At 66.5% G+C, this 57,671-nt stretch carries 47 protein-coding genes and 2 pseudogenes (2 of these 49 running past the window's edge); 23 read left to right on the top strand and 26 right to left on the bottom strand.

Features of this window, described 5'->3' with window-relative positions; translation table 11 throughout:
* Positions 1-571, bottom strand: the 5' portion of a protein-coding gene (locus ALI144C_RS05255) for an SDR family NAD(P)-dependent oxidoreductase (RefSeq protein ID WP_076985856.1). It extends 164 nt beyond the left edge of the window; the window shows 571 of its 735 coding nt (coding positions 1-571); its start codon is at positions 569-571; its stop codon lies beyond the left edge, outside the window.
* A gap of 130 nt (positions 572-701) precedes the next feature.
* Here ALI144C_RS05255 and ALI144C_RS05250 point away from each other — a divergent pair, with 130 nt between their 5' ends.
* Complete coding sequence (locus ALI144C_RS05250) at positions 702-1,304, top strand: TetR/AcrR family transcriptional regulator (RefSeq protein ID WP_076985855.1); 603 nt, start codon at positions 702-704, stop codon at positions 1,302-1,304.
* 78 nt (positions 1,305-1,382) lie between these two features.
* Here ALI144C_RS05250 and ALI144C_RS05245 read toward each other — a convergent pair whose 3' ends face one another.
* Together ALI144C_RS05245 and ALI144C_RS05240 are read right to left on the bottom strand one after the other, a co-directional pair.
* Positions 1,383-3,116: a hypothetical protein gene (locus tag ALI144C_RS05245; protein ID WP_076985854.1), complete on the bottom strand. Its 1,734-nt coding sequence runs from the start codon at positions 3,114-3,116 to the stop codon at positions 1,383-1,385.
* A complete protein-coding gene (locus ALI144C_RS05240) occupies positions 3,106-3,420 on the bottom strand; it encodes a hypothetical protein (protein ID WP_143230417.1) in 315 nt (104 codons plus the stop codon). Before ALI144C_RS05240 ends, ALI144C_RS05245 begins: the two co-directional genes overlap by 11 nt.
* 175 nt (positions 3,421-3,595) lie before the next feature.
* Here ALI144C_RS05240 and ALI144C_RS05235 point away from each other — a divergent pair, with 175 nt between their 5' ends.
* The gene (locus ALI144C_RS05235) at positions 3,596-4,189 is read left to right on the top strand and encodes a TetR/AcrR family transcriptional regulator (RefSeq protein ID WP_076985852.1); all 594 of its coding nucleotides are present in this window, start codon (positions 3,596-3,598) and stop codon (positions 4,187-4,189) included.
* Positions 4,186-5,721: an MFS transporter gene (locus ALI144C_RS05230; protein ID WP_076985851.1), complete on the top strand. Its 1,536-nt coding sequence runs from the start codon at positions 4,186-4,188 to the stop codon at positions 5,719-5,721. Before ALI144C_RS05235 ends, ALI144C_RS05230 begins: the two co-directional genes overlap by 4 nt.
* On the opposite strand, the gene ALI144C_RS05225 is transcribed toward ALI144C_RS05230, so the two are convergent.
* Positions 5,718-6,716 carry a TerC/Alx family metal homeostasis membrane protein gene (locus ALI144C_RS05225; RefSeq protein WP_076985850.1) on the bottom strand — a complete coding sequence of 333 codons (999 nt, stop codon included), beginning with the start codon at positions 6,714-6,716 and terminating at the stop codon, positions 5,718-5,720. The genes ALI144C_RS05230 and ALI144C_RS05225 overlap by 4 nt on opposite strands.
* A gap of 145 nt (positions 6,717-6,861) precedes the next feature.
* Between ALI144C_RS05225 and ALI144C_RS05220 the strand changes: the two genes are divergently transcribed.
* From ALI144C_RS05220 to ALI144C_RS05210, 3 genes are all read left to right on the top strand, one after another.
* Positions 6,862-7,596, top strand: coding sequence for an alpha/beta fold hydrolase (locus ALI144C_RS05220; protein WP_076985849.1), 735 nt, complete (start codon positions 6,862-6,864; stop codon positions 7,594-7,596).
* 2 nt (positions 7,597-7,598) lie between these two features.
* The gene (locus ALI144C_RS56590; protein WP_083752732.1) at positions 7,599-8,213 is read left to right on the top strand and encodes a CGNR zinc finger domain-containing protein; all 615 of its coding nucleotides are present in this window, start codon (positions 7,599-7,601) and stop codon (positions 8,211-8,213) included.
* Positions 8,214-8,346: 133 nt separating this feature from the next.
* Entirely contained in the window at positions 8,347-8,796 is a 450-nt protein-coding gene (locus tag ALI144C_RS05210; RefSeq protein ID WP_076985848.1) for a nuclear transport factor 2 family protein, read from the top strand.
* Between the two features lie 142 nt (positions 8,797-8,938).
* Here the strand turns inward: ALI144C_RS05210 and ALI144C_RS05205 are convergent, their stop codons facing one another.
* Together ALI144C_RS05205 and ALI144C_RS05200 are read right to left on the bottom strand one after the other, a co-directional pair.
* Entirely contained in the window at positions 8,939-9,211 is a 273-nt protein-coding gene (locus ALI144C_RS05205; protein WP_237773992.1) for a hypothetical protein, read from the bottom strand.
* A 277-nt stretch (positions 9,212-9,488) separates the two neighbouring features.
* On the bottom strand, positions 9,489-9,851 hold the full coding sequence (locus tag ALI144C_RS05200) for a hypothetical protein (RefSeq protein ID WP_193441153.1): 363 nt from the start codon (positions 9,849-9,851) through the stop codon (positions 9,489-9,491).
* Positions 9,852-9,949: 98 nt separating this feature from the next.
* Here ALI144C_RS05200 and ALI144C_RS55280 point away from each other — a divergent pair, with 98 nt between their 5' ends.
* On the top strand, positions 9,950-10,093 hold the full coding sequence (locus tag ALI144C_RS55280; RefSeq protein ID WP_168211170.1) for a hypothetical protein: 144 nt from the start codon (positions 9,950-9,952) through the stop codon (positions 10,091-10,093).
* Positions 10,094-10,160: 67 nt separating this feature from the next.
* Positions 10,161-10,346: a hypothetical protein gene (locus ALI144C_RS54100; RefSeq protein WP_143230416.1), complete on the top strand. Its 186-nt coding sequence runs from the start codon at positions 10,161-10,163 to the stop codon at positions 10,344-10,346.
* Between the two features lie 140 nt (positions 10,347-10,486).
* Here ALI144C_RS54100 and ALI144C_RS05195 read toward each other — a convergent pair whose 3' ends face one another.
* From ALI144C_RS05195 to ALI144C_RS05170, 6 genes are all read right to left on the bottom strand, one after another.
* Positions 10,487-11,191: a hypothetical protein gene (locus ALI144C_RS05195; RefSeq protein ID WP_076985846.1), complete on the bottom strand. Its 705-nt coding sequence runs from the start codon at positions 11,189-11,191 to the stop codon at positions 10,487-10,489.
* Positions 11,181-12,677, bottom strand: coding sequence for a substrate-binding and VWA domain-containing protein (locus tag ALI144C_RS05190; protein ID WP_237773991.1), 1,497 nt, complete (start codon positions 12,675-12,677; stop codon positions 11,181-11,183). Before ALI144C_RS05190 ends, ALI144C_RS05195 begins: the two co-directional genes overlap by 11 nt.
* Positions 12,650-13,837 carry a hypothetical protein gene (locus ALI144C_RS05185; RefSeq protein ID WP_143230415.1) on the bottom strand — a complete coding sequence of 396 codons (1,188 nt, stop codon included), beginning with the start codon at positions 13,835-13,837 and terminating at the stop codon, positions 12,650-12,652. The genes ALI144C_RS05190 and ALI144C_RS05185 overlap by 28 nt, the downstream gene beginning before the upstream one ends.
* Before the next feature lie 123 nt (positions 13,838-13,960).
* Positions 13,961-15,742 (bottom strand): hypothetical protein, encoded by a 1,782-nt coding sequence (locus ALI144C_RS52970; RefSeq protein ID WP_083752731.1) that lies wholly within the window; start codon positions 15,740-15,742, stop codon positions 13,961-13,963.
* A 156-nt stretch (positions 15,743-15,898) separates the two neighbouring features.
* Positions 15,899-16,633 carry an SDR family NAD(P)-dependent oxidoreductase gene (locus ALI144C_RS05175; RefSeq protein ID WP_076985843.1) on the bottom strand — a complete coding sequence of 245 codons (735 nt, stop codon included), beginning with the start codon at positions 16,631-16,633 and terminating at the stop codon, positions 15,899-15,901.
* A gap of 124 nt (positions 16,634-16,757) precedes the next feature.
* Positions 16,758-17,354, bottom strand: coding sequence for a TetR/AcrR family transcriptional regulator (locus tag ALI144C_RS05170; protein WP_076985842.1), 597 nt, complete (start codon positions 17,352-17,354; stop codon positions 16,758-16,760).
* 60 nt (positions 17,355-17,414) lie between these two features.
* Between ALI144C_RS05170 and ALI144C_RS05165 the strand changes: the two genes are divergently transcribed.
* Entirely contained in the window at positions 17,415-17,966 is a 552-nt protein-coding gene (locus ALI144C_RS05165; protein WP_076985841.1) for a serine hydrolase, read from the top strand.
* 95 nt (positions 17,967-18,061) lie between these two features.
* On the opposite strand, the gene ALI144C_RS58635 is transcribed toward ALI144C_RS05165, so the two are convergent.
* The gene (locus tag ALI144C_RS58635; RefSeq protein ID WP_330359567.1) at positions 18,062-18,325 is read right to left on the bottom strand and encodes a hypothetical protein; all 264 of its coding nucleotides are present in this window, start codon (positions 18,323-18,325) and stop codon (positions 18,062-18,064) included.
* A 116-nt stretch (positions 18,326-18,441) separates the two neighbouring features.
* Between ALI144C_RS58635 and ALI144C_RS05155 the strand changes: the two genes are divergently transcribed.
* A complete protein-coding gene (locus ALI144C_RS05155; RefSeq protein ID WP_076985840.1) occupies positions 18,442-18,912 on the top strand; it encodes a carboxymuconolactone decarboxylase family protein in 471 nt (156 codons plus the stop codon).
* Between the two features lie 89 nt (positions 18,913-19,001).
* Positions 19,002-19,436, top strand: a complete 435-nt coding sequence (locus ALI144C_RS05150; protein ID WP_076985839.1) for an ester cyclase — start codon at positions 19,002-19,004, stop codon at positions 19,434-19,436.
* Positions 19,437-19,482: 46 nt separating this feature from the next.
* Here ALI144C_RS05150 and ALI144C_RS05145 read toward each other — a convergent pair whose 3' ends face one another.
* Positions 19,483-20,883, bottom strand: coding sequence for a HAMP domain-containing sensor histidine kinase (locus tag ALI144C_RS05145; RefSeq protein WP_076985838.1), 1,401 nt, complete (start codon positions 20,881-20,883; stop codon positions 19,483-19,485).
* Positions 20,880-21,563 carry a response regulator transcription factor gene (locus ALI144C_RS05140; RefSeq protein WP_076985837.1) on the bottom strand — a complete coding sequence of 228 codons (684 nt, stop codon included), beginning with the start codon at positions 21,561-21,563 and terminating at the stop codon, positions 20,880-20,882. Before ALI144C_RS05140 ends, ALI144C_RS05145 begins: the two co-directional genes overlap by 4 nt.
* Before the next feature lie 165 nt (positions 21,564-21,728).
* Between ALI144C_RS05140 and ALI144C_RS05135 the strand changes: the two genes are divergently transcribed.
* From ALI144C_RS05135 to katG, 4 genes are all read left to right on the top strand, one after another.
* Positions 21,729-23,057 carry an aspartyl protease family protein gene (locus tag ALI144C_RS05135; RefSeq protein WP_076985836.1) on the top strand — a complete coding sequence of 443 codons (1,329 nt, stop codon included), beginning with the start codon at positions 21,729-21,731 and terminating at the stop codon, positions 23,055-23,057.
* A 91-nt stretch (positions 23,058-23,148) separates the two neighbouring features.
* Positions 23,149-24,078, top strand: a complete 930-nt coding sequence (locus ALI144C_RS05130) for a hypothetical protein (RefSeq protein ID WP_143230413.1) — start codon at positions 23,149-23,151, stop codon at positions 24,076-24,078.
* Positions 24,079-24,525: 447 nt separating this feature from the next.
* Positions 24,526-24,954, top strand: coding sequence for a Fur family transcriptional regulator (locus tag ALI144C_RS05125; RefSeq protein WP_076985834.1), 429 nt, complete (start codon positions 24,526-24,528; stop codon positions 24,952-24,954).
* A 22-nt stretch (positions 24,955-24,976) separates the two neighbouring features.
* Entirely contained in the window at positions 24,977-27,253 is a 2,277-nt protein-coding gene (gene katG / locus ALI144C_RS05120; RefSeq protein ID WP_076985833.1) for a catalase/peroxidase HPI, read from the top strand.
* A 160-nt stretch (positions 27,254-27,413) separates the two neighbouring features.
* Here katG and ALI144C_RS05115 read toward each other — a convergent pair whose 3' ends face one another.
* Together ALI144C_RS05115 and ALI144C_RS05110 are read right to left on the bottom strand one after the other, a co-directional pair.
* The gene (locus ALI144C_RS05115) at positions 27,414-28,055 is read right to left on the bottom strand and encodes a VC0807 family protein (protein ID WP_083752729.1); all 642 of its coding nucleotides are present in this window, start codon (positions 28,053-28,055) and stop codon (positions 27,414-27,416) included.
* Positions 28,052-28,522, bottom strand: coding sequence for a MarR family winged helix-turn-helix transcriptional regulator (locus tag ALI144C_RS05110; protein ID WP_083752728.1), 471 nt, complete (start codon positions 28,520-28,522; stop codon positions 28,052-28,054). Before ALI144C_RS05110 ends, ALI144C_RS05115 begins: the two co-directional genes overlap by 4 nt.
* Before the next feature lie 129 nt (positions 28,523-28,651).
* On the opposite strand from ALI144C_RS05110, the gene ALI144C_RS05105 reads away from it, so the two are divergent.
* Entirely contained in the window at positions 28,652-28,840 is a 189-nt protein-coding gene (locus tag ALI144C_RS05105; protein ID WP_076985830.1) for a hypothetical protein, read from the top strand.
* 1,797 nt (positions 28,841-30,637) lie between these two features.
* Positions 30,638-31,066, top strand: coding sequence for a hypothetical protein (locus ALI144C_RS54095; RefSeq protein WP_143230412.1), 429 nt, complete (start codon positions 30,638-30,640; stop codon positions 31,064-31,066).
* A 251-nt stretch (positions 31,067-31,317) separates the two neighbouring features.
* Here ALI144C_RS54095 and ALI144C_RS05100 read toward each other — a convergent pair whose 3' ends face one another.
* From ALI144C_RS05100 to ALI144C_RS05085, 4 genes are read right to left on the bottom strand one after another with little or no spacing between them, the layout of a single operon-like run.
* Positions 31,318-33,954, bottom strand: coding sequence for a pPIWI_RE module domain-containing protein (locus tag ALI144C_RS05100; RefSeq protein ID WP_076985829.1), 2,637 nt, complete (start codon positions 33,952-33,954; stop codon positions 31,318-31,320).
* 8 nt (positions 33,955-33,962) lie between these two features.
* Complete coding sequence (locus tag ALI144C_RS05095; protein ID WP_076985828.1) at positions 33,963-37,385, bottom strand: hypothetical protein; 3,423 nt, start codon at positions 37,383-37,385, stop codon at positions 33,963-33,965.
* Positions 37,372-38,412 (bottom strand): hypothetical protein, encoded by a 1,041-nt coding sequence (locus ALI144C_RS05090; RefSeq protein WP_143230411.1) that lies wholly within the window; start codon positions 38,410-38,412, stop codon positions 37,372-37,374. Before ALI144C_RS05090 ends, ALI144C_RS05095 begins: the two co-directional genes overlap by 14 nt.
* Positions 38,405-39,994, bottom strand: coding sequence for a PD-(D/E)XK nuclease family protein (locus tag ALI144C_RS05085; protein WP_076985826.1), 1,590 nt, complete (start codon positions 39,992-39,994; stop codon positions 38,405-38,407). The genes ALI144C_RS05090 and ALI144C_RS05085 overlap by 8 nt, the downstream gene beginning before the upstream one ends.
* A gap of 61 nt (positions 39,995-40,055) precedes the next feature.
* Between ALI144C_RS05085 and ALI144C_RS05080 the strand changes: the two genes are divergently transcribed.
* Positions 40,056-40,955 carry a serine/threonine-protein kinase gene (locus tag ALI144C_RS05080; protein ID WP_076985825.1) on the top strand — a complete coding sequence of 300 codons (900 nt, stop codon included), beginning with the start codon at positions 40,056-40,058 and terminating at the stop codon, positions 40,953-40,955.
* Here ALI144C_RS05080 and ALI144C_RS54090 read toward each other — a convergent pair.
* Entirely contained in the window at positions 40,840-43,566 is a 2,727-nt protein-coding gene (locus ALI144C_RS54090; RefSeq protein ID WP_168211169.1) for a tetratricopeptide repeat protein, read from the bottom strand. The two genes, ALI144C_RS05080 and ALI144C_RS54090, sit on opposite strands and share 116 nt — an antisense overlap.
* Before the next feature lie 1,621 nt (positions 43,567-45,187).
* Entirely contained in the window at positions 45,188-45,517 is a 330-nt protein-coding gene (locus ALI144C_RS57235) for a hypothetical protein (protein WP_237773990.1), read from the bottom strand.
* Here ALI144C_RS57235 and ALI144C_RS58895 point away from each other — a divergent pair.
* The 3 genes from ALI144C_RS58895 (at position 45,413) to ALI144C_RS05060 (ending at position 48,032) form a co-directional block, all read left to right on the top strand.
* A complete protein-coding gene (locus ALI144C_RS58895) occupies positions 45,413-45,907 on the top strand; it encodes an acyl carrier protein (RefSeq protein ID WP_441297532.1) in 495 nt (164 codons plus the stop codon). The two genes, ALI144C_RS57235 and ALI144C_RS58895, sit on opposite strands and share 105 nt — an antisense overlap.
* Before the next feature lie 92 nt (positions 45,908-45,999).
* Complete coding sequence (locus ALI144C_RS05065) at positions 46,000-46,833, top strand: hypothetical protein (RefSeq protein ID WP_076985822.1); 834 nt, start codon at positions 46,000-46,002, stop codon at positions 46,831-46,833.
* A gap of 83 nt (positions 46,834-46,916) precedes the next feature.
* Complete coding sequence (locus ALI144C_RS05060; RefSeq protein ID WP_083752726.1) at positions 46,917-48,032, top strand: AI-2E family transporter; 1,116 nt, start codon at positions 46,917-46,919, stop codon at positions 48,030-48,032.
* A gap of 1,413 nt (positions 48,033-49,445) precedes the next feature.
* Here the strand turns inward: ALI144C_RS05060 and ALI144C_RS05055 are convergent.
* Positions 49,446-50,336 carry an arginase family protein gene (locus tag ALI144C_RS05055; RefSeq protein ID WP_076985821.1) on the bottom strand — a complete coding sequence of 297 codons (891 nt, stop codon included), beginning with the start codon at positions 50,334-50,336 and terminating at the stop codon, positions 49,446-49,448.
* 391 nt (positions 50,337-50,727) lie between these two features.
* On the opposite strand from ALI144C_RS05055, the pseudogene ALI144C_RS05050 reads away from it, so the two are divergent.
* Positions 50,728-51,530 (top strand): annotated as a pseudogene (locus ALI144C_RS05050) (IS5 family transposase).
* 565 nt (positions 51,531-52,095) lie between these two features.
* Here the strand turns inward: ALI144C_RS05050 and ALI144C_RS05045 are convergent.
* Entirely contained in the window at positions 52,096-52,491 is a 396-nt protein-coding gene (locus ALI144C_RS05045; RefSeq protein ID WP_076985820.1) for a hypothetical protein, read from the bottom strand.
* Positions 52,492-52,819: 328 nt separating this feature from the next.
* On the opposite strand from ALI144C_RS05045, the gene ALI144C_RS05040 reads away from it, so the two are divergent.
* Entirely contained in the window at positions 52,820-56,608 is a 3,789-nt protein-coding gene (locus tag ALI144C_RS05040; RefSeq protein WP_076985819.1) for an nSTAND1 domain-containing NTPase, read from the top strand.
* 528 nt (positions 56,609-57,136) lie between these two features.
* Here ALI144C_RS05040 and ALI144C_RS05035 read toward each other — a convergent pair.
* A pseudogene (locus tag ALI144C_RS05035) lies at positions 57,137-57,671 on the bottom strand (hypothetical protein) (it continues 178 nt past the right edge of the window).

The following is a 57,671-nucleotide window of genomic DNA, read 5'->3' as shown; positions in this document are numbered from 1 at the left end:
ACCGCTCCTGGATCGGCGTGGCGACCTGCCCAGGACTCAGCACGTTGACCCGGATGTGGCGGTCCTTCAGTTCGGCCAGCCACACCCGGGCGAAGGCGTGCTGCACGGCTTTGCTCGCCGAATAGACACTCCAGTCGGGCCAGCCCTTGACCGAGGCGATCGACCCGGTCATGAAGATCGACCCGCCGTCGTTGAACAGCGGCAGCGCCTTCTGCACCGCGAAGAGCGTGCCACGCGCGTTCAGCCCGAAGATCTTGTCGAAGTGGTCCTCGGTGATCTCGCCGAGCTTGGCCGCTTCTCCCGTTCCCGCGCTCGCGAACAGCACGTCGATGCTGCCTTTCTCCCGCTTCACCGTCTCAAACAGACGGTCCAGGTCGGCGAGGTTCGCGGCATCACCCCGCACACCGGTCACATTGCGCCCGATCAGCGCGACGGCTTCGTCCAGGACGTCCTCTCGCCGCCCGGTGATGAAGACGTAAGCGCCTTCCTCGACGAACAGCTTGGCGCTCGCCAGAGCCAGTCCGGTCGTTCCTCCCGTGACCACCGCGACCTTGCCGTCAAGCTTTCCCATGACTCATTCCTTTCGCGCTGCGACACGCCAACGCCTTAAGTAGAACGATTTGTGTACATAGGCTAGCAAGGCCGCCCCGACGGACGCAAGTTAAGTACACTCGCCGTTACCCGCGTTGTATGCTGACGAGGTGACCAAGCTGGAGAAAGGCCCAACTGGCCAACGACGCGGCAGAGGCGCGCGCGAGCGCATCCTCAGCGCGTCGCAGCAGCTGTTCCGCGAACAAGGCATCAACAACACCGGGATGGACCAGCTCTGCGCGGTGGCCCAGGTGTCCAAACGCACCGCCTACCAGCACTTCACGAGCAAGGACGAGCTCGTCACCGAGTACCTGCGCCGGCACGATCCCGACACGATGCCCGAAATCTTCGACAGCGCCGAGCTCACACCCCGCGAACGGCTGCTCGCCGCCTTCGAAAAGCCACCATCGGTGCCACCGGCCGAGACGACACCGCTGTGCCCCTTCATCGCGGCCGCTGTTGAGATCAACGACACCGACCACCCGGCACGTCGACGCGCACACGACTACAAGGCGTCGGTCGCCGCCCGCTTCACCGAGACCGCACGCCAGGCAGGTGCGGTCGAACCCGAACAACTCGGCGAACAGCTCGCGTTGCTGCTCGACGGCGCCTCCGTCCGCACCCGGGCACTCGACACCGACGCTCTCCCCACCGCCGCCGCCATCGCCGCCGTCCTCATCGACAACGCCCTCCCCGCGGAGGCACCGGGCTAGCGGGAGCGTATCCGTCGATCAGCGGATACGCCGAGACCTGGCGAGTCCACGCCCGTCGGCGTCGCCGACCACCCAGCCTCACACGGGCAGGCGCAAGTCCTCCGGCTCACATCCCGCCGACACGTCGAGCCTGATGATCGAGAACTGGTACTGGACGCTGCCCTCCACAGTGCCTCCCCGGTGCAGCCTGACCTGGGCGCCCGGTTCGCGGGGCAGTTGGTGCGCGACGCCCCACAGGTGCACTCGAACCACTTTTCCCTTGTTGTCGATGCGGCCCCGGTCACTGAAGATCGTCATCGCCAACTGGGGGCACGGCGCTCCACCGACCGGTTTGGGCAGCACCGCCGAGAGAAACTCGACCGCGGGCACGGCGTGCGGAGGCGTCTGTTCGACGGACACCGCGGCCAGCAGTTTCTCCGGCTCCATGGCGAGCAGCACTTTCTCGATGTCGGCCGCGAGGTGCCGGCCCGCGGTGTCTCCGCATTCGAGGTCGCGGAACGCCCGGAGCAGGCGCTCCCGCGCGTACAGCGGTCTGTGCTCAGGCACCGGTCCGGGAACGTCGGGCTCGTCGGAGTCCTCCGGTTGGGTCGCCAACCGGGAGGCCGCGGGTGATCGATCGGCGTCGGTGTAGGCGTCCGGTACCGTCGTCGTGACGGATTCCGGGACGGCGGCCGCGTACACCGCCTCGTACAGCTCTCCGATCCACCCGGAGGTGAACACGTCCCGGGTCACCGCGGTGGCCAGGTCGTTCACCGCGGGGCTGTCGATCCTCGTCTGTCCCCAGTGGAACGCCTCCGGTCTGCTGTGGGCGCCGAATCCCGAGCCGTCGCCCGCATCCGAGTACGAGAACGGCTTGTGCAGCAGCCAGCCGATGATCTCGCCCCAGTCCAGCATGATGTTGTAGAGCGCGCCCAGCCTCTCCACTTCCCCCGGCCAGCGCTTCACCGCCGCCATGGTCTGCGTCCGGCGTGCGTCCAGACGGGCCAGCTCGTACTCCAGCCTGTTCGCCTTCGAAGCGAGCTGGAAGACGTAGTACTGCGCCACCGCGACCGCACCGGTCGCCACCACCGCCGCGCCGACCACCCGTGGGGGCAGGCCGGTCAGCAGGGCGGTGATCCAGATCGCGTCCGCGACCGCGGTGACGGGCACGTAGCCGGTCAGGCGGAACACCAGCCGATCGCGAATGCGCTCCAACGGTCGCAGGACCTCGACGCGCCGGACGTTCTGGTGCTTGTACTCGTTCGCCAGGGCGATCAGTGCGTGTCGGGCCTCGTCGATCTCCTTGTCGACGTGGTGGACCAGGTGCCCGATCAGCGAGTGTTCACCGTGGTTCTGCTCCAGCCAGGTCTCCAGGTCCTGCTGGCACTGCCTGATCACGAGGAGGTGCTCCGCCTTCACCTCCCGCGAGAGCGCCTGCCGCTCCTCCACCGCCGATTCCGCCTTGCGCAGCCGCCTGAGCAGGTTGTCGGCAGCGAAGCTGTCCGCCGGACGGATGCTGGAGGTGGAGATCCCGTACGCCGCAAGGACCTTCGCGGTGGCGTCACCGACGACGAACGTCTCCTCCGGCGGCGCGGCGACCCAACTCGGGTGGGACACGCCAGGCCGCAGTGCCTGGAAGTCCCGCAGCTCGTTGGGGAAGTCGCCGCCGTCGACGAGGCTGAAGCCGAGCTGTCGCAGCGGTGGCCACAGGTCCGGTTCGGTGGGCACGGTACGCGGCATCAAGGGGTTGTCGCGCAGACTGTCCGGTGCCTGGGCCGCCACGTCGACGGCTTCGTCCGGCGACATCCGCCCGCGCGACCCGTCAGGTGCCACCAACCCACTTGCCTCCCACTCGCTCGACCACAACCTTCTGTTGCACGACCGTCTCGTCCGGCCGGAAGGTGGGCAGGACGGCCACGTCCGGCTGATACCCCTGGCCGGGAACGATCAGGCAGTGATCGAGTTCGTGGCCCACTCCGGACCGGTCACGGCGCTGGTGGCGTGGCGGCACGGCGGGTCGGCGCGGATCGCGACTTCGGGCGCCGATGGATTCCTGCGGGTCTGGGACGTCGAGTCCGGCGAACTCCAGTACGAAATGCCCCTCCGCCAGCCTGCGACCACCATCGTCGCGGTCCACGGTGACCACCTGGTCGTTCAGACCGATGCCGAGGTCGTGCCACGCACGCTGAGCAGCGATCCACAGACCGCGACGCCAAGCAGGTTCGGGTGGTGGAGCCCACACCACCGGGCTTGTGTACGAATGTACATGTACATTAGTACAAGTACCCCGTCCACCTCCGGAAGGACCGCGAATGCCTGCCCCGTCCGACGGCCCCGACCAGGCCGTCCCCCGCAGCCGCCGTGACCCGGTCGCCCGCCGCCGGGCGATCACCCAGGCGGCGGCCGACCTGCTGGTGGAAGGCGGTGACCTCACCCACCGCCGTGTCGCCGACCGCGCCGGCGTACCACTCGGCTCGACCACCTACTACTTCGCTGACCTCGGCGAACTGCGTGAGGCCGCGCTGAACCTGCTGGCGGAAGGGCTCGACGAGGCGTTCGCCGAAACACGACAGCAGACCGCCGAGGCCGACGGAGACCCGGACGTGCTCGCGTCGCAGCTGTACGACTACCTCTGCGACCGCGATCGACTGCGCGCTGACGCAGCACTACAGGGTGCCGCTCTCCAACGACCCGAGTTGCGTCACCTGGAACGGCGATGGGCCGACAACATGGCCGAGCTGCTCTCGGCCTGGACCAGCCCCATCAACGCGCGGTTGGTCGCCGCGTTCGTGGACGGCGTCGGCGTCCACGCGCTCCTGCACGACGAACCGCTGGATCGCGCGGCCCTCAGCCGCGCCATCACCGCCCTGATGCGCCTGCCCGCGGCAGGCGAGGAGAAGAAATGAGCACCACGCACGACACCCGCCAGACAAGCACCGGCCGACGCTGGGCAGCGTTGGCGGTGTTGTCCGCGAGCCTGCTCGTGATCGCCATGGACATGACGATCCTCAACGTCGCCCTGCCGCGCATCACCGAAGAACTCGCGCCCACGGCCGCACAGCAGTTGTGGATCGTCGACATCCACTCGCTGATCCTCGCCGGCCTGCTCGTACCCGTCAGCGCGCTGGCCGACCGGTTCGGCCGCAAGCGCGTGTTGCTGGCCGGGTACCTGACGTTCGGCGCGGTCTCGCTGGCCATCCTGGCCGTGGGCTCCCCCGCCGGCGTCATCCTCGTCCGGGCGTTCCTGGGCGCCGGCGGCGCCATGATCATGCCGACAACCTTGTCGATGATCCGCGTCATCTTCACCGACCCGAAGGAACGCGCCACCGCCCTGGGTATCTGGGCATCAGTGTCCGCGGTCGGCATCGCGGTCGGCCCGGTCGTCGGCGGCCTGCTCCTCGAACACGTCTCGTGGCAGTCGGCGTTCCTGGTCAACGTGCCGCTCATGGGGCTCGCACTGGTCGCCGCGTACTTCCTGCTGCCCGAGTACCGCACGCCGACCCCGCCCCGCTGGGACACGCCAGGGACCATCGCGTCCATCGCGGGCATGGTTGCCCTGGTCTGGTCGATCAAACACTTCGCTGACAAGGGTTTCGGCGACGGCCTGGCGTGGGCCGCGTTCGGTGCCGCCGTGCTGTGCCTCGGCTGGTTCGTGCGGCGATGCCTGCGTCGTCCCGACCCCATCCTGGACCTGCGGCTGTTTCGCCGGCCTCCGTTCACCGCGGGCATCGTGGCCGCCCTGGCGTCGATGTTCGCCATGGGCGCGCTGATGTTGCTGGTGGCTCAGTGGCTGCAACTCGTGGACGGCCGTTCCCCGCTGCAGGCTGGTCTCGCGCTGCTGCCCGCAGCCGTGGCGATGGGGATCGCCTCACCGCTGGCACCGGGGTTGGCGGGGCGTATCGGCGCACGCAACGTACTCGGCGGCGGTCTGGCCATCGCGGCGTTGGGTTTCCTGGTCATCTACCTCGCGCCCAGCCCGCTCGGCTACCCGTGGGTCGCGCTCGCCCTGGTCCTGCTCGGTGGCGGCGGAAGTGCGCTGGCGGTCGGGTCGGCGATCATCATGGCCGACACGCCCCAGGAGAAGGCGGGCAACGCCGCCGCGTTGGAGGAAACCTCCTACGAGCTCGGCAGCGTGCTGGGCGTGGCCATCCTCGGCAGTGTCGCGGCCGCGACGTACGCCACGCACCTCGATGACGCCACCATGACGGCCGCCGGTCTGGACCCCGTCCAGTCGGAGGCGGCGAGGGAGTCCCTGGCCGGTGCGCTGGGGATCGCCACGCAGCACGGATCCACCGGTCTGGCGGCCCGTGCCACAGAAGCGTTCCTCGACTCGCTCACGTTCACCGGCCTCGTCGGCGCGCTGACGATGCTCGGCGCGGCCGTCGCGACGTTTCTGCTGGTGCCGCGCACCCTGCAGATCACCAAACAGTCCCACTAGTCGGTGTCGCGTCCGCCTGTGGCGCGCAACGAGCCTGGATGAGCCTTGGCCGACGGGTCGTTCCGGGTCTTGACCAAGCTCGCCACGGTGACCACGACAAGGATGCCGATGATCACCGCGAGGCTGACCGGCGTCGAGATCTCCGGAACGCTCTCGTCGATGTCGACGTGGGCCCAGTGCAGGATCAGCTTGATCCCGATGAACCCGAGAATCACCGCCAGCCCGGCCGACAGGTACACCAGCCGGTCCAGCAGGCCCTTGACCAGGAAGTACAGCGCGCGCAGGCCCAGCAGGGCGAAGGCATTGGCGGTGAAGACCAGGTACGGCTCGTCGGTGACGCCGAACACCGCGGGAATCGAGTCGAGCGCGAACAACAGGTCGATCCCACCGATGGCCAGCAGTACGACGACCAGCGGCGTGCCCACGCGCTTGCCGTCGAGCCGGGTGAACAGCTTTCCGCCGTCGTACTCGGTGGACAACGGCAGGACACGACGCGCGGTCCGCACCACGACGTTGTTCTCGACGTCCGGATCCTCGTCACGATGCCGGAACAGCTGGATCCCGGTATAGATCAGGAGCAACCCGAACAGCAGGAACATGAACGAGAACAACGAAAGCAGCGTGGCGCCGAGCACGATGAAAACCGCACGCATGACCAGCGCGACGATGATGCCGAACGTGAGCACTTTGTGCTGGTGCTCCTCGGGCACCGCGAAGGTACTCATGATGATCACGAAGACGAAGAGGTTGTCGACCGACAGGCTCTTCTCCACGATGTACCCCGCGAAGTACTGCTGCCCGAAATCACCGCCGTGCGCCAGCGTCAGCCAGACGCCGAACGCCACCGCGACCAGGATGTAGCCGACCGACCACGCGACCGCCTCACCGAACCCGACCCGGTGCGGCCGCACCGCCGCCAGGACGAGGTCGAGCACCAGCAGCGCGAGCACGAGTCCGATCGTGACTGTCCAGGTGAGACCGTCGATCTGCAGCATCCGCACCCTGTCTTTCCACGGCAACCGGATGCGATCGATCCTAGACCGACCCGCAGAGGTTGTCCTCATTGGACCTGCACGGTTGACGGGTAACCCTCTAAAGGGTTACGATCCACGTCGTGGCATACGGCAGGAGGCTGACCTGATGGTGGTTCGTCTCACCACCCGGCAATGGGGCGACGGCGATCGTCACGCTCTTCTTCTGCACGGCATCAACTCCTCGGGCAACACCTGGTGGCGAGTGGCGGACGCGCTCGGCGCACAGGGCTTCACGGTCACCGCGCCTGATCTGCGGGGCCACGGCGACAGCCCACGTGCCTCGCGCTACGCAGCCACCGACTACGCCGCCGACATCCGCACGCTCGGCAAGCGGTGGGACCTGGTCGTCGGGCACTCCCTCGGCGGGCTCATCGCCGTACACGCCGCGCGTGAGCCGGGCTGGACCGCACGGCTGGTACTGCTTGATCCCGCTGTCGAACTGTCGGACAGCGACGTCGAGCGCTACACCGAGCTCAACGTGCAGGAAGTCCAGCGTCCCCCAATTCCCGAAGCACTGCTGGCGGCGAACCCGCGGTGGCACCCGGAAGACGCGCGTCTGAAGTACCTCGCCGTGCTGGCAACCAGTCCATTCGTCGCCGAGCGAACGATGCGCGACAACGCGCCGTGGCACTACCTCGCCGACGTCGAGACGCTGGCCACGCCGACTCTGATCCTGGGTGCCGATCCCGCTGTCGGCGCGGTTTTCGGGCCAGACCTGGGTGGCACCGCCGCCGCGGCCAACACGGCGATCGAGTACCGGATTGTGCCCAACGCCGGGCATTCGGTGCACCGCGACGCCCCCGAGGCAGTCCTAGACGCGATCACCGCCTGGACGGGTTGAGCATGCGTGATCGCATCCCACCGTTGCCCTCGCGTGATCCGCCGGTGGCCAACGCGGCGATCGACCAAGGCGCACAGTACTTCCTATGGGTCGCAGGCGATCCCGTGGTCGACTTCGTCAACACCGTCCGCCTGCGCCACCACGGCGGAGTCGAACTCCTCCGCGTACCATCGGATCTCGACGCCTGGCTCTCCACCGCCTTCGGCACCACAAGCCGCCCGAGCACCCAGGACGACCTGATCGCGGCCCGCAGTCTGCGGGAAGCAGTCGACCAATGCCTGCTCACCGCCACCGGACGCGCGACCGTCGCCCCCGACGCCCTCACACACCTCAACCAGCACATGGCGCAGACACCACTCGTCTGGGACGGTGAACGCTTCACCCGCGCGCCCGCCACCACCAACGCGCACGCACTCAGCCGACTCGCCACCGACACAGCCACATTGCTCGAGCACCGAGCCCACCACATACGCCTCTGCGACGGCCCCGACTGCTCACTACGCCTCGTCGACGCGTCACGAGCACGCCCCCGACGATGGTGCTCGATGGCAGCCTGCGGCAACCGCACGAAAGCACTTCGCCACCGCAGCCGGTCCACTCAGCCTGACAGGGACTGACTCCGAGCACCCCGCTGCCGCGACGCTCTGCCCCCATCGGACAAGTTCTTTGCCTTTCCTCAGCAGGACAACGGCCCTGAGTATCCGCTGGATAAGATAACGGTTGAACGATTGCGGTGTCCCGGGAGGTCAAGTGCTCGACATTCAGGAGATTTCCGACCGCCTGGAGATCCAGGACCTGCTGGTGAGCTACGCGACCGCGATCGACGGCAAGGATTTCGACGCCCTGGACCAGGTGTTCACCGAGGACGCCCAGATCGACTACACGGCGTTCGGCGGCATCGCGGGAACTCGCGCCGAAATAAAGGAATTCCTGACCTCGAGCATGGCCCAGTTCGCCGTATGCCAGCATCTGGTGGCCAACCCCGCCATCCAGTTCGACGGCGACCACGCAACCGGGCGAGCGATGTGCCTGAACACTCTCGGGATTCCAGTCGAAGAAGCCAACCCGCACCTCACACTACTGGGCATGTGGTACATCGACGAGTACACCCGCACCCCGCAAGGCTGGCGAATCTCCCGCCGCAGCATACAAAGCAGCTGGACACACAGCCTCGACGACGCCTCCCGACACAAGCGCTGAAAGCGCCTGGTACAGCAGCGTGCGTCAATCCAGCCCCAAATCCGCAATGGCCGCAGAGTAGACCTTGTCGAGCTTGCCGATTGGCAAGCTGGAGCGACAGCACTTTGGTGCGTCTGCCCCTTATGCTCCACAGCAGAGCCCGCTACTTCTTCGAGACCATCGAGATTCCGCCCATCGCGAGGGCGAACAACCGGGCGAGTACGTTCCGGACATCCGGGTCCCGATCGAGTCGCTCCAGTGCTGCGAACCTCGCCGGATCAAGATCCACGGTGGCGATTCCGCCTGCGTCCTCGCCATCCACGGTCGAGAACAGCACGACGCATCGATAGGCCCGCACAGCCCCTCCTCGCGTCTCGCGCATCAGCGACTGCAGGACGACAGCTTCTTCCTTGACCTGGCCGCGAAGTGCGTTCACCGAGGACCACCGAGTCGCCCAGCCTCGCTCCTCTGCCTCCAGCTGAATCTCGAGCAGCAGATCGAAGCTGATCCGACACACGCAAAAGTCGGGGTCAGTCGAATGAATCAGAGACACCGGAACCAGTCCCCTCCTTCGTGGACGTGGACACGTGTTTGCGGCACCGCACCGCTGTAGAGGTACTGCGACCGGCCGGTTTCTCGCTGTCGAACACCGACACCGTCTCGGTGTGGGTCACCGAGATCGGCCCCCGGCATCGAAGGCCAGCGCACCGTCTTCATCCGCACTCTTCGCGTGGTCGCGGTGAGCACACGGGCGACAGGTGCCCCTTGCGGAGTTCGGCTGGCTGTGGACGGCCCGCGGTGACGGGCCTGGAAGTCTCCTTGCGGGCGCTGAAGGAACAGGTCATGTACGGCTCATGGTCACGGATTCGCGTGCCGGGCGCCAGCCGCGCGCAGGCGTCGGCGACCGGTTCGGGGTAGTCGACCGGCGCGAACCCGATCAGGGGTTTGTCCGGTCCTGAGACGATGGTGAACACCGCGTACCTCCCCGGATCGAAGAGTTCCCGGGTCTGGGCGGTGAGCGGTATCTTGCCGTACAGCTGACGCAGTCCCGTGTCGACTTTCGCGCGTCCTTTCACCTGCACGCTACCGCAGGCGAACACCCCATCGCCACCCGTTCGGGCGACGACCCGCGCACTCAGGTGTGAAGCTCCATACGTTGGGGCAGTCCAGTCCCATGGCTGATTCGACGAACATCCACACCCGTCTGGTCGAGACCGGCGGGCGGTCTGGCGAGATCGCGTCCCTGCGGCGAATGCTGTTCGCCCTCGGGTTCGGCGGCGTGGCCGGGTGCCTGCTGTGGATGGCGCACTACCTGTAGGCAGACCGCTGTGATCTCTGCCCGTGGGACGAGGTTTCGCCGTTAGCTCGCGCCTAGCGTTTCCGGTGTGAAACAACAGAAGTACGTCCTTGCGCTACTGGTCGCCGTGGCGTTGGCAGGCGTGGCTCCCTCGGCGGAGGGCGGGCAGGCGGAGAACGCGTTGGGCCGGTTCGAGCAGCAACGGATCGCCCGCTGCTCATCGTGGACGACACTGACGAGTCGTACGCCGAGTTCAGCGCCCAGGTCCGGGTGATGCACGACGCCGCCCGCGGCCTTCCCGCCACCCCGACGCCCGTCCAGGAGCAGAAGCTGGCGCTGTACGCCAACCCGGATGTCATCCCGGCTTACACGGCCAACGCCACCTCCGACGTCGGCTCATTTCGCGTCGAGCGACTACTGGAAGACGGCGATGGCGCGGATGCGAAAGGGGCCGTCGGTTCCGGGCGACCACAGGATCCGGCCGAGGCAGCTCAACGCGCGGTCCGGGAGGACCTCGCGGCGTGAGGTGGTGTTGCACTCGAGGACGACCTTGTGCACTTCGGATGCCGTGCGGACGGGGGCCTCGAACGTCAAGCGGGCGGACTTCCTGTCCACCACCGAGAATTCGCCGGTGACCAGGACGTACTTCTCGGTGTACGCGCTGAGTTGGACTTTCGCGGGCGCGGGTTCGTCGGAGACCGTGCGGGCGGCGTGGTCGCCCAGCACAGTGCGCTGGGCGAGGTCCCCACGGACCAGGAAGTCGTGGGAGTCCAGGAATTGGATCAGGCGGCCGAGTACGGCCTGGGAGCTCTCGGACGGTGCAGGGGTTCTCTCGGCGGCGGCTCCCCCGCCGATGCCGAGGGGGAGTTGGACGTGGAAGGACGTCCTGACCGTTCGGTCACCGGGGTGTTCCGGGACGTTGATGCCGTTCAGGGCCTCCTCGTCCAGATAGACGACGATGCCGGGCGCCGCTTCGCTGGGGCGGCGTTCGGCGGCGCGTTTCGCGGCCCGGTACCTCAAGGCCAGCCACACCCAGGCGGCGAGGCCCACCGCCACGACGCCCTCCAAGATCAGCCACGGTCCCCATACCGGCCACCAGAGCGATTCGTCAGCAGCCACGGATGCTCCTCAACGCGGTCAGCAGGGAGTCGGCGTCGGCGTCGACAGCGCGACCGCCGGTGCGGGTGGCGACATCGGCGAGGCGGACGGGGTCGGCGCCGTCGAGGCGGACGACCCACGTCGGGACAGGTGGGGTGGGCCACGCGGCGGTGAACTCCTGCGGAGTCATTCCCGTGTTGTTCTCCCCGTCGGTGACCACGATGACATTCCCCTTCCCCGCGACCCGGTACGCGCGGTCCAACGCCGACCAGATGGCCGTGCCGTCGGTGAGGTCGTTGGCGGACACCGAGGCGCGCAGGGCGTCGAGGTCGGGGCGTCCGGCGACGGTGGTTGTCCGTTCCTCGAGCACCGTTCCCGCGAACCGCAGCACGGTGACCGTCTCGCCGACGTGGAACTGCTCGAAGCCGCCATGGCCGGCGAGCACCTCGAACGTCCGCCGCAATCCGGCGATCCGTGGCCCTCGCATCGAGGTCGAGTAGTCCAGCACGTACACGATCCGGACCGGTTCGCCCGCCCGGTCGTAGGCGGCCAGCAGCGCGTCCACCACCTCCTGCCTGCCCGGGAAGTACAGCCCGGTGCCCAGCGGACGAGCCAGTGCCTCCGGGCGCTCCACGGCCGGGTCCACCGGTCGCCGCGCGGTGGTACGCATGATCGCTCGCTGGCCGTCCGGTCCGCGCAACCACGCCACAGCGGTGTCATACGCGGTGCGTTTGCCGGTGTCCAGCAGCATCAGCGGGTAGTCCGCGAGCACGACGCCGTCCCGCGGGTACACCAACTCCAGCGGTTCCGGGAGCGATTTGGAGGCGTTCAGCGACACCAGGGTCGACTCGTAGGCGACCACGGCATCCACGTCGCCGTGCACACGCGCGTACTCCGCCGCAGGCTGTTCGGCGGAGCCCGCGGATGCGGCACGGCCGGTCAGGAAACTCCGCAGCCGGTCGCAGCGCACGTCCTCCGGTCGCAGCGCGGCCCCTGTCCCCGCAGCCGCGGTCGCCGCACCGATCAGGGTGAACAGGCCGCTGCCGGACACGCGGGGGTCGGACAGTACGTACCGCAGCTCCCCGGCTGCGGCCAGCCCGGCGACGTCGGCCCAGGTCGGCTCCCCGCGTGCGGCCGCCCGCAGCCGGGCGGCCGCGGCCGGTTCCAGCCCGATCACCAGCGGCGACATCATGATGTTCTCTCGCAGGGGGAGCTGTTCGGTGCGTAAGCGCAGCAGGTGGTCCGACGAAAGCCACGCCAGGTCATGACCCGCCGACCCCGCAGCGACCCGCGCGCTGGCGCTGACCGTGCCCTCGTGGGTCATCCGCAGCTCGATCCCGGTCTCCTGCCGCAACTGGGTGAGCACCGGCCCGAGATCGGCCAGCTCCGCACTGGCCAAGACGGTCAGTACGGTCGGTCCGGTCGAGCCGGACGTGCACCCGGCCACCATGGCGACCGCCGCCGCGGCGGTGGCCAGCTTCACCACGGAATGCCGGATTCGCGGCACCTGGTCACCTCCTTGATCAGTTCGGCCAAGGCGGGCCGGTTGGGCAGTTCGGTGCGGCTGTCGGAGCTGTTGATGCTCGGCATGGACAGCCCTCTGGCGGCCAGTGCGTCGGCGAGGGTCAGCTCCCCTTGCTGCGGGTCCATGGGTCGGAAACCGATTTCGGCCGCGCGCCTGCGCAGGTCGCGATTGGTGCGCAGGAGGTCCAACAGCCGATTGCCGTTTTCGGTGAAGGCCACGATCCACGGCTCGGTGTGATGGTGTCGCGAGGGGTAGAGCACCACGCGGGTCAAGTCCGGGCTGCCGTACTGCTCGACGTGGCGCATCTGGTGGTTGAGAAACTGATGCTCGTAGACGACCGCGAGGGGCGCGAACGTAGGGCCTTCGTGGCTGAAGAACTTGTCCGACAGACCTTCGTCGGGTAAACCGCCACTCTCCCACCACGGTGCGATCCGCGCGGCCGCGTCGGGGACTGTGCCCTGCTTGGTCACGGGGTTCCAGACCGGCGGCTCGCCGTTCCTGCTGAGCACCCCGCTGACCAACCCCAGATAGGCCGCACCCGAGTAGGACTTGCAGGCGTCCGGGGCGTATGCCCGGATGCGGTTGTCACTCGGTACGCCCAATTCACGCCACCTGGTGCCCTTCACGGACAGTTCGACGAAGGCCGTCATGTCCAGGTAGTAGTAGAGGTCGGCTCCTTGTGGCTGAGCGGACCGCTGGGGCTCCGCCGCCTTACCGAGCACGAGGCCGTTGACGTAGTCCCGGAAACCGACGACCACCAGCGGACTCGTGAACGGAATCGTCGAGTTCCCGCCCCAGTACTCGACCACGGTCTGCCCGACGACCTGCCCGGACGGCATCACGAAATCGTAGTGGGATGGCCGCTGGCCCTTGGTGATGTTCTGCGCCCCCCGCGAGTCCGTGACCTGCACCCGCAGGCCCTCCTTCATCAACAGGCGAGCGACCTCGGAGTCCTCGAAGTAGTCCTTTTTGGACGACATCACGCCCCGGAGCTGCGTGCTGTGGTGCGTCATCCCCACCGCCAACAGCGTCGCACCGCCCGCGACACACACGACGGTCAACAACGCCAGACCGATCAGGTAGGGACGGTGCCGGAAGGTGGACTCGGGTGGGGCGATGACAGTGAAGACAGGCTCGGCCACGATTTCCCCCGTCTGCTCCGCGTACCCGTCAACATGATCGTCTGGCGAAGCCATCGGTCACCGCGCCGTCCCTGCTCGTCATTCGCGCCGAGGGCAAAGAAGTCCGGGGACAACCCGCACCGCTCAGCCGCTGACGAAGAACTGGTATCGAGCCGTCATGGTGGACCTGCTCCCGTCCGCGTTCACCGACCACACGTCGAGGGTGACAAACCCTGCACGCTTGGGTGTCAAAGTCACCGTCGCGGTGCCGTCAGGCCCGGCCGGCACTGTTCCGGATTCGGGATGGACGTCCGGATCGAGGCTGTAGCGATAGGTCGCGACGCCCGGCATGCCGGGCTCGAACACGAACTCGCCCGGTACGCCCGCGCCGCCACCACCGTTTCCGTCTTCCGGGTAGACGTCGCTGGACACGATCGGGCTGTCCCGGACGTCCAAGCCGACTGTCTCGAAACCGGATCGGACGCCCGCGCTCGACGTACTCCACGCGTACAGGACGTGCTCGCCCATCGTGGCTGTTATGTCCACAGTGGCCACACCGTTGACAGCGGGGACCGTGGTCTCCGGGCCGTTCCCGACCCGGTAGGTGAAGGTCGCCGCATCGGGCACCCGCACCGCTTTGAAGACACATTGGAACGGCAGGAGACCTGTGCGTTTCGGGCATGTGACGTCGGGGCCGGTACTGGCCACCCAGGTCCGGTAGTACGTCGTCGGTGAGTGGTGCCTGGCGCGGTCGACGCTCGACACCGCGATGGACACGGGGCCGTCGTTCTGCGGCGCGTAGTTCACGGTAGCCCCGCCGCCCAGACGATCGGCCGCGACGTAGGTGCCGTTGATGTAGTAGCCCACCACATCGGACACGCCGTTCGGGCCGAGGGTGAACCGGCCCGGTACGCCCGCGCCACCGAATCCCGGTGGCTCCGCGTTCTCCGGGTAGTCCGAAGAGGACACTTGAGGGTGTTTGTCCGGCGGGGTGAGATCCATGGTGAACGCGCACTCCGGCGACCACGCGGAGCTGTCCCGGCTGTCCTCGGCTCGCATCGTCCAGATGTACGTGCGGCCGTCGGTGAGGAAACCGTCCGGCGGATACCACTGCGCACTGCTGAAGTTGTTCATCGGACCGAGGACGCGCTCCGTCACGTCGGCCGGGTTGTCCGCGGGCCAGATCCTGAGCCTGCCGGACAGCTTGTCGCTGAAGTCCGGGTCCCGCAGGGAGGCGATGATGCCCGCCCGGGGATTGGCGTTGAACAGATGCCCGTCGGCGCACTTGAAGATCTCCACGGTGCGGTCACTGGGCACGTCCGGAGGCCAGTTGACTTCGTAACGCATGGTGATCCGGTTGGCATACACGCGGCCGTAGGCAGGATTGCCCTGTTTGTCGGCTGGCATCCGCATCGCGAACGTCAGTGTTTTCCTGCCTTCCCGCACCGCATCGGCCACCTGCTTCGTGACGTCCCAGGTCACACGCGGCACAACGCAGTCGGACGTGGTGGTGAGCAGTTCCTGCTTCGCCAGCTCCCTCGGCTGGTCGGCCCACGTCGGCGGTTTGGCCCGCGCCGGGACAGCCCACAACTCGGTGGAGCGCGGCTTCGTGCAGTCGTTCGCGGACACCTCGGCGGCGAACACGTGGACGGCGAGAATCCGGGCGCCCCGCAGCGCGGGAACGTCGAGCGTGAAGTAGGACTTGGCCAGGTGATAGCTGTGGTCCGGGTCGATGCGCGCACCGACCGGCGCGTCACCGGGCTGGTCGGGGAAGGACGTCGTCGGCTTCCGGGCGTCGACGTAGGCCCAGGACTTGCTGGGAACCTGGTCGACTGAGTCGGCAGCGGCAGGTGGTGCCACAGCGACGACGGCGGACAAGAGAACGAGCGCGGCGCTCATTGTCGAGAACGCGCGTGTGAAACCCATTTGCCCCCCTGCGGCCAGGTTTGTTCGCAACCGGCTATCGAGGGGACGTCGTGCGCCGTTACCAGGTGGACCGGTCCGGCGCCTTCGGGCAACGTGGTTGGTGAGATATGGCGCGCGGCGCGTCACGCGCGAGCAGTGCAGCGCCTACGAGAACATTCACACCTGCGCGTATCCACCGTCTGCGAAGAACTCGGCACCGTTGATGTAACTCGACGCGTCCGAGGCAAGGAACGTCGTCACAGCGGCGATCTCCTCGGGCTCGGCGAGCCGCCCAAGGGGGACGACGCCTTCGGCCTGCTTGAGCATCTCGGGCGTGACCAGCTCGAGCAGACCGGGAGTGCGTGTACCGCCCGGGGACACGACGTTGACCCGAAAGCCGTGCACGCGCGAGCTGAGGGCCCAACCACGGGCGAGGCTGCGGACCGCGGCCTTCGACGCCGCGTAGACCTCGAGTCCCTGGTTGGGCCGTGTCGCGGCGGTCGAACCCGTCAGGATCACCGAGGCGTTCGTGCTGAGCAGGGGCAGCGCTTGCTGCAGGGTGAAGATCGTTCCCTTGACGTTGGTGGCGAACACTGAGTCAATCAGATCCTCCGTCACCTCGCCGAACGGAGCTGCGGTGCCGACGCCGGCGTTTGCGACCAGCACGTCAATGCGTCCGGCCTGGTCGTGCACGGTCCTGTAGAACGCGTCGAGCTCCGCGGGCACCGAAGCGTCGCAGACCACGCCGGTCACGTCGGGTCCAAGCTCGGCGACCGCGGCGTCGAGCGCGTCCTTGCGGCGACCGGTGATGAACACCCTGGCACCCTCGGCGCGGAACGCGCGTGCGGTCGCGAACCCGATGCCGGTGCTGGCCCCGGTGACCACGGCGACCTTGTCTGCCAAGACGGCCATGCCGCCCCCTTCAGGTTATGGACTGTTACGTCCATAACCTTGCCCGATCTGGACCGGACAGTCAAGAACTTTCGACACGCGGCTCCCGGCAGAGTTGCAGGGCGCAACTGGCCGGTGAGGTGTGCTAGTGCGTTGAGGTGGGCAGTAACCGCGCCAAGGCGGATTGGGCCACCGTGATGAGCACGTCGATGTCCATGCCGGTGCGCCCGAGCGCGATGAGGCCGAGTTGGGCAGCGAGGACAGCGCGGGCGGTCTCGGTGGCATCGGCGTCGGGGTCGAGGTCCCCTTCGCGCTGGGCGCGCTTCAGTGCTGCGGTGAGGATGGTGGTGATCGCGTCGTAGCTGCGGCGGGCCTCGGCGGCCACGTCCGGAGTGCTGGTGGCCAGCTCGGCGTTGCTGTTGGCCAGCAAGCAACCTCGACGCGCGGTTGCTCCGGTCGGGTCGTCGGTCGGGCCGAGCACGAACTCACGGACCAGGTCGATCCCCCGCGCCGCGGACAGCAGACGCTCGCGCAGCATCAGCAGGTTCGCGTCGTCATAGTCGCGCAGCACCCGCAGGAACAGGTTGCGTTTGTCCCCGAACGCCCCGTAGAGGCTGCCTTTGCCCAGCCCACTCACGCGCAGCAGGTCATCCATCGACGTCGCCGCGTAGCCCTTGTCCCAGAACTCGTCGCGGATAGCGAGGACCACGCGATCTTCGTCGAACTCACGAGGTCGGGGCATGCACCCACAGTACTAGTTCTGGACCGCATGGGCCACAATGGTGGTAAAGGCGGGATTGGCGTGCAGATCACCGGAATGCCCGCCGGGGACGCGATCACCAGCCGGATCATCGAACCGCTCGGCCTGACCAGGACCACGTATCCCCGTCCCGGTGACCGAAAGCTGGACACGCCTTATCTGCCCGGCTACATCGGTATCCGGACCGGCCCGTTCTTCTTCTGGACCGAGCGGACCACCGCTTGGGAACTGTCCCAGTTCGCGACAGCCGGAGCCATGGCGTCAACCGAACTGGACCTGGTCGCCTTCCAGCGGGCGCTGGCCGACGGCAAGCTGATGTCGCCCGCGGCACTGGCCCAGATGCGTACCGCAGTGCCGATTCCTGGTGCCCCCACCATGGGTTACGGTCTCGGGCTGGTGCGTCTCGACCTGTCCTGCGGCGCGCGGGCCTGGGGGAACCTCGGCGACTCCGCGACCGGTCACTCAGGCGCGACTCTCGTGACCGACGACGGCAGGCATGCGGCGATGGTCACCAACACCTTCGCCATAGCCGAAGGCACGACAACACGAAACCACGTCATCGACTCCGCGTTGTGCGGCACCCCGGCAAGCTGACATCACCGACGCGGGCTGCGCAGGTCATACGTTTACTGCAACCCGGGATCATGAGGCCAACCGTTGTGAGCCCGCATCGCCAGCGCGTCAAAGGCTTACCGACACGACACGCGGCAAGGCCGAGCAGGCATCCCCCTTGGTCGGCTCCGCTCTGTGCGGGATCGTCGACCGGTGGTGCCTGCTCGGCCCGGCGTGGTCAGCGTGGCCGTCAGGGTCTTGCTGCCGTCGGGCGTGCTGATCATCAGCGCACCGTAGCCACCCGGGGCGCCGCCGTTGTGGTGGACGATGGTGCCGTCCGGGCCCAAGTCCTGCACCCACAGGCCCAGGCTGAGGTTGAGCTTGCCGTGCGGCGTGCGCATCTCGGCCAGCAGCGGGGCGATGAAGGTGCTGGGGTCCTTGGCGCCCGGGTGAGCTCACATTTCGCGGGGCTGCATCGTCGGTTGGGCAGTACACCCGCTACGACCAAGGAGCTCGTATGGACGCCCGGCTCGACTACTTCGGCAACCCCGTCGGGGGAAAGTTCATGAAGACCATCATCTCGGCCGGAAGGGCGCTGGTCGACTCACCGCTGCCGGTCGCGACCCAGGAACTGGTGCGGATGCGCGCGAGCCAGATCAACGGTTGCGCTGTGTGCCTGGACATCCACACCAAGGAGGCCGCCGCGGCGGGCGAGTCGGCTGTGCGGATCAACTTGGTCGCGGCGTGGCGTGAGGCGACGGTGTTCACCGAGGCCGAGCGCGCGGCGCTGGAGCTGACCGAGCAGGCCTGCCGGATGGCGGACGGCGGCAGTGTCACCGATGAGGCGTGGTCGAACGCCGCCAAGCACTACGACGAGGACCAGCTCGCCGCACTGGTGGCGGTGATCGCGCTGATCAACGCCTTCAACCGGGTGAACGCCATCGTCCAGAACCCCGCGGGCGACTATCGAGTTGGTCAGATCGCCTAGTCACCGTTCGACGAGCCGGGCTTCGTGCCACCAGGCGCGGGTCCGGCCCACATCATCCGTTCGCGACCGAACACCCTTGGGAGAGAATCATGTCCATCGCCGAGACAGCACGCAACCGGGCCGCGTTCGCCCGTTTTCACGAGGCGACCAACTCCGGCAGCATGGAGGTCATCGCCTCCATGATCGACGAGGTCGTCGAACCGGATGTGGTGTTCCACGCACCGGTGCCGATGGAGACGACGGGCGCTCAGGCGCTCAGGCAAGTGTGGACTGTGCTGCTTCGCGCGTTCCCTGATCTGCGGGTCACGGCCGAGGACGTGCTCGCGGTCGGGGACAAGGTCGTCTGCCGCAACACCGTCACCGGCACCCACCAAGGCGAGTACCGCGGTCTTCCGGCTACCGGGAAAACCGTTGCCTACAGCGAGATCTTCATCATCCGGTTCGCAGGAGGGCGGGTCGCCGAGATCTGGGGCGTCGTCGACGTTCTCACCCAGCTGCGGCAGCTCGGCTCCCTCGCGGCGTAGCGGAGCGCGGAGGAAACCGTCTTGGCGCACCTGAACCGGCGCCCGCTCACGGACGTGGTGGGAGGTCGATTCTCACGCATGCTCCCCACCCCGGAGGTGGGTCGACGAACTGGACGGTGCCGCCGTGTGCGGTGATGGTGTTGGCCACGATGGCGAGGCCGAGCCCGGAACCCGGTAGAGCGCGGGCGGCGGGGGCGCGCCAGAACCGGTCGAACACGTGCTGACGATGTTCTTGCGGGATTCCCGGGCCCTGGTCGGTGATGGTGAGCCAGTGCGTTCCGGTGCGGACTGCGATGGTCGAGTGGGGTGGGGAGAACTTGACCGCGTTGTCGAGCAGGTTCAGAACGGCTGTCTCCAGGGCTGCCGCGTCACCGACGGTGGCCCAGTGGACGGTGTCCGCGTGGATGTCGAGGTCGAAGATGTGGTCGGGTGCCCGGCTGGTGGCGCGGTGCACGGCTCGTTCGATCACGGTCGTGATGGCCACGTCGTCATGTGCCAGATCGTGATTGTCTCTGGCGAGTTCGACCAGTTCGGCGACGAGCGTGCCGAACTCCGCGGTCTGTGCCTGGATGCGGTCGAGGATCGTGGCTCGTGTGCCGGCCGGAATGGCGCGCCTGGTGTGTTCACTGCGGACCAGCAAATCGACGTTGGTCCGCAGGCTGGTGAGCGGAGTGCTCAGCTCGTGGGCCGCGTTGGTGACGAGTTCCTGTTGTCGACGCCGGGAATCCCGCAGTGCTGTGGTCATCGCTGAGAACGCGCTGCCGAGTCGGCCGATTTCGTCGCCGCCGGCGACTTCCACCGAGGTGTCCAGGTCCTCGGTGCGGGCGATGTGTTCGGCTGTGGTGGTCAACTGGCGCATCGGGGCGAGTGCGCGACGTGCCAGCAACAACCCGGCCGCGCCAGCGGTGCACGCCCCGACCAGGCACATCACGATCAGGACGCTGCCCAGAGTCGTCAGGACGTCGTCGATCGGTGCGAGAGCGCGACTGATGGCTATCACGTCACCGTTGCCGACCGGGCGCAACGCCACCCGTACCGGCACACCCGACCAGGTCTCGCCGTTCCGCACGGTCTGCGTGGTGACGGCGTGGTCGGTCAGGGTGGTGGTCACCTTGTCCACACCGTCGGGGGCGCAGGTGCTGCCGTCGGCGCGCAGCACTTGGATGCCTTCGAGAAACTGCTGCAAAGGTTGTTGCTGTGCAGGGGGTTTGCAGATCAACGACGCCACATCGAGCGAGGTGGGCCGATCGGCGGCCTTGTTCATCAGGCTGACCGCGGGGATCGGCTTGTCGAGCAGGGTCTGGTCCAGTTGGTCCCGCAGGTTCTGCCGGGTCACCAACCACGTGACGGCGGCGACACCGACGATCGCGACGGCGACGACGCAGGCGGTGATGATGCCGATCCGGTCCCGCAGCAGAAGTTTCCGCTCCGAACGGCGGCGGGTCATGGTTGCGCACGCAGGACGAAACCGACACCCCGGACGGTGTGCAGCAGCCGGTCCGTGCCCCGCGCCTCGGTCTTGCGGCGCAGGTGACCGATGTAGACGTCCAGGTTGTTCGTGCCCGGGTCGTGTCCCCAGATCCGCTGTTGCAGGTACGCCCTGGTCAGCACCCGCTCAGGGGTGGTGAGGAACAGGCGTAGAAGGTCGAACTCCGTCGGCGTCAGCGCGATCGGGTAACCGGCTCGGGTCACCTCGCGGGACGCTGTGTTCAGTTCGACATCGGCGAACCGGAGCGCGTCGGACCGCGTGTGCCCCCGGTTCTGTTTGAGCAGGGCCCGCAGCCGCGCGAGCAGTTCCTCGAGGGCGAACGGTTTGACCAGGTAGTCGTCCGCGCCCGCGTCCAGTCCGGTGACCCGGTCCCCCAGCCCGTGCCGCGCGGTCAGCATGAGCACCGGCATCAGGACCCCGTCGGCACGCAGCCGCCGGCAGACTTCGAGGCCGTCGATGCCCGGCATCATCACATCCACGATCGCGAGGTCGATCCGCGCGTCGTCCTCGACGGAACGGATCCGGTGGAGCGCCTGCTCACCGTCTCCGGCCGTGACGACCGCGTAGCCCTCGAACTCCAGGCTGTGCCGCAGGCTCTCCCGCACATCGGGGTCGTCGTCCACCACAAGCACGCGCATCTTCTGTCCATTGGGGTCGACGGAACAGCGTCAACCAGACCGTATCCCGGACGACCAGGATACGGCTTGCGCTTTCACGATCTTCTCAGTTTCCGGCCAGGTTTCCTTCATGCGATGTCGGACACCATGTGGCGGAACCGATCCACTCGTGTGTGAGGAGCGAACATGGTGCAGTCAGGCGACGTCGATCGACGCGCGTTTCTACGACGAGCGGGAATGGTCGCGGGCGTGGGCGCGGCTCTGCCGTTGCTGGGGTCTGTCGGAAGCGCCGCAGCGAGCGGCCCACCCACCTCGCACGACCCCGATCAGCTGTTCAAGGAGGGCCGGTTCGACGAAGCCGACCGCGGCTACCGCAACCTCCTGCGCAAGGATCCCCGCGACGCGCACGCCAACGCGCAGGTCGGCTACATCGCGTTGCTGTCCAACAAATTCCGTGACGCCGAGACCTACCTGTCGCGCGCCCTCGGGTCGGCGCCCAATGATGTCGCCTCGAAGAAGCGGCTGGCGGAGTGCTTCGTCCGCCAGGATCAACTCGCCCGCGCGGTACCGTTGCTGAGGAGCACCGGCAGCAAGCGTGACGAGGCATTCGCCGAGCAGTACGCACATGTCGGCGGTACACCATGGCAGGTGCACGGTGCGCAGAGCACACGGTTGCCCTGGTACGCCCCCGACCCGCTGCCGTTCGTCGAGGCGTCGGTGAACGGCGGGAAACCCCGGCTGTTCCTCATCGACACCTATGCCACCGCCGGTCTGACCCTGGAAGTGGCGGAGGAACTGGGCCTGCGCGCGGTGTCCGAACTGACCGGGTACGTCGGCAGCCACCCCGTCACCCTGTACTTGGGTGTGCTGGATTCGCTCCGGCTCGGCGACATCGAACTCCGCAACATTCCGATCCAGTGGACCGGCAAGAACACACCCGAGATGCCACGCCCGCCGGACGGCACGCGTCCCGCGGGCGCGATCGGCACCACGCTGTTCTACCACTTCCTGACCACAATGGACTACACGGGCAAGAACCTGGTGCTGCGGCGCAAGACCGACACCCAGCTACGGCAGTTCCAGGCCCAGGCACGGCGGGAAGGTCACTCCCGAGTCCCCCTGTGGCTGGCAGGCGACCATTTCCCGTGCACACTGGGCAGCCTCCGTGACTACACACGGATCGTCACCCTCGACACCGGCGGCCTCGACCCAAGAGGTGTCGGCACGACCGTGGAGATAGCCGAACGAGCCGGCCTCGACGTGGACTACGACCACCCTCTGAATGACGAAAGAACACGTTTTCCGATCAAGCCCGACCGCATCGGCATCGGCAAAGCCGTCAACCACAGCGCCGAAGGCGTCGCGGAGCCACCATCGATGGGGCCGGGGCCCGGGCAGTCCGGCCAGTTCGGATTCGACGTCATCGCCAACTTCAGCCACGCCTTCCTCAAGCCCTTCACGATCACCTTCGACTACACCACCACGCACCTCTACGCCAAAGCCGGACCGTCGTAGGACGCCGTGACGTTCGTCCGTCGCGGACACGGTCGAGGCCATCGAAACCTGTCGTGCCACAATCATCGAACCGTTGTTCAGGGGGAGGACGATGTACCGTCGGTTACTCGTTGTGGCTGTGCTGCTCACCGGATGCACTACCCAGCCGAACACCTCCGGCCCACCGCCGACGACCACGACCTCGGCACCGCCCGCGGTGAAGGAGGTGCCGCAGCGCCCGCTACGGATGGCCGGCGGCCTGGCATTGAGCTATGTGCAACCGGAAACGGCGGCACGAGTGCTGTGTTCCCCCTCCGCCCCACCGCACCCGGTGCTGGTGCACTTCGAGCCCGACATCGGCGGCAGGAAACCGAACTGCCGGATCACCGACGCACGGGGCCGGCACGCCATCGATCTCTCGCTCAAGCAGGCGTCCAGTACGACCTTCACCGGCAACGACAAGATCGCCGACCACGATGCCATGGTCACCGAGAAAACGGGAAAGGTGTTCGTCGAGACACCTGTCTCGGACGCCATGAACATCAGGGAGATCAGCCCCCAATGGCCGATCCTGCTGGCCGAGGCCGACACGGCTGATGCCACGCTGTTGCGGGAGTACCTGGCGAAGGTGCTGCCGGAGTTGACGAAGGACGCCGACCGGCTGGCTGTCTACCCCGGCGGCGGCGTCGACCTGAAATCGGTCACGGTGACCCCGGACGTCTTCCACGACCTGGCGAAGCCTCTGCAGGCACTGCAGTTGTGCCAGATCGCGAAGGAAACCCTCGGCCTCAAGCCGTCCAGAGTCACCGAGAACGGCGTGTGCGTCGCGAAGTTGCCCGACGGCAGCGACCTGACTTTCCGACCGGAGCCGACCTCGCGGACCAAAGCCGACTACGAGCGGACAGTAGGCGGCCGTCCGGCATCCGCTGACAACCGGGACGTGCGGGTGAGGTTGCGCGACGACATCCCGCTCGACATCATCTTCTCCCAGCAGCACGAAAGCTTCGGTGAGAAGGTCGTCGCCGTACTCGGTCAGAAGTAGAGAACAACGGATCGTCGCTGTCCTGACACTGTTCCGCGCCGGATGCGGCACGCAGCCTGCTGCCGTGCCGCGTCCTGCCGCGCCGGACGGCGAGACCAACGAATGCGGCGATCGGAACGTTGCCGAGGTCGCTCCCCTGCTGGCGGCACTGGATCATGTCGTCCCCCGCGCAGGTCGGGCGGATGCCGCCGGTTGACCAGGTCGCCCGCCCGCAGGTGGCACCGTTGATCCCCGAGCGGCCGAGCGCATCGCGGCAACCCGGCAGAGGTCCTCAGCGGACACATCGACCCACTCCGTTCCGGTCAGGGCCGAGAGTGGAACACGTCACCTGCCCGTGTCGCGATCTCGAGATGCGGCGAAGCGCTCCCTGACTCAGGATGGGCACACAGGACCGAGGTGGAGCGCTCGTTTTGACTGATTCCAGATAAGCGCCCTATCATCGGACGTATGGAGTCCGACTTCGAGACGCAACTGCGAGCGGCCTCGTTGCGCGTGACGCGACCCCGGCTGGCTGTGCTGGCCGCGCTGCGCGACCACTCCCATGTCGACACCGAAACAGTGATCGACCTGGTGCGGGTCGATCATCCGACGATTTCCCACCAGGCGGTGTACGACGTCCTGCGCGCGCTCACCGATGCCGGTCTGCTGCGCCGCATCCAACCCCTGGGCGCCACCGCCCGCTACGAATCGCGGGTCGGTGACAACCACCACCATGTCGTCTGCCGGTCCTGTGGCGCGATCGCGGATGTCGACTGCGTGGTCGGTCACCCTCCCTGTCTCACCGCCTCGGACGATCACGGCTTCGTGATCGACGAGGCGGAGGTCGTCTTCTGGGGCACCTGCCCCGACTGTTCGGCCGAGCGCACCTCCCAGTGATCCGCAAGTCGGAAGGAAACACATGAACGCCCCCAAGGACAACGCCCCATCCAGTGCGCAGGGCGTCGACCAGAAGGCGGCGGCCGGGTGTCCGGTCGCGCACGACTCGGTGACGGCGCACGGCAGCGAGAGTGAGAACCCGGCGATCGACTCGCCGACCCCGAAGACGGGCGGCCGTCCGCGCACGAACCGGGACTGGTGGCCCAACCAACTCGACCTGTCGGTGTTGCACGCCCACTCCTCGAAGGGCAACCCGCTGCCGTCGGGCTTCAGCTACGCCGAGGAGTTCGCCAAGCTCGACGTCGACGCCCTCAAGCGCGACATCACCGAAGTGCTCACGACCTCGCAGGACTGGTGGCCGGCCGACTTCGGTCACTACGGCGGTCTGATGATCCGGATGAGCTGGCACGCCGCCGGCACGTACCGAATTCACGACGGACGCGGCGGCGCGGGCGACGGCGGTCAGCGGTTCGCCCCGCTCAACAGCTGGCCCGACAACGCCAACCTCGACAAGGCCCGGCGGCTGCTGTGGCCGGTCAAGCAGAAGTACGGCCAGAAGATCTCGTGGGCCGACTTGCTCGTGCTCGCCGGCAACGTCGCACTGGAATCGATGGGCTTCAAGACGTTCGGCTTCGGTTTCGGCCGCGAGGACGTGTGGGAGCCGGAGGAGATCTTCTGGGGTCCGGAGGACGCGTGGCTGGGTGACGAGCGCTACGTCAGCGAGTCGGAGATGGCACCCGAAGTCGGCGCGACCGAGATGGGACTCATCTACGTCAACCCCGAGGGGCCCCGCGGCAACGCGGACCCGGCTGCGGCAGCCCACTTCATCCGGGAGACGTTCGGCCGGATGGCGATGAACGACGAAGAGACAGTCGCTCTCATCGCCGGTGGCCACACCTTCGGCAAGACCCACGGCGCGGGCGTCGCCGACGGCCACGTCGGTCCGGAGCCCGAGGCCGCCCCGCTGGAGTCGCAGGGTCTCGGCTGGTTGAGCACCTACGGCAGCGGCAAGGGCGGTGACACGATCACCAGCGGTCTGGAGGTGACGTGGACCGACGTGCCGACGCAGTGGAGCAACCGCTTCTTCGAGATCCTCTTCGGCTACGAGTGGGAACTGACCACCAGCCCCGGCGGCGCCAAGCAGTACGTCGCCAAGGACGCCGAGCCGATCGTCCCGGACGCCCACGACCCGGCCAAGAAGCACAAGCCGACCATGCTCACCACCGACCTGGCGCTGCGCGTGGACCCGGCGTACGAGAAGATCTCCCGGCGCTTCCTCGAACACCCCGACCAGTTCGCGTTGGCGTTCGCCAAGGCCTGGTACAAGCTGCTGCACCGCGACATGGGTCCGGTCAGCCGGTTCCTGGGGCCGTGGGTCGCCGAACCGCAGTTGTGGCAGGACCCGGTGCCCGCGGTCGACCACGACCTCGTGGGTGACGCCGAGGTCGCCGCGCTCAAAGCGAAGGTCCTCGACTCCGGCCTCACCACCGCACAGCTGGTCACCACCGCCTGGGCGTCCGCGGCCAGCTTCCGAGCCACCGACAAGCGCGGCGGCGCCAACGGCGCCCGGATCCGCCTGGAGCCCCAGCGCAGCTGGGAGGTCAACCAGCCGGACCAGCTCGCGAAGGTCCTCGAGGCGTTGGAGGGCATCCAACGGGAGTTCAACACCGCGGGCGGCGCGAAGATCTCGCTGGCCGACCTGATCGTGCTGGCGGGTTCGGCAGCGGTCGAGAAGGCGGCGCGGGACGCCGGGGTCGAGGTGACCGTGCCGTTCCACCCCGGACGCACCGACGCCACCCAGGAGCAGACCGACGTCGAGTCGTTCCGGGTCCTCGAGCCGCGCGCGGACGGGTTCCGCAACTACGTGCGGTCCGGCGAGAAGCTCCAGCCGGAGGTGCTGCTGGTCGACCGCGCCTACATGCTCGGCCTGACAGCACCCGAGATGACCGTCCTCGTCGGCGGTCTGCGTTGCCTCGGCGCCAACCACGGTGGCACACGGCATGGTGTGCTCACCGACCGGCCCGGCGTGCTCACCAACGACTTCTTCGCCAATCTGCTGTCGCCGGGGACCCGGTGGAAGGCGTCGGAGTCCGACGAGCACGTCTTCGAGATCAGGGACGCGGCCACCGACGAGGTGAAGTGGACTGCGACCGCGGTCGACCTGATCTTCGGCTCCAACTCCCAACTGCGTGCGGTAGCAGAGGTCTACGCCAGCGAGGACGCCCGTGAGCGGTTCGTGACGGACTTCGTCGCGGCCTGGACCAAGGTCATGGACCTCGACCGGTACGACCTCACCTGACGCCGTCATGCCAATGAGCCCGGCCGGTCCCAGCGCCCGGCCGGGTTCACCTCGGGTGGCCTTCCTGTTCCCCGGCCAAGGATCGCAATACGTCAGCGTGGGAGCGGACTTGGCGGTGCACCAGCCGTGGGCCTGGGAGGCGTGACATCCGGGAGGCTGCTCAGTGGCTGCCGAGCTGCTTCAACTGGCCGCCGAGTTCGTGATGGGTGGTGGTGTAGCGGCGGGCGAGCCACTCCGTCGCGGCGATGAGGGTGAGCAGGGTTGCTGGGGCGATGATCGAGGCGGTGACCACGGCCAGCGTGAGCGGAAGTGTGTAGATCAGCAGGATCGCGACTACCGCTTCCGCGCTGAGGCCGATGGTCCAGACGAGCGTGAGGCGACGGTGCAGAGCGTGGAATCCGGCGTCCTCGCGCCACCGCCGGTCGAACTGTGCGGGGTCAGCGGCGAGATCCCGACGGATGCGCGCAATGAGCGGCCGCCGCGCGAGCAGGGACACCGCAGCGAACAGCCCGATAGCACCGGTGATGACGAAGTCCTTGGCCAGTTCCACCCGCGCGTCGCCGGTGACCAGGGCAACCGGGACTCCCAACGCGAAACGAGCCAGCACGAGCCCGCCCAGCACAGTCAGCTCGTGCCGACGCAGGTACTGTGCGGCCAACACGAGCACTGACACTCCAGCGGCGCCCACCAATGCCCACACCGGTTGCCAACCGAGCATGGTGAACAGCAGGTAGGCACCGACCGGGACGCCCACGTTCTCCACGATGGCAAGGAACAACCGAACCCAGACCTTGGTCATCATGGTTCGTCCTGCGAGCGGGTACGCCCTGCGTGCGCAGCGATCAGCTTGTGCAGCAGGGCGTTGAGCATCCCCGCTTCGTAGCTCTCCAGGCCCAACACGGCCGGTTCGTTGAACTTCCGTATCGAGACGCCCGCTGCCTTGAGCACCGCCCGCCCCTCCTCGGTCAGGCGTACCGGCACCGGCTTACCGCGCCCACCCGGCCCCTGCCGAAGCAACAGACCACGCTCGGCAAGATCGGCGATGACGCCAGTCATGCTCTGCGGGCGGATCAACACCCGACGAGCGAGCTCAGCCTGCAACAGACCCGGGCTATCCGACAGCTGCGCCAGAACCCCGAACTGAACCGGCGTCAACCCATGACGCCCGAACAATTCATACAAGCTACGCGCCAACGCGTGATACGCCTGCACGATCGCCCACGCCGGGAGCACGGCCAAGTCCTCGCTCACCCACTCGTCATCACCCACGCCGACAGGCTATCAGGTATCTGATTTGAACAGATGCTCAAGCCGCGTTCCACGCTATACCTGGCTACCCTGATATCAGACGCCTGATTTAGGGATGATGCAAGTCATCGGCACGGGGATCGGCGATTGGTGGCGGCGTACGGACTGCGTGCCGCCGGAATGGACGTACAGGTCCACGAGCCCGACACGTTCCAGCAGTCCACTATGCTGGACCACCGCTTACTAGTGCTGGCACACCTTCCACGCGGCGACGACGGCGACCACATGCTGATCGGCCGACTCCCACTGCGCCAACTTCTGAGACACGGCCTGGCCTGAGTTTTATCCCTGATTGTCGGCCGCGACCTGCTCGCCGCGCCCTTACATTCGACGCACGGCCTTGAGTAAATCGCGGCAAGGCCCCTATTCCTGAGATGGGTCGGCCGAACTCTCGACAGAAGCCTCGAGTGGTCCTTGTTGCCGCTGAAAGCGTTAGAAGCCGAGAAGGAAGTCAAACACTTGACGGCGTTGAAAGATCATTCTCGGTGCTGACCGGTACGTGTAGGAACGACAGCAGCGACGACCAGGTTCACTGGTTACGCAGAGCGACGCGACGTGTACCACTTCCGTCGTAACGAGCTACTCGTTTGGCCTAATACAAGCCTTTCGATTACGAGGTTACGTTGACCGTTGGTCGCACCGCCAAGACCGGAGAGTCATGCCCCGAGAGCGGCGTCTGGAAGGTCGTTGGAAGTCCATCCACCACAGCCCCATCGCCAAAGGAAACACAATGCCGCCGTACAACAGGCGTAGCGTGACGTGGCAACTGATTCAGTTGGCGTGAGTCAAGGCCCGCACTGGGCCGCCTATCGCGTGTCCGCCGAGGGCGCAGCGAGTCGCAATCACCCAGTAAGGCACTCAGCCCCCGGAACGGTCTCGGTAAAGATCATCGCCGTGATCGAGGTGGCGGTAAGGAAAGAGCCCTCTGGCCAGGTTTTTCACCTTCGCCAGAGGGCTTCTTCTCGACCGTCGGGACGACAGGATTTGAACCTGCGACCCCTTGACCCCCAGTCGCGGAACGACTGAGCGGCATGCTCTGGCCTGTTCTCCCAGGTGGACTCCCAGTATAACCGGCCGAGTAAAGGAGTCTTCCGCCTGGCGCTCAGCCTGGATCTTCGCGCGCCCACGTGCCGCAGGGCGTTACCGGACGACGAAACCAGAGCCAGACCCAGTTCAAACCACCATAATCACCGACTCTTCAGCGTCGCATTGACCGCCTCGACCACGCAGCCGAGGCCCTGATCTGAACAGGGTGGACAGCAGAGCACCCTGGAGCGACAGTGAAACCCACCGCGAGCACCTTCAAAACCTACCACGCATACCGCCCACCCCGTGCCACAGCCCCCTCACCAGCAAAGACGTGAGAGGAATCGACCGGTCGCACCATAAACCGCCCAACCTGTGCCAGGAATGACCTCGTCAGCGCGTCCGAATATCTCGCCGACGTCAATACCCTCTATTCGGAACTCTGTCGTAATCCAAACGAACCAGCTAGTCTATTATGGACTAACTGACGTAAGTATCTCTACAATCATCCCACGTGCTCTAGACAGACTGATCGCCTGCCGCGTCCGGGGTCATGTCGCGCGGCGCGTCTATCGGTCCAGGATGTGAAAGGGGAACCGCATGACATGGTCGCGTCCTGCGGTACATCGGACGATCGTGGTGGTGGATGTCGAAGGGTTTGGTGATCTTCGGCGAACCAACAGCCATCAGGCGGGACAGGTTTGGTGGCGCCAAGCGTGCGGACGCCCAGCCGCTACTCCAGAGTCGATAGCCGAGTGCGGGTGGCTTGCGCGCCACCCGCATGCTCACGACACTGATCATGAGGTTGCTGCAGCAAGCAAGGTATGGCCCTCGCCGGTCGTTGCGGACCAGCGCAGCCGAGATGCCAGTTGGATTGTTTCCTGGAGTCCGAGTTGCGATCTTCGCTGACCTTCACGAACCAGCGCTGCTCGGGCGGTCACCTGCCAAGTGGTCGCTCGACTCCTATTGCGATCCTCGCTGAGCGCCAGGCGCACACGCGAGCTCGGCGAGCACGTCGTCAAAGTCACGCGGGATCCGCACGATCGAGTCGTGAGCAACGGCTGCGGCGGCCTTCTGGATCAGATGCTCGCGGGGACGGTGTTTTCCTTCGCTACAGATGGTTGGGGCCTGGACAGCGTGGGATGCGCAGCGGGCAACCTCGACCTGGCAAGCACGTTCCGATTATGGGATCGCAACAGGACCTTCTACGCCGCCCATTCGGTGCTCGTAGCGGAGATGGCAAAGATCAGCTCTACACCGATCCCTGGCAAAGTCTGGATGTGCATCCCGCACACCGAGCCGCTGATCTTGCTGCCTGACACCACACCGATCAACCTGCCAAGTGGCGACATCGGTGTCCCGACAGGGTTCTTCGTTCAGGGTCGCATTCGAACGGTCCGTATGCCCCATCCACGACGACCACCATGTCGCGCTGGGGTTCATTTCCTCGTGCGGCTATCTGACGCCAGCACGACGTGATTCGCACAACCGTCGACACCGCAAGGCGCATGACGTTGGAGCAGATGGTCAACGAGGCATTCGCTCAATTCCGCATCTGCGACGATGGTCCACCACCCAACGATGAGCGATGGACTTCGTACCTGACCTCGCTGATGCGTACAGCGGTCTCGCTGACGTACTCCTGCACCGAGGAAGGCTGACATCTCTGTCATGTCCACCGCCATGACTCGCAAGGTCACGCGGCAGCCGAAGAGGGGAGCCAGGCTCGACTATTCCACCTCGTCTTCGGTCGACTCTGTTGAGCAGCAGTACTCTTCTGCCTTCTTGGCCAGGTGTACGGGGAAGGGTTGGGCCAGCGGGTCGTACTCGTCGTGGAAGCGCTGTTGATGTGCGACCGATGCCCACTCCGCCGCGCTGTCCGGCGAGTCTGCATCACCCGATGCAACACACAGCGAAGTGACCTCAAGGTACTGCGGGTTCCACGCCGAGACCGTCGCGCCGTATTGCGAGGACACATCGTCGCCGAGCTTCCGGAGCCCCCTCGGGGTCTTCGGGAAGCTGCGGGGAAGGTCCGCGGTGCTGGCAAAGACCCGGTTGTCGCTTGCCTTGTCTCCAGGGCACCACAGTCCGCTGGCGAAGCCTGCGGGTTTTCCCTCGGGCGTGGGTGCATACCACTGTGGCACCTCCTCCCGGCTGTTCCGGTCACGTACCAAGACCACTCGGAGCTCCTCGCCATATGCTCCCACTCGCTGATCCTGGATGCCGGTGAAACCCAGGTGATCCTTCATGAGAGAGCCGTTGGCCAACGACGGCCAGGACTCGCGAAGATTTCCGCTGTTGACCAACAGCAACGTAGGGCGATCCCGGGACTGGTACAGGATTGACCTGATCCGCCGCTCCACCTCCAGCCGATCATCCTCAGCGTTCCGCCGACCCTTGGTGCGGAACGACGCATCTGCAGCCGATGAGGTCAACAGGAAACGCCGGTAGGGAACCCAGTCCTTGACCCTGTCATCCCACGCGGTGACCTGCTGAAACTCTTCACCAGGTCGGACCCGGACCGCCACGAGCCGCCTGCCCTGCGCTCCTCGGACGACCCACAGACCAACGTACTGCAAGCCGGTCGGCAGCGGCGATCTCGTGCGCGGCTCGGCGGTGGTGAAGACACCGAGCTGCCGGTATGCGTCGAGGCATGCCGACCGCACTCGCTGATCGACGTCATCACCTGAACCGGGCAGGGGGCGGATGAACTGCGTGAGGCGCCCACTGTCGGCAAAACCGAGCCGTAGCGCTGACTTCGGATCAGAGTCCGGCTCGGTGAAGCGGTCGCCACCGGGTAGTTCGACCAGGGCGATGGCGGGGGCGTCGAGCCGGGGGAAGGCCCCGCCGGCGGCCAGCCGTCGTGCCCGGTGAGCTTCCCGCACGGCTGCGGGACGCTGCGGCGTTCCGGGCTTCGGAACATGGACTTCGCGGGCGAGATCACCCAGGGATGACACAGTCAGCCGTACTTCCAGCCCATCGAAGAACCACCGCTGTCGCACCTCGGTGGTGACCTGTTCCTCGGAGCAGCCGAGCTGGCGCGCGAACTCGCGTAGGATCCGATCCGCCGACTCGGGAAAGATCGTCACGACATCCACGTGCAGCGGCTCACCGGCCAACACAGCCCGCAATCCACGCCGCCGATTCTCCTCAACCTGCCGGTCGACCCTCTCCCGCTGCTCGGGCCTGGTCTTCGGTACCGCTGGCAACAGCGCGGGCTTGTTCCTCACCCGAGGAACCCGGACCAGATCCGGTACTCGCCGCAGCATGGGCTCCAACCCCTTGGTAACCCACTCGTCGAGTTCCGCGCGCTCGTCGGGCATCAGTCCCGTGCCGACGGCGTGAGTCGTCTCCAACGCCGTGCTGTGCACGATGCCCACCGCCTTTCCGTCCCTGCCCGTCAGCCATGCTTTCGGGGAGGAGATCACCTCCTCGGCCTTCGGGTAGCTGCCGATGACGTCGAGGTCGCCGAGCAGGCCCATGGGGCTGTTGCGGCCCCAGACCACCCGCCCCTGGCGGGCGTCGTAGCGGATGCTGTTGACCGACAATCGGGTCCGAGCCACAGACCCGCCGTCCCCCCAGAGCGACGGGGTATCCACAAGTGCGGTCGCGGATCGCCGGTGCGGCAGAAACAATCGGTCTCCCGCGACCCACCGCCGAATCCCCGTGGAGACATGCACCCGCAGATGGGTGGTGAACGGAACGGTGTGACAGGTGACCCTGACGACTGCCGAGTAGAAGTGCCCACCCCCGTCGAACGGTGTGGATCTCGGAGGCCACGACACGAGCTCGGTTCCCTGATCGCGGTTGACCACCCGGAACCGGGTTTCCCCGTCTGACTCCCGAGCACGGAACGACCGCTTCGCCAAGCGCATTGCGACCAGTTCAGGCAGCAGCGAGTACAGCCTCCTCGGTGGTAGCGCGGTTCCTCCCACTGATAGGTCGACCGAGGTGAGGTCCACCTCCACTGGCAGCCATTCGATGGCGGTACCGCTGATCAAGTCGAGCACCCGGCCCAGCGCGGCTTGATGCTCGGGCTCGGGTCGCAGTGACATCACCCAGGTCAAGAATGCGGCCCGCACAACCTCAGTGGGCACCTCGCCGTTGGTGTAGATCCAGGGAATCGACGGATCGGCCGCCGCGCCGCGACCAGTCGCCAACACCCCAGGGGCCACGGCGCGCAACACCTGGTTCAGGTGCCTGACCGGCAAACCGACCATGGCCTCCCGGCTGCGCCAGCCAAGGGCGTACAGATCCGTCAGCTCGGTCTGCCACTGCTCGGCGAACTTCGCCACGTGGAATTGTTCGACCCACGGGTCGCATGATGGAGCGTGTTCAAACGCGCAGGTCCTGATCTGGTTGTACATGGTTCCTCTTAGTCGGTGAGGGAGCCGAGGCACGCGCCCAGCGCGGCCCACAGCGGCTGATAGAGGGCTTTGACGATGAAGCGCTCGTCGGCGCAGTGGGTGCTGCCCGGACGGAGGTACTGGTCGAGCACGTGGTGGATGTTGACCAGGAGGCTCGTCTCGCGTGTCTCTTTCGCCGTTTGCTTCTCGGCATGCATCGGGACGAACGCCGCATCGACGAACACCACCTTGGCGGGTACCCCACCGCGCACCAGGCGTCCGATGACCTGCCAGATGAGGACGAGCAGGTCCCAGGTCACCGGGTCCAACCGCGTGCCGAGGCGGCTCCAGGCCAGGGGCCGGGCGAGCGCCTTGTACCACTCCTTCCGGCCCAGTGCGCGGACCTCGGCCGCCCCCTCGGCGAGACTGGTCGCGTTGCGCAACACCTCCGCGAAGCCGGTCGGCTCCGCGACGAACCTCAGGATCCAGTCGTTGACGGTGTGCACGGCGAGCATCAGGTCGTCAGGTCGTGGATTCGGCCGGGCGAGGAAGTAGACCGTGCCGATAGCCGCCACCTGGTCCTCGTTGAGGATGTTGTGCCCGCGCTCGACGGCGAGCAGTGGCGCTACGAGGATCTGGGCCGGCGTCTCAAAGAGGGTGTCGACGTCGCCACGGCGCAGGATAGGCGCGTGACTGTCGTCGCCCTCGGGGTGGTCGGCCGTCTCGTAGTCGTCGGAAACGAGGCGGGCCACCTGCCCCCGCCAACGAGGGGCCAGGGTGTGCAGGGTGTCCGCGACGAGCGCGGCCTCCTCGTAGGAACCAACCAGGAGCAGGATCCTCCGCCGGTTCTCGGGCAGCGAGCGGAGCTCGCGTTGAAGTCTGCTACCGCCGTGGTCCTCCTCACCGAGCTTCACCGCCATCCGACGGAGGATTTCGGGGCGTTGCAGCACGCCTGCTCCCGACACCTTGAGCGGCACGCCGTTGTTGTCCTTGAGCAGTTCCACGCGCATGCGGGTGCCACGCACGACTGCCCGGACCTTCGCTGGCGGAGGTTTAATGATCATTCCGACCGGTACCTGGATGTGGTATCGGCTGGAGCTGCCCGCCCAGCTGCTGCCGGACATCAACAGCAGGTTGGTCGGTGGGTGCCCGTCGGCCTCCGGGATCTCCGGTATGCGCCGGAGCAACTCCCGTCCGACCCCACTGCAGCGGAAGTACCGCAACTCGCCGCTCTGCACGCCCTCGTCGGCGCACCCGTGCGGGATGAACTGAAAGCCGAGCAGATTGCCCATCGGCGACTCCGGGACTATCGGACCGTAGTCGCGCGGCCGTTGGTACATCTCGTTGAAGTCGAGCTTGAGTACCGACTCCACTCGTGGCCACATCGCGTTCATCAGCGCCAACTTGGGCTCCAGCGCGCACAGCAGCAACGTGAACTCGAACCGCTCCGCCATCAGCTTCATCCAGGTTTCGGCGTCCGGCGGTTGCTTCGACCGCTTCTGCTTTCCCCTCCGCGCCGACTGCTGGCGACGCGCCGCGTCCAGTCGCCGCCGACGTTCCACCTCAGGGGCGAGGTCGAAGATCCGCACCGTCTCGTCCCGCATCTTCTCGCGGGTGTAGGCCTCGTCCTGGGTGTGCAGCAGCTCGGCGATCAGTGCGACGAGCCGCGGCACCTCGGCGCGTCGCCGGTCACCGAACGGGTTGTCCCGCAGTTCGTCGAGCAACCGGGTGAGGTGGTCGACCGGGTTCCCCGCGACCCTGGCCATCGCCGGGTAGCGCTCCTCAATCAGCCGGAGCTGCAATGTCCACGAGCTGAAGTAACCGACCCGCACCCACTCCCTCAGCTCCTCGCTGCCCACGAGCATCGCGTAGAGGCGATCGGTGGCAGTGGTGATCGTATTGACGGCAGCTGTCCATTTCTCGACGTCCGAGTTGGACAGCTGCATGCGCTCGCCTTCCTGGAGCTGGTTGGTCTTGTGCTTCATCAGGTCGTCCCAGAGCGACCGACTGTCCCCGACTCCGATCAGCGGCGCGGCCGGAGCGAAGAGCGCGTCGAGGTTCATCTGCACCCGGTCTGCTTCGTCCACGATGACCAGGTCGCTGCGCCTGCACGCCACTTCCAGGTAGCGCACTCGTTCGCCGTTCTGGGGCCACGGGACCCGAGCATCGACGAGCCCCGCTGGCGTGGCCACCCACGCTGCTGCCTCGACGAGCTCGTGGGAACTCCGGTGGCGAGGACACCTCACCCAGCACGGGCACACGCGCTTGCCTCGAAGCCAGGTAGTGTGCGAAGCGTCCTCGTCGGTCTTCCCCTTCGCCTGGAGTTGGGTGCAAGGAGCTTGGTTGAACGCCAGCGGTTCTTCGTCGTCGTCCAGCAAGGCGTTGAGAGCACACGACGTGCTCAGGTATTCGAATCCTTGATCGTCGTGTGCCAGCAGGTTCTGTTTCCCTCGCCCGGTGGACCTGCGGTGGAGCCGCCGTGCGTGGCGGTCCTTCCCGTTCGCGCCCAGGACGGGAGCCGCCGAGTCGTCAGTGTGGAGCTTGTACAGCCGTACGAGCTTCAGCACTTCGGCGACATCGCCGACCACCACTGTGACGCGCATGCCCAGGTTGACTAGGTGGACGGTCAGGATGTCGCGGAGCGTGCCCTTCCCCGCGCCTACTATGCCGAGCAGGTGCTGAAGCCGATCGATCGTGAACTTCTGGTGCGGCCTCCTCTTGCGAAAGCTCTTCCCCGAGGGCAGGAACAACTCCACCTCGCCGAGGCGTTCCACCCATCTGCCGCGCTTGGACTCGTCTGCGATCAGGATCTCTTCGAGGTCGTCCATCGTCTCGGCCGTGGCTTCGAGATCCTCCCAGAGGATCTCGATCGGCTTGCCTCCGTTGACCTGCTTGCGGTGCAGGTCGTGCCCGATGGGCAGGTCGAATGCCGACATGTGGGGCAGGACCACTTTGCGATTGCTCCTGCCCACCGGAAAGCGATGCACACCCTCAGTGGCGAAGGTGGGCGGTTCGCCCTCGAACGGCGGTGCGTTGCCGAGCAGTGCGTCGTAGATGTCCCAGCGGTCGTCACCGATCCCTGTCGTGGGCCGCACTGTTGCGGTCCCATCGTTGGACGGGATGCTGAACGCTCGTACGCTCGTGTTCAGGTTTCGATAGTGTTGCATAGCCTCGAGCCAGGAGCTCCGCCTGGACAGGGTCCACAGAGTGAACCGCCCCGACCGCACCGCCTCCGCCGCACCTGGGACGGCGGTCAGACCGCGCGTCGACGCGTACGGGTACCCGCTGAACAGCGTCCAGGCGCTGACCGCCGGCTCGGCGGGTGCGATCTTCGAAAGCAGGTACAACCCGAGTTCGACCTCGCACAAGCGCTCGGCGTCCTTGAGCCGGAGCCCGCCCTTCTCCCGCAGTTGGCGAATCAAGGGCTTGAGGATGCTCCTACCGCTGCGCATCAGCCTTCTCCTTCGTGTTGTTCCGGAGGACGAGCTCCTCGTCCGAGAGCAAGCTGATCTCCGTGTCGTCGGGCAGGGAGTTTTCGAAGGCCCGACGGAACCCGTAGTCGAGGGTGTTGGCCGGGACCACCGCGACGGTGACCCGGTCCCTGACCACCTGCCCGGCCAAGAGGGTGGCGCAGGTGCGGTCGTAGAAACGGACCACGCCATCGGTTCCGTCGAGACGGCCTGCGTAGGTGCCGGTGGCGAGCTGCGACAGGGGCGTGCCCGCGTCCCGCAGTCGTTCGAGGCAACTCTGTTCCACCAGACCGGGAAGTACGAGGAACAGCCGCAGTGCCCGGTGGAGCAATAGGACATCCGCTGCTCTCGGACTATCCGTCACCGGCTTGTCCCGCGGGCAGACTTCGGCTTCACACCAGATGGTGCCGTGCTCGGGGAGTTCGGCGGACAGGGCTGGGAGCCGACAGGTCGGGCACAGAGCGATCTCGCCGGCCGAGATCAATCGGGTCGGCACAGGCTCGTACAGGTGTCGGACAGCCTTCGCCACCGTTATCGACCTCGGGTCGTGGTTCATGAGGTCGAGGTGCCCGGTGTTACTCATCATCACATTGCTCTGCAGGAACGACCGCGCACGGACGACATCGGCGACATCGAGTTCGGCGACGGCCGAGGCGAACAAGCGGTCGGCGAACTCCGCCTGACCGGTGATCTCCATACACGCTCGTGTGGGTGCCCGTGCCACCTTGTGTACGAGACACTGGGTAGGTTCGGCGATTCCGCCGATGCCCATCGCCGCCCATTGGGCGAGAGTTCGCCCAGTGCACAAGAAGACGAGATCCGGGACACCAGCCGGCGGGGTGCGGTTCTCCCGTAGTGCCCACAACACCAGTTGATCGAGTGCGCTCTGCGTCTCCTGCGGGTAGGGCGGAGGCGTCGGGCCGCCGCGATCGCTGTGCGCGGACAACGCAACCACACCGCGGGCGATCTGTGTGAGCAGGCCGGTAGCGTCGGTCGTGGGATCAATCATTACCGGCCCTTCCTCCGACAGCTGCGGTGCACCAGCGCGAGACCTCGCAGTTGCGGCAGTGGTCGCCAGGTTTCGGCGCGAATCGGTCGTCCAGGTGCCAAGGGCGGAAGTGCTCCCGCAGCGAGGACTCTGCCTCCGCCAGGACCCGCGGGGTGTCCGGGTCGAACACAACGAGGTCCACTCCGGACGGTCGTAGCACTTCGAGTTCGACCCTGCCGCGCCCCGGCCCGAGATCGCCGCGTGCCGCGAGGACCACGGCCAGCGCCAGTTGCGGGTAGTAGTCGAACCACCGGGACGGCCTCGCGGTCGACGTCGAGGTCTTGACCTCGCGCCATACCCACGCGCCCCGGTCGCGATAGAGCAGGTCCGGCTTCGCCAACACCACGGTGTCCGCGTCGGTGTCGTGGAACACGATGTCCGGTTCCACCCGCACGTCGGCCAGCGACGCTGCGAGCTTGAGGGGGCACACCTCCGCGTGGTGCCGAAGCAACTCCGCGCCCAGTTCGCGTTCTCTGTCAGGCAGGTCGAACTCGCCAGGAACCCAGTTGTCCGAGACCTTGGAGTCGCAGGGTGACGCTGTTCCGGCGCCGTGGAGGTTCTCCAGGTAACGGTGCACGGCCCGACCACGCTCGGCGGATTCTCCTCGTTCTTTGGACTGGTCCAGCGGTAGCCGCTGCCTGCGGGAGAACTCCTGCGCGGGACAACGCCGGTAGGAGCGGCTGGTCGTCGGGGACCACGCGCGCCGTGGTCTGCGGTCGTCCTGCACACCGAGCACGCCCGCGTAGCGCGGCAGGGCGGGGCACACCGCCGCGAACGGACAGTCCGCGCAGGCCGCCCCAGGTCGATAGTCGAGGCCGCCAGGTGCGTCCACGAGGCCTGCCAGCGCGGGCCTCCCAGCCACGTCGTAGAGGTCGAGTGCGGCCCGCCTCGAACCGTCGAACAAGGTGGTCGTCGTACCGTCGAGCAGTGCGAACTGCCGGATCCGGACGCGTTCTGGGAGTGGCTGGGGCAGCGCCGAAGCGAGGACCAGGGCCGCGACGGCGACTTCCGCCTCCGTCCTCGTCCGCCCGTTCGCCCGGTTGGTGAGCAGTCGGAGCTCGCGGAGGCGGTGGTCTTCCGAGTTGTAGCAGCGTCCCCACACCGAGATCGCGTACCGCTTGGCACCCCGCTGGTCGGGGACGCTCCATTCCCTGAGGTAGCGCCAGTTCTCCCTAACCGGTACTACCTCGGAGTCGTCGGCGAAAGCTTGCAGGTAGCCGAACACTCCGTGCGCGGCCCACTGTTCGACGGATGCATGGACCACTCGGCCAGGCACCGTCGACGCGCAAGCCGTCCGCAGCGCCCAGTCCACCGGCCGTCGGTGGAACTCGATCAGGTCCATCGCCCGCATGAAGGGGCCATTCGCGAAGTTTTCGAGGTATTCGGGTTTCCGGCGCACCAATGTTTCGGCGCGCAACCCCTGTCGCGACGCCATCGCGTCACGGGCGGGGCAACGAAAGCGAGACGGCCCGAGCATGCCTACGGAGACCTTGATGGCGGAGTAGTCGCCTGACACGCCGTCAGGTGGCTGCCATCCAGTCATGTGCACACCTTTCAAGTAGGTTCGGGTGTTAAGAGCACTGTTCGGAAACGGAGCGTTCACCGTGTTCACGTCAGGTCATGTAATCGGCGAGCGTTACCGGGTCCGCTCCGAATTGGGAGAAGGCTCCGGCGGAGAGGTGTATGAAGTTCTGGATCTGCGATCAGGTGCTGTCCTGGCCCTCAAGATCCAGCAACCTCGGTATCTGGAGTCCACCATCTCCTATGGTCTCTACGGCGAGGATGCCCGCCGCGAATTCGAACTGGGCACTTCGCTCGACGGAATCAGCGGTGTCTTGACTCCTCTCGATTTCGGAGATCATCTCGGGCGTGCTTACTTCGTCATGGATCATGTCGACGGATTCGACCTCGGTGAGTTCGTGGGCCGCGCGCAACCCGTCTCCTCGGTTCGCTCCGCCGCAGTGCTCGTACAGTTGTGCACCGTCCTGCACCAGGTCCACTCACGCGGCTTCGTGCATCGGGACATCAAGCTGGAGAACGCGTTGATCTCTCCGCGTGGTGTGGTCACGCTGATCGACCTGGGAAGTTCCGTGCCTTCCGGTGAAGAGCCTGAGATGCTTGCGGGTACTTTTGGTTATCTCGCCCCGGAAGCTGCCTCCCGCGGAGTCGTCGAAACCAGTCTCGACATTTTTTCTGCGGGGTGCTTGCTGTTCCGGATGCTGAGCATGGAGTTTCCGTTCCTCAACGAGACCGGTTACGCGATGGCTCGTCGCCCGCTTCCGGTCGACAAGCTCGTGAACGTCGACCCTGTTGTGCGGCGGCTCTGTGTCGCGATGCTCGAATGGGATCCGGCGGACCGACCTACGGCAGTCGAGGTCCGCGATGAGCTCAGTGCCGTTCTGCAGGACGCGTCTTTTCCAGTTCCGCCGAGGCTGAGCCACGACCCAATGCGTTGGTGGTGGGAGCAGCTCCAGCGGCAGGAGCGTTTCCCCATGTCGTCGTGAGACCTTCGACTGCGGCTAGCCCCTTCTCGTCCGCCAGTTCCGAGTAGAGCTCGCGCGCACGCTCGAGAGCGGCCTGTCCTTCGATCGCCCGGTGATCGGCGAACAGGACTTCGGCCAGGCGCACCTGGGTCGGCGCCTCGCGGTTGGCCCGGTCCAGCTTCCGGTACTCGGCGACGGCCGTGTCGAACACAGCTGCGGCACGACCGAGGTTGCCTTCCTCGGCGTGCACCCTCCCCAGGATCACCATGGCGTTGGCCCGGGCATTTACGTCGAGAACCTCTTCGTAGATCGCCAGCGCCGCCGTCACGTGCTCGTCGGCTTCGGTGAGCTGGCCGAGGTCGACGAGCATCATCGCCAGACCGGAAAGTGCATCCGCCTCGCCCAGCCGCTCGCCGAGTTCGCGGAAGACTTCCAAAGCCAGTCGGTACTCGGACACCGCACCGGCGAAGTCGTTCTCCTCGCCTCGCAGCACCGCCAACCCGATGTGCCCGTAGGCCGCCCCGTAGCGGTCACCCGCGTCCCGGCTCAGTTGGAGGGCCCTGGCCTGCGCTCCCCGAGCTCTGGGGGACCGCATCCCACGACGGGAGCCCGCTAGGAGTCTGTACACGAAGGCTTCGTCCGCCGCTGTCGGTACTGCGCTCACATCACCTTTCTCGCGCAGCCGCTCCACCGCCTTTCCTGCGTGTTCCAGGATGCGCTCTGCCTCGTGGTAATGGTTGCGGTGCCACAGGTAGGTGGCAAAGACAGTCGGGAGCAGCCAGGTGTGGTGGTCGTCGCCGATCTCGACGGCGTGGTCGACGGCTCTGCTGATCGTTGCCTGCTCCCGCTCGAACCACTGGGTCGCCTGGTCGATCGTGGTGACTCGGACGATGGGCAGGTCGGCGGAAATGCCGACCGGGAGCCTCCGGCCGGGTACTAGCACCTGGTCACAGGCCCAAGCGTTCTGTAGCAGGTGGCTCAGTAGTCGTTGGCTGGTCCGATCCCGTGCCTGGCTGTCCAGCGTGTCGAACTGTTCCAGCGCGAACGTCCGGATCAGGTCGTGGACGCGGAACCGCTCGAACTCGGGTTCTTCGAGAAGGTGCAAAGCGGAGAGTTCGCCAATCCTGGCCCTGACGTCGGGTTCGGCGATGGCGGCGATTGCGGCCAAGTCGATGGTCGGGCCGGGGTGATAAGCAATGAGGCAGAGCAAGGTCTTGGCGTCGGCGCTCAGACGGTCGTAGGAATACGACAGGACCGTACGCATGTCGAGGTTCTCTTCCCCGGCCAGCTTCAACGTGTCGAGGCGGGTCCGCTGTTCCCGCAGGCCATCGCGGATACCCCGGAGCACACCTTTGTTTTCTGGCCGGTTCCTGATCGTGGCGGCGACGATCGCGAGCGCGAGGGCCAGTCCGCCGGCGAAGCGGGCGATGTCCACCACCAGCGGGTTGCCGTCAGCCCGGAGACTTGCAAGGCGTGCGAGGACGTCACATGCGGTGTTCTCGTCGAACGGCTCGACCAGGCACTGGACAGCTCCCTCGTACAAGACGAGACCGTCGAGCCGCATCCTGCTGGTAATCAGGGCTGTGCAGCCGATCCCGGGCAGCAGCGGTCGGACTTGGTCGGCGTTGCGGGCGTTGTCCAGGACGACGAGCAGCTTCCTGCCTGCGGTCGCCGTGCGGAAGGTGGAGATCATCCCGTCCAGCGTGCGGACGGGCGAGGCCACCCCAAGTTCGACGAGGAACTGTTCGAGCACCTCTTGCGGCCGAGCTGCTTCCTTGGGGCCGAACCCTCGCAACTCGGCGTAAAGAGTCCCGCCGCCGAAGTGTTCCCTCCTCGAACCTGCCCACGACCTCGCGAGCTGGGACTTGCCCACCCCCGCCATGCCGTGGAGCACCACTACCGCGGCACGGCGCTCGTTTGCGCCGAGTAGGCGTTCGTCCAGTTCTTGCTCGAGCGGCCCACGGCAGTGCAGTTCCACGTGCTGCCCAGGGAGTTGTTTCGGCACGACCGGTTCGAGCCAGGTGGAGCCGGGCGGGGTTAGTTCGTTCCTCAACTCCTCCAGTTGACCGCCGTCGTCGCCATGATCACGAATGCAGTCCTGGACGAACTGCACCGCCTCGGACGGTCTGCCCAAGTTGATCAGGTTCATTGCCTTGAGCGTGACCAACGCGGGTGCACCCGGCCACTGGTCCAGTGCCTTCCGGAGCTCCCGGTCGAACTCCTGCTCCTCCTTGCAGTCCTGCAGGGCGTGGAGGAAGTCGACGATGGTGCTCAGCCACTCGTTGTCCAGCAGCTTCCGTTCGGCGTCCAGGTCGTAGCCGTCCCACTCCGGGCCCGTCAGCGGCGTTCCCTGCCACTCCGCCAGGGCGGCTCGGAGGAGATCTAGTCGCTCGCGCCCAGACGTGAACTTGGCTGCGGTCACCTTGCGCCTGACCCGGAGGATGTCGACGTTATCAGGGTTGAGCCTCAGCACGCACTTTCCCCGGACATGAAGTATCTGATCAACTTCAGGCAGGACTTTGCGCAGTTCCTGGGTTGCCTCGGAGACCGACTTGGCAGGACCGTGCGGCCACAGGGCATTGGCGATCCGGGAATTCGGCGCTGCCAGGCCGGGCGAGAGCACGGCGATCACGAGCACGACCCTGGACCGAGACCCGATGGCGACTATTGTTTCGCCCCGATGCACTGCGAACTGCCCGAGCAAGTGGATCCGCACTACCTCTCCTACGGGTGAGAACTGCTGTTCCAACAGGTTGGCGACTGGCACGACCAGATTCTGCCGCCGATGACCAAAGCCTCGACCCATACTTCACCCATACTTTCCGCCGGCGCGGATGGCGACAGGTGTGCCAAGCTCCGCTCCAAGCCGATCGGAAGATCCGGTCCAATCCCGTACCGGCCGGCGAAATTTCCAGAAATCCTAGGAGAAAACCCATGACGAACACCAGGGCGACCTGCTCCAACGGCAAACGCCTCAAGCGGTCGTGGCCCCCGCGCGGGGTGCCGAAGAGGGGATCCCGCAGGCCTGAAGTCGCTCCGGCCACCCCCGACAGGCAGGCGAAGACCATTGTGATCCGCCGGCGCATGCCGGTGCGACGCCACCAGGGGAGGTAGGTCAAACTCGCTGCCAATGGCAGTGGAATGCACCTGATCTGGAAGCGACACGCCGTCCGCACTCCGATTCATTCGATCGTGTGAGACGTGATGACACTTCGCAGGTGTCGAAGTGTGGGCGATGCCAGATCAGCCCGGTTCGACCGCCCCCTCCTGCATGGCGGGAGGCCCGTTGGTTGCCGTAACAACGGGCCTCCCGCTACTTCAACAGAAGCGCAATGCCGCGCCCCGACGACTCCGAGGCGTAACAGTTCCACCTGAGCGCAAATTAGCTCGCCGAGTTGACCAGAATCTGTCCAGTTTTTGACAACAAATGACTCATGACTAAGTCATCCTACGTCGGCACTGGTTGGCGATGTTCGCCGTCACCCCAGTGGCCATTCTGGCCTGGCACCGTCGACTGATCAGCAGGAAATGGAACCACAGCGACCGTCGATGCCCTGGCCGGGCCACCGACCGCCGCAGCAGTCACGAAGCTCGTCATCCGCATGGTCGGCGACGGACCGGAACCCAATGCCACTTAGCCTAAGGCCGCGTCGGCGTTCTGGCCCCCCGCGGGTGCTGCTCGTTCTCCTTCATCGGCAGCATCATTCGTTTTGAACTCTGCTCGAACGATCTTGACGAGTCGTCGAGCTGGCGTGGCGCCAATCCCTAGCCGGACCCGCAGAGTGTCAGCAGATCTCGGCTTCTGGTGGGCTGCCCCATGAGCTGTGTCCTCCTGCCTTGCCTGTACTAGAAGCACCTCCAGCGAACGGCGGCGAGACGCCCGCCGATCAAGCTCTGACGGACTCAGGTCCATGCGCCCACGCTCGAATTGAGTCGAAGCGTGAACCAACTCCTCGACTTCGACTTTTGCTGCTCGGTGGCGACCACCCCTCGGCAACGGCGGCAGTTTCTGGAAGGCGGGAAGCACCGATCGCCTGTAAGAAGCCTGTTCCAACCTCAGCCAACCGATCAAGAGAAGTGGTCCGACGCCGTGAGGTGGCCGATGGGGTTCCAGGCAGGAACATCAACAGCCAGGCGTCGCTACTCACACCTGGTAGGTGTCTTCGAGTACCAGTCGCCCGGCTGTCGGGGTTGCCCATGTTTTGCGTGCCCCCGGAAGCCGCCGCAGCAACCCGCTACATCCTTCCAACCGGTCAGCAATCCGGCCCAACCACTGTGCGTCGGCCGATGGCACGACCTTGTACTCGCCGGTCCAGCGCACGATCGGCGAGCCGCCGATGGCAACCGGTCACGACGGGGAATTCATGCGCAGGCTCTACCCGCACCTGACCACACCGCGGCTGGGTGAGTTGATCGGCGGCGAGCACACTGTGGACGACGAATACGACGACCTCATCGACCGGCTGCGTGAAGCGTCGGTGGAGGACGCGATCGCGGTGACCGCTGACACCATCGTGACCACGCTGGCCGAGGTACTCGGCGTCGCTCCCGACCGCATCGACCGCAATCGACCACTGGATCAACTCGGTGTCGACTCACTCATGGGCGCGGAGCTGATCGCCAAGATGCGTCGCCGTTTGGCAGGGAAGTTCCGCTCATGCGCATCGTCGCCAGCAGCGGCATCGACGACCTGGCCAGGTCACTGGTCACCTACTTCAAGGGCGAGGACGCCCAGTGACTGCAACCCGGACCGTTGTTCGCCACTTCCCGCTCTCTACCGGAGGCGAACGCATCGATACCGACGAACGCGCCTACGGCCTGAGCCTACGCACGGTGCCGGACCCGGCCGGGCCCGACACAGCCACGCTGTTTCGTCTCCTGCGCGAAGGCAGCGAAGAACAAGTGCACGCCCACCCGCACGGGTTGTGCTCGGTCTCTCTGGCCACACCCGGAGCTGGGGCAAGCCGTGCTGAGGCCGACACCGTTCGTCCGGGGCGGTGACCGGCGGTGGCCAGACCGGGAACCAACGACCCGGTGTGGGGCGCCTGGCTGCCACACTTGACGGATGGCCCTCGGATACATCTTCGCTGTGCTCGCGGCGCTGGCGTCAGGCAGCGGCTCGATCCTGCAATCCCTCGGTGTCCGCCGTGCCGGAGTATTCGGCGGTACGTCCCTGGGTCTGGTCGCGCTTCGACGTCAGCCCATCTACTTCCTCGGTCTGGGAACGGACCTGGTGGGGTTCCTCTTCGCTGCCGCGGCCCTGCGGCGTCTGCCGTTGTTCCTGGTCCAGTCGCTGCTCGCGTTCAGCATCGGGGTGACGGCCACGATCGCTGCCTTCATGGGCACTCGCCTGGCCGGTTCGGGATGGGTCGCGTTGGGTATCGGTGCGACCGGGTTGGTCCTGTTGGGTGTGTCCGCCGACCCGAGCTCTGCTCGGGTCCTGCCGCCCGGATGGCAGTGGTTGCTGCTCGGTGTGGCGGTGCCGGTGGTAGTGATCGCCTTCTACGTCAAGCGCCACGATCGCGTCTGGGCCGCTCCAGTGCTGGCGTTCGGCGCCGGCCTGAGCCTCAGCGTCGTCGGCATCGCGGCGCGAACGCTGCCTGTTCCGCACTCGGTGTGGGATCTGGTCCTGGCGCCGTCGGTCTGGGCCATCATGCTCAACGGGCTCACCGCGGCGGTGGTGTTCGCGATGGCATTGCAGAAAGGCGGCCCGACCGCCGTCACCGCGGTCATGTTCACCACCAACACGACACTGTCCTCGCTCATCGGGCTTATCTACCTCGACGACCGGGTCCGCGACGGTTTCACCGCGCCCGCAGTCGCCGGATTCGTCCTGGCCATCGGCGGAGCGGTCGGAGTGGCGCACTACGCGGCGGCTGCTGCCCGCCGGCAAGTCTAGGATCGGTGTGCATCCTGTTGAGCCGCTCCAGACTCTGGCGGCATGTGTGCGTTCCCGTCACATTCCGGTCGAGAGGTACCACAGTGGAAACTTCAGACGCCACCCCGCTGCACGACCCTTCCGAACGTCCGATCGTGCCGAGATCCCTCCAGGTGAGCGCCGCGCTGGGCTGGCGGCTGTTGGTGGTCGCCGCGACCCTGGCCGTGATCGGTATCGTCGTCGGCTACCTCGCGGCGGTCGTTGTCCCGGTCGCGATCGCTTTGTTGCTGGCCGCGTTGCTGGCGCCCGCTGTCGGATATCTCGTCAAGCGCAAGGTACCCCGCTGGCTGGCAGCTGCCCTGGTCCTCGTCGGCGGGCTGGCGGTGCTCGGCGGACTGCTCACGTTCGTGATCATCACCTTCATCAATGGCCTGCCAGCGCTGCAAATCCAGCTCTCCCACACCATCGATGCCATCGGCAACTGGCTCACCACCGGTCCGCTGCACCTGAGTGACGAGCAAGTGCGGTCCTTCTTCGACACCCTCGTGACCACGCTGACCAACACGCAAACCGGCGTCACGTCCGGTGCCCTGACCACCGCGGCGACCATCGGCGAGATCCTGGCCCAGATGCTGTTGATCCTGTTCGTGCTGATCTTCCTGCTCTACGACGGCCACCGTATCTGGGCGTTCCTGCTGCGCGCCGCACCGGACCGGATCCGCGCCCGAACGGATGTGGCCGGTCGCCGTGGCCTGTCCGCTCTGGTCAGCTACGTGCGCGCGACCATCGCGGTGGCCACAGTGGACGCCGTCGGTGCCGGGGTCGGGATGGTCATCCTCGGCGTCCCACTTGCGATCCCCCTGGCCGCATTGGTCTTCCTCGGCGCGTTCATCCCGATCATCGGCGGCGTCGTCGCCGGCGGGATCGCCGTACTGATCGCCCTCGTCGCCAACGGTCCTGTACCGGCGCTGGTCCTGCTTGGCATCGTCATCGGCGTCCAGCAACTGGAGGCTCATGTACTGCAACCCCTGCTGCTCGGCCGAGCCGTCAACCTCCACCCCCTCGCCGTGGTGCTCGCCATCGCGATCGGACTGGTCGCGGCCGGCATCGCCGGGGCACTGTTGGCGGTCCCCTTGCTGGCCGTACTGAACGCGGGCATCCGCTCCCTGCGCGGCGGCGAAGACGAAAACACCAAGCCCACCGACGTTCCCCAGAAGTGAGGACGATATCGATGACACCGAACTGTCCTGAGAAGAGAACCAACCAGTTGGCCGTGTGGCGAGACTTGGCTAGCGACGACCGGACGGCGCGAGATTCTCACCCACGGGCGGATCGACCGGGGAAGCTACTGTCCATATTGGAGGGCTCTTCGTCGTTCGTCCGCAACCGGCGCACGATCTAACTAGGCCTGGCCGACATGGTCCTGTTGCCAGAGGCGCAGGGCAACGGACGCCAATCCATAACACTGCCATAGGCGAGCGCCGCGTCCGTGTCCGTGTCCTCGCCGGCACTGCCGTGCTGTCCCGTGGTCGGGGTGACGCTACCAGCCGAGTTCATGCCGCCCGTTGCGCCCGACGATGGCTCGGCTAGCACCGCAGCGCAGCTCGCTCGTGATCAACTGCTACGAGTGGACGTCGCGGCGGTCACCACGCACCACTTACGTCCGTACCGGCAGTAGGCGGGTCGGGTCGGCTGGGTAGGCGACCCACACGGTCCGCAAGCTGAACTCGCCCAGTTTGTCGCTCATCTCGCCGGGCGCCGTCGAGCAAGTCGTCCAGGTCCTCGGGGTCGAGCGCAATGAAGTCGCACGTGGGTACCGCGGTGCTGACCGTTCTCCACGCAGCAGTGGCCGACGCCGATCCACTCGAGGGACTCAACCCGACGGCCCAAGAGAACACCTGGGACGAGCCCCATTTGGCACCGCCCGCCGAGACCGGCATCCCAGCCATCGACACCGAAGCGAAAGAAACTGCACGCCGCCGCGGTCGGTGCCCCGCTCCGCCACCGCGGACCCGCTCCGAAGTAGCGTTCGCGGAGTGCCTCCTGCACATACCGACCGCCCATCGCAACCCGGCAGCGACTTCGCCAACCTCGCCGACTTCCTGCGAAACCACCTGCGGCGGCGCTCTACTCCACCGCCTGCATCGTGGCACCACACCCCGTGCTTGACTCTCTGCGTGGAGAGTCCGTAGGAACTCCGACAGTTCTGCTCGCGCAAGCGGCATGTCGAGGGGCGGCAGGCTCAACGCCCTGATCTGACCGTTGTGTGCCAGCAGCGTTCCGGGGTTGCCAAGGCCAAGTATGCGTTTGCAGTCGGTCAACACCTGGGTGATCGTGGCTGCGGCTGTTTCCTGCTCCTCTGCCTTGGCCATCCAATGAGTGAAAAAAATACGTGTGCGGGACATGTTGGTGATTCAAGCCGCAGCGCAGTTGTAGTCGGGCGGAACAGTTCCACCACCGCGCGCGCCCATGTGAGTCGGCTGTTGATCTGGCTGTCCGCCCATGACCGCCCCCCAACTGGTCCTCCTCAGTTACGAGTCCGGACTTGTCAGTCCCGTCCGCAATTCCAGCAGGTGACCTGGCTGGACCGTTCCGGCACCGAACGCAGCCCTGGGCCGCGGGATCGTCTCTGTTCAGTTCGCGAGGGCGTCGGCGAGAGCGGAGACGAGCCGTGGGAGGGCGGTCGGGTCCGACGCGGCGTGGGCGGGGTCGAGTTGCCCGAGAGACAGGCCCAGGCAGTCCGGGTCGGCCCACAACACGGCGAGTGCCTGACCGAGCTGAACGATCGTGGGTCCGCTGTTGCGGCCGTTGACGTTCTCCGCGATCGGCGCGTCGAGGAAGTCGAGCACGTCGACGTCGACGTGCACCACGAACGGCCCTTCCCCCAGCGCGTCCCGTGCCGCGTGCGCCGCGGCGGGTGGGTCGGCGACCAGTTCGGCCTGGGTGACGACCGGCAGGCCAAGTTCAACCGCGGCCGATCGTTCACCGGCTGTCGTGGCGTCGAGATCGACACCGGCGTAGGAGAGACTCTCCGCCGTCAGCAACGGGCGGAGGGATTCGGGCACGAGTGGGTTCACCCCTGGGAGATCGAGGGCATGAGCCATGCCCATCCAACTCAGCGAACCCTCCACAGTGGACAACGGGGTGTTGAGGTCGAGATGGCGGTCGACATAAACGATGCGGGGCCGCAGGCCCACACGAGCGACTGCCGCGCACAACCCGACGGCGACCGTGCAGCTCCCGCCCACAACCAGAAGACGTTCGTTCGGCCGGATCAGGCCACTGGCCGTGGTCGCCAGTTCCTCGACCGCTGCGATCTCCTCGTCGAGATTCTGCGATAGGGGACGCTCCCGATCGGGGATCCACCGCCGCACGGTCAGGTCTCCCGCATCCACCACGTCGTTTCCGGTGGCGCCAAGCGCGGAAATAAGACCAGCATCGCGGAGTGCCGCCGGCGCCTTCTCCACTCCGACGCAATAGGCACCCGCGCTGTTGGGTACCCCGAGCACCGTCAACCGTCGCACTCGTCACTCTTTCTCGGTGATCGAACGTTCCCCAGCGATCCCCATCGGCCGCGTCCTCAATGGTCAGTCATCGCCGACAGCAGACGCAGGTTCTCATACGCCCGGGAATAAGGTCCGGGCGTGCACGATCGTCGCGTTGATCGGCATCGGGTGCTGCGGAACTGGTATGGCTCATGCAGGGGAGTGTAGATACACGTCCTGAACTGTCATGTGTTCCCCTCCCTCAGTGTCGTCCCGCGCCGCCCGCCGTCGGGGCACGACCCGGACGACGGGTCAGGTGACCAACCCTGTCGCATCGCGGATTTGCTCAACTACCCGGAGTAAGGGATCAGTTCAGAATGAGATGGCGTGCCGGCTTGGCTGACGCGGCACGGTGTTCCACGATCGACGGATGGGTGAGGAAGAGGTCCTGACCAACGAGCTGTGGACGCGCCTGCAGCCGTTGATTCCGACGCGTGCGCGGCGGTTTCGCCATCCCGGCCGCAAGCGGGCCGACGACCGGGCCGCACTGGAGGGCATTCTGTATGTAGTGCGTACCGGTATCGGCTGGAACCGGCTGCCCACCGCCTTGTTCGATGCCTCGGGTGCTACCTGTTGGCGGCGGTTGACCGAGTGGCACGAGGCCGGGGTCTGGCAGCAACTGCACGAGTTGCTGCTCGCCGAGCTTCGCGCGGCGGGCCTGCTGGACCTCTCGGCCGCGCTGGTGGACTCCACGCACTTGCGCGCGCTCACAGGGGGACCACCCCGGGCCGAGCCCGGTCGACCGACGCAAGCCTGGCTCCAAGCACCACCTGATCACCGACACACACGGCACTCCGCTCGCGATCACACTCACCGGCGGGCACCGCAACGACGTCACACAGTTGATCCCACTGATCGAGGCCATCCCGCCCATTCGAGGCGTGGTCGGCAAACCACGACGACGACCAGTGCGGCTCTACGCCGATCGGCTACGACCACGACAAGTACCGCCGCTTGGCGCGTGACCGCGGCGTCATCCCGGTCATCGCTCGTCGAGGCGCCGAGCACGGCTCCGGACTGGGCAAGATCCGCTGGCCGGTAGCGCGGACATTCGCCTGGCTCAGAAGCTTCCGGCGCTTACGCATCCGCACCGAACGCCGAACCGATGTCCACGAAGCCATCCTCAGCCTTGCCTGCTCCATCATCTGCCTACGAAAACTCATTCTGAACTGATCCCTTAGGCCGATGGGATCAATCAGGTCGTACATGCGGCGGGCTACGGGATGCGGGTGCGACATCTCCTCCCCTGTGATCCTGGCGGTGCCCTCGTGGCGGCCGCTCACCTCCTCCACGAACGGTGCACCCAGGATCCGACACCAAGCTCTAGCCAATCTGCTCGAGCAGGCTCGTGTGTCACCGCGGCACCACTAACTCCGGGCACCACGGCGACGTACCACCGGCACATCGCGGGTGTCGTCACAATTCACTGACGGGCCTCCCCAGTGGGTGAGTTGCGTTCACCTCTCAGAGGTAGCCGTCGTCCCTCTGATACGTCCGCGTGGTCCGTCGACGGTGACAACAGGAAGGGCGACGAGCGGATTGAGCCACTCGTCGCCCTTTCTCGCAACACGTTCTATGCTGCTGTCGGTTTTGCCGTGATCGAGGCCCGGCGGTGGCGCACCTCACACAGTCGTGGCCCGACCGCGGCCAGTGCGGCGCCGCACTCGTCGCTCATACACCCCATGGTGATGCGGTAAGAGCGGCTCGGCATACCACCCCGCGAAGAGGTTCGACTGGCTCAGCCGACGTAGTGGACGCAGATGTCGGTGGGTGCGGTCGACCCGGTGTGGATCCTGACCTGCACGGCGCCGTCCTTGACGGCGGTGCCTTCGGCGTAGATTCGATAGGCGCCAAAGAATTCCTGGGTTGGGTTGCCCCCACCTGCTTCCACTGCGGAGGCGACCACGGGTTGTCCTACGCTCACCGGGGCGCCGTACCACGACACGATTGTCCCGTCTGTCACCCCGCCGTAGCACCGGATCTGGGCAAACGATGAGACGGCCCTCGCCTGGCTCGTGTTTTGTGGTGTGGTGCCGGCCGAGGCGATCGACGGACCGGCCGAGAGGCCAACGACGGTGGCTCCGATGGCCAACGCCCCGGCGAGGGTTCGTTTGGTTTGAACAAACATCGGCATGGTGGAGAATCCTTTCCGATTGACAGGAGAAAGTCGCTGCTGGGACACCAGGTTGCCCAGTGCGATCCGGCGGGCCAGTGGTTGTTTCGCTGAGTGACCGGTGTGCGCTGCCAGACGGTTGATCGAGCCGTGGGATGCCGTAGTCGCACACGACCGAAAGCGGATACCCCCGGCGGGCGGTACCGCGTACACACCGGCGATGTGAAGATCGTCCGGGATCCGGCGGAGTGCTCATACGTTGACACGAAAGCCGTCGAGGCGGCTAGGGAGTGGCCGTATCCTCCTCGGCGCAAGATCAGGGATACGGTCCCGGTAGGGGGATTGGAACGTGCAGAATCCTGGGGGTTTCGCCGCCGAGTTGCGCCGATTGCGATGCGACCGGGGTTTGTCGCTGGCCGAACTGTCGCGGCTGGTGCATTACAGCAAGGGCTATCTGAGCAATATCGAGCACGGCCGCAAACCGGCGACCGCGGAATTGGCCTGCCGGCTGGATGCGGCGCTGGACACCGGTGGGATGTTCGCCGAACTGATAGCGGCCGCTGCTGCTCCTGTGTGCCCGTACCGGGGTCTGGCGGCGTTCGAAACCGAAGACGCGGACTGGTTCTTCGGCCGTCAACAGACCACGGCGACGCTGGCGGGGCGGCTCGGTGAATCGGTGCGCAGCGCGCTCCCGCTGGTGGTGTTCGGGGCGTCCGGTGCGGGCAAGTCCTCGGTGCTGCGAGCCGGGTTGGTCCCGGCACTGGCCAGTGGTGCGGTACCGGTTCCCGGTTCGCCGGACTGGCCGGTGCTGGTCGCCACCCCGACCGCGCATCCCGTTGACATGCTGGCCGAGCGGGTGGCCAAGCTACTCGGCGCCTCAGACACGGGACTGCGGGAGGGGCTCCGGTCCGGTCGGTTTCGTTCCGGGCTGCGGGCTGCGCTCGGCCCGCAGCGCTCGCGCTTGGTACTGGTCATCGATCAGTTCGAGGAAGTGTTCACGCTATGTGAGGACGAGTCCGACCGCCGGTCCTTCATCGAAGCCCTATGCTCGGCCGCCGAACCGGCGGACAACCCACCGGCGGTGGTGGTGCTCGGGGTGCGCGCCGACTTTTACGATCACTGCCTGGCATATCCCCAGTTGCTGACGGCGGTTCAGGACAACCAATTCGCGGTCGGTGCGATGAGCGGTCCGGAGGTCGCCGAAGCGATCACCGCACCTGCGATCCGGGCCGAACTCGACCTGGAGCCCGGACTGGTCGAGGTGTTGCTGCGCGATCTCGGACTCGACCACGGCACCGCGCAGGGCCAGTGCGGTTATCAACCGGGTGCCTTGCCGCTGCTGTCGCACGCCTTACTGGCTACTTGGCAGCAACGCACCCATCACCGACTCACTGTGGCCGGGTACCAACACACCGGGGGTATCAGCGGCGCGCTCGCCGCCACCGCCGAACACGTCTACACCAGCCTGAACCCGGCCGGACAGCGAGCAGCACGCCAACTGCTGCTGCGCCTGGTCCGCGTCGGGGAGGACGGCACGGACACGCGCCGCCGTGCTGACCGCGCCGCCGTGGTCGGCCACGCCTCTGATCAGGCGGCCGCGATGACCGCGCTGGAAACGATGGCCGCAGCCCGGCTCGTCAGTCTCGACCAGCAGACCGTGGAGATCACCCACGAAGTGTTGCTCCGCGCCTGGCCCCGGTTGCACGGCTGGCTCACCGAGGACCGAGCAGGCCTGCGCACCCATCACCAGTTGACGGAGGCGACGTCCGCGTGGGCCGCGCTCGGCCGCGATCCGGGCGCGCTCTATCGCGGCTCCCGGCTCGTCACGGCTCAGGAATGGGCCAGCACCAACGAAAATGCACTCACTGAACCCGAACGGCAATTCCTCGCTGACAGCACGGCCGCGGAGACCGCCGAACGGGACGCATCCCGCCGCCGGACGCGCCGGTTGCGGCAGCTCGTGGCGCTGCTGTCGGTGCTGCTGGTGCTGGCCGGCACGTCCGTCGGCTATGCCACGCACGCCGAGCGCCAGGCGGAGAAACAGCGCGATATCGCGCTCGCCCGCAAAGCCGCCGGCGACGCCGCCATCCTCCGGGACACCGATCCGGCGCTGGCGATCCAACTGAGCCTCGCCGCGCATCGCCTCGCACCCACTGCGGAAACACGCGACAACCTGCTCAGCACCTTCATCACCCCCTACGCCAGCCGTCTCATCGGCCACACCGCCGAAGTGCCCGGGGTAGCGGTAGGCCCGGACAGCCGACTGGTCGCCACCGCCAGCGCCGATCGCACCGCTCGACTGTGGGACGCCACCGAGATTCGCCACCCTCGGGAGCTGGCCACGCTTCCGCACACCGAACTGCTCAAGGGCGTCACGTTCACCCCGGATGGTCGCATCCTCGCCACAGTGGGGGACCGTGCCGTGCGGCTGTGGGACATCACCGACCCCCGGCAACCTCGGTCATTGGCCGCCCTCGACCATCCGAACACGGTCAACTCGGTGGCCTTCAACCCAGACGGCCGGATCGCTGCCTCCGTCGGCGACGACCGGACCGCACGCGTATGGGACCTCAGCGACCCACGGACTCCGCGGCAGCTGGCGAACCTGCCCGGACGGCGTGACGCGATCTGGTTCGCCACGTTCAGCCCCGACGGCCGGCTGCTCGTCACCACCGGCGACACGGTGCGGCTGTGGGACGTGGGCGATCCGCAGCGGCCCCGCGAACTGGGTACGCTGGTCGGGCATGCCGAAAGGCAGGCGGTCGCAGCAGTCGCGTTCCACCCCGACAACCGGATCGTGGCCACGGCCAGCGACGATCACACGCTGCGGCTGTGGGACATCAGCGATCCCCAAGCCCCCCAGGGGATTGCCACCCTTACCGGACACACCGGAAGCGTCCACTCGGTCGCGTTCAGCCCGGACGGCCAGATCCTGGCCTCCACCGGGGAAACCACCCGGCTCTGGAACGTCGCCGACCCACGCCACCCTGGCGCCATGGCCACCCTGTTCGGTGGCGTCTATTCGGTGGCATTCAGCCGCGACGGCGCCATGCTGGCCACCGCTGGCGGTGACCACACCGCACGGTTGTGGAACCTGCGCGAGCTACCCCTTACCGGACACACCGACGTGGTGGGAGAGGCGACGTTCAGCCCGGACGGCCGCCTGCTGGCCTCCCCCAGCCGGGACCACACAGTACGGCTGTGGGACACCACCGGTCCCCGGCTGCGAAAGCCGGTGGCAGTACTGACCGGACACACCCATGTCGTCCGCGGGGCGGTGTTCAGCCCGGACGGGCGGACCGTGGCCAGCAGCAGTGACGACGGCACGGTTCGCCTGTGGGACATCACCGACGCGCATGCTCCCCGTATGATCACCGTCCTTGGTCCGCACACCGGCGAAATATCCGGTATCGCGTTCAGTCCGGACGGCCGCGTCCTAGCCACCGGCGGTATGCGGACCGCGGCGCTCTGGGACGTCACCGATCTCAAGCATCCGCGGGAACTCAGCCGGCTCGACGGGTACCCGCAGATGGTCTGGTACCTCGCGTTCAGCCCGGACGGGCGGACTCTGCTCAGTAACAGCGGCGGTGACTCGTCGATCCGGCTGTGGAACGTCACCGATCCGGCCCACCCTCGACAACTACCTTTCCCGTTCGGCCACACCGACACCGGCGCGGCGCTTCGTCGCGACGGCCTCTTGTTGGCTACCACCCCCAACGGCAACAGCAACGACGACCTCGTCCGGTTGGTCGACCTGTCAGATCCCTCGCAGCCACGGGAAGTGGCCACCTTGACCGGCCACGCCGCTCTGATCTACTCGGCGAGGTTCAGCCCCGACGGCCGCATACTGGCCACCGCAGGCGCGGACAACACCGCCCGGCTGTGGGACGTCACCGACCCACGCCACCCTCGCCCGCTGGCGACGTTCACCAACCCCGCGGGCGCCGTCACCTATGCGACCTTCAGCCCCGACGGCCGCACCCTGGCCACCAGTACCAACCAGACGATCACTCTCCTGGCGACCGACATCGACGAGGTCAGCGCCCGCGTGTGCGCCAGCGCCCACCCCCGCATGAGCGGGACGGATTGGCAACGCCACTTCCCAGACGTGGCCTACCAGCCACCCTGCCCCGATTAGTCGGCGGTTGGAACATCACGGCTTTCGGTAGTGCCGGGAGAAGCTCGTGACTGCGCGAGTGCGACGCCTGCACGACGACGCGCGGCCCTGTTGGAACTACTGCTCGCCGCCGAGGACGAGTTGATCCAGGCCGCTGCCGCACATCGGGCAGGAACCTCAGACGCATGGTGCCCGCTCGACGCCTACGACCTTGTGCGGACAGGGGGATCACCGGATTCGCCGCACGCGGAGAAAGATCATCCCCTACGACCGCCACGCACTTCGGCAGATGACCGAGCCGACCCCGACCCAGACGGCACTGGAGCGGTGACACCGGCTGGAACCCACTCGACAGGTCCGTCATCCCGCTCGTGGTGTACGTCCTGTTCGACGACAGAGGCATGCCCATACGCCGCCGTTCAGTCTCCCGTGACCGCCGGTTGCCCCTCGGCCGGCTCGACCGCCGCTGCGACCATGACGGCAACAGCCTGAGCCGACGGACGCGCTCGGCGCCCCGCGTCACGCCACCAGACTTGTCTGGGTGGCCTTTCATCGTTCGTGGCATCCACCTTGGCCGGTCCACGTGCGCTCTGGGGTTGATAACTCAGCGCGAACAGCCTTGACCAGACGTCGAGCCGGAACCGCGCCAATTCCCAGCCGCACACGAAGTGTGTCCGCCGAGATCGGTTTCTGATGAGCAGCGCGATGAGCGGCATCCTCCTGCCTTGCCTGTTCCAGAAGCAGCCTCGGGGTGCGCCGTTGAAGCGTCTTTCGGTACCGTTGCGACACTCGATTCGTCGCCGCAATCTGTGACTGAACGGGTTCACCATCGCCGTCCACACTGATCCGGGCAGTCGGGTCTGCTTGCCTCGTGCCAGACGAAACTCTGTCTCCTGCATCGAGGCGGGACTCGCTGATCGCCTGCAAGAAGCCTGGGCCGACTTCGGCCCAGCCGATCAGGAGCAGAGGCCCTACGGCGTCGAACGCCGCCTTGCCAAAGTCGCCTGCGACGAGCGGGTCGGCCACGTTCAGCGCGAGGGTCACCACACTGGCGAAGATCAGCAGCCTTCGTGCCGGGCGAAGC

The organism is Actinosynnema sp. ALI-1.44, assembly GCF_001984155.1.
Taxonomy (GTDB): Bacteria; Actinomycetota; Actinomycetes; order Mycobacteriales; family Pseudonocardiaceae; genus Kibdelosporangium.
This window is presented reverse-complemented; position numbering and strand designations above follow the sequence as displayed.

Excerpts from the sequence above, each read along its gene's own strand:
- ALI144C_RS05235 (WP_076985852.1), top strand. The coding sequence starts at position 3,596 with ATGCCTGCCCCGTCCGACGGCCCCGACCAGGCCGTCCCCCGCAGCCGC.
- ALI144C_RS05230 (WP_076985851.1), top strand. The coding sequence starts at position 4,186 with ATGAGCACCACGCACGACACCCGCCAGACAAGCACCGGCCGACGCTGG.
- ALI144C_RS05225 (WP_076985850.1), bottom strand. The coding sequence starts at position 6,716 with ATGCTGCAGATCGACGGTCTCACCTGGACAGTCACGATCGGACTCGTG.
- ALI144C_RS05220 (WP_076985849.1), top strand. The coding sequence starts at position 6,862 with ATGGTGGTTCGTCTCACCACCCGGCAATGGGGCGACGGCGATCGTCAC.
- ALI144C_RS56590 (WP_083752732.1), top strand. The coding sequence starts at position 7,599 with ATGCGTGATCGCATCCCACCGTTGCCCTCGCGTGATCCGCCGGTGGCC.
- ALI144C_RS55280 (WP_168211170.1), top strand. The coding sequence starts at position 9,950 with ATGGCTGATTCGACGAACATCCACACCCGTCTGGTCGAGACCGGCGGG.
- ALI144C_RS52970 (WP_083752731.1), bottom strand. The coding sequence starts at position 15,742 with ATGGGTTTCACACGCGCGTTCTCGACAATGAGCGCCGCGCTCGTTCTC.
- ALI144C_RS05175 (WP_076985843.1), bottom strand. The coding sequence starts at position 16,633 with ATGGCCGTCTTGGCAGACAAGGTCGCCGTGGTCACCGGGGCCAGCACC.
- ALI144C_RS05170 (WP_076985842.1), bottom strand. The coding sequence starts at position 17,354 with ATGCCCCGACCTCGTGAGTTCGACGAAGATCGCGTGGTCCTCGCTATC.
- ALI144C_RS58635 (WP_330359567.1), bottom strand. The coding sequence starts at position 18,325 with ATGCGCACGCCGCACGGCAAGCTCAACCTCAGCCTGGGCCTGTGGGTG.
- ALI144C_RS05155 (WP_076985840.1), top strand. The coding sequence starts at position 18,442 with ATGGACGCCCGGCTCGACTACTTCGGCAACCCCGTCGGGGGAAAGTTC.
- ALI144C_RS05150 (WP_076985839.1), top strand. The coding sequence starts at position 19,002 with ATGTCCATCGCCGAGACAGCACGCAACCGGGCCGCGTTCGCCCGTTTT.
- ALI144C_RS05145 (WP_076985838.1), bottom strand. The coding sequence starts at position 20,883 with ATGACCCGCCGCCGTTCGGAGCGGAAACTTCTGCTGCGGGACCGGATC.
- ALI144C_RS05140 (WP_076985837.1), bottom strand. The coding sequence starts at position 21,563 with ATGCGCGTGCTTGTGGTGGACGACGACCCCGATGTGCGGGAGAGCCTG.
- ALI144C_RS05135 (WP_076985836.1), top strand. The coding sequence starts at position 21,729 with ATGGTGCAGTCAGGCGACGTCGATCGACGCGCGTTTCTACGACGAGCG.
- ALI144C_RS05130 (WP_143230413.1), top strand. The coding sequence starts at position 23,149 with ATGTACCGTCGGTTACTCGTTGTGGCTGTGCTGCTCACCGGATGCACT.
- ALI144C_RS05125 (WP_076985834.1), top strand. The coding sequence starts at position 24,526 with ATGGAGTCCGACTTCGAGACGCAACTGCGAGCGGCCTCGTTGCGCGTG.
- katG (WP_076985833.1), top strand. The coding sequence starts at position 24,977 with ATGAACGCCCCCAAGGACAACGCCCCATCCAGTGCGCAGGGCGTCGAC.
- ALI144C_RS05115 (WP_083752729.1), bottom strand. The coding sequence starts at position 28,055 with ATGATGACCAAGGTCTGGGTTCGGTTGTTCCTTGCCATCGTGGAGAAC.
- ALI144C_RS05100 (WP_076985829.1), bottom strand. The coding sequence starts at position 33,954 with ATGTACAACCAGATCAGGACCTGCGCGTTTGAACACGCTCCATCATGC.
- ALI144C_RS05095 (WP_076985828.1), bottom strand. The coding sequence starts at position 37,385 with ATGCGCAGCGGTAGGAGCATCCTCAAGCCCTTGATTCGCCAACTGCGG.
- ALI144C_RS05090 (WP_143230411.1), bottom strand. The coding sequence starts at position 38,412 with ATGATTGATCCCACGACCGACGCTACCGGCCTGCTCACACAGATCGCC.
- ALI144C_RS05085 (WP_076985826.1), bottom strand. The coding sequence starts at position 39,994 with ATGACTGGATGGCAGCCACCTGACGGCGTGTCAGGCGACTACTCCGCC.
- ALI144C_RS05065 (WP_076985822.1), top strand. The coding sequence starts at position 46,000 with ATGGCCCTCGGATACATCTTCGCTGTGCTCGCGGCGCTGGCGTCAGGC.
- ALI144C_RS05045 (WP_076985820.1), bottom strand. The coding sequence starts at position 52,491 with ATGCCGATGTTTGTTCAAACCAAACGAACCCTCGCCGGGGCGTTGGCC.